Consider the following 55699-nt stretch of genomic DNA (forward strand, 5'->3'; position numbering starts at 1 on the left):
GGCCGGGAAAAAGAGCGCGCGAGCGAGTTGCTTCACGATGCTCGCGACGGACTGACCCGCAAGGCTGGCGACTACGCGACAGAAGCCACGCAGGTTATTTCGGACAAGGCGGAGGAGGCGCAGCGCGACATAGGATCGAGCTTGGCGGCGTTGGGCGGCGCGTTGCGCGCGGCCAGCGAGCATCTGGCCAACAATGATGAAAGGACCGCGTCGAAATTTGCCCTGGACGCCGCTGGCGGGCTGGAGCGGCTTTCCTCCTCGTTGAAACAAAAGCCGTTTGGCCAGGTGCTTGAGGATGTGCAGTCTTTCGGCCGGCAAAACCCCGGTGTCCTGCTTGCCGGGTCTGTACTGGCCGGATTGGCGCTGGGTCGGTTCATCAAGGCTTCCCCGCCCAGAAGCCCCGAAGCATCTCGAAGTGCCTCGGGTGGTGCAAATTCGCAGACCGGCGAAGCTGCTGGTTGGTCGGCCGATGGGGCGCAAGGATTCGGCGGCGGTGTTGACGATCTGGCCACGCAGTATGGGGAGCAAGACAGATGAACACTCAAGATAATCCCAGCCTCGCGACCCTGGTGACCGACTTGGCGCAAAACGTCACCACGCTGGTGCAAACCGAAGCCAGGCTTCTGCGGGCGGAGCTCTCTGAAAAGTTTACCAAGACGGGAGCTGGCGCCGCCGAGGTGCTGGGCGGGGCCATCTGCCTGCTCGCGGCTCTGCTCGTGCTGCTTCAGGCACTGGTCATCGCATTGACGCGGGCAGGGCTGGGGGCCGGGTGGTCCTCCCTGTTGGTCGGCGTGGTGGTGGCAATTCTTGGCGTCATTCTGCTGCGCACCGGCATGGCAAGCATGGCGCCTTCCGAACTTACTCCCGACCGAACCCAGGAACAGCTCAGGCGCGACGCGACTGTGATCAAGGAACAAGTGAGATGACCGAGAAATCCGCAGCCGAACTCGAACGCGAGGCCGAGGCCGCGCGCGCCAGGGTGGTGGAGACCGCCGAATCCATTCGAGGCAAAATGACACCGGGACAATTGCTGGACGAATTCACCGGCATCTTCTCTGGAGGAGAGAGTTCGGCAATGCTCAACAACCTGAGAACGCAGGTCAGGGACAATCCCTTGCCCGTGACCATGGTGGGCGCCGGTCTGGCTTGGCTGATGCTGGGCAGCGGTCCGTCGAACGGCAGCCGTCGCCCGGCCGGCTATACGGCGCCAACCCCGCCCAGCGGGGATGACGAGGCGGAGGGCGGCGGCTTGGGCAGCACGCTCTCCGGAACCGCTGAATCGCTCACGTCGGCCGCAAGCAGCGCTGGCGCAGCCATATCGGGCGCAGCAAGCGGCGTCGCCGAAGGGCTGACGAGCAACGCCGCCAGCGCAGGATCGACGGCTGGCGACATGGCTGCGAAAGCCAGCCGCTCGGCACAGGAGCTGTTGAACGATCAGCCCCTCGCCGTTGCGGCGGTCGGTCTCGCCATCGGCGCCGCGATAGGCGCCATGCTGCCCCATACCGCAATGGAGGATGAGCAGCTGGGCGGCTATGGCGAGAAGCTTCGCAACACCTCGGAGACCATGCTCGAGCAAGGCCTCGATCAGGCCAAGCAGGTTGCCGCGGACGCCTATGAGACGATCAAGCAGCAAGCTGGACGGCAGGACACGCAAGCAGGCACGGTGGCCGACCAGATTGGTGAAATCGTCAAGTCCGCGGCCGACACGACGGAGCAGTCCCTACGGGAACGGATCTCTCCCCCGTCGGAACAAAAATCCTAGCCGAGGATGCTGGAGCCGCCGTAACGATGTGCGATTCTCGCAAGGCAAGGCGGGAGCTTCAACCGATTGGCAGTGGGGGCTCCGCCACTTCAGCAACCACGATTGCGGCGGGCGCTTCGAATGAAGCGCCGCCTTCGATACACCAGCGCGCCAAAGGGTTGTAGCGCCAATTTTCAGAGCTCTTTTCGCAGGAAGATGCGCGCCGCGCCAGGAATGCCAAATTCAACCCTGCCAAATTCCTCGTATCCGTGGCGAACATAGAAGCCAGGTGCTTGGAAGCTGCTGGTCTCGACCACGGCGCGGGCGCAGCTTGTTTCAACGGCTGACAGGAGCCGGCCATACGACTTTCCTCGTACATCCTCAGCCACGAAAAACATGTCCAGGAACAACAGTCCAAGCTCAGTCCTGCCCCACAAACCCCCAAGGACCTTTCCCGAGGCATCCCGCACTATGGCGCCGATCGGCATTCGATCCGCGACGCCGGACTTGGCCACATTGTAGCGATAGAGCGCAGCGCCCGCTTCTGCCTTGGCATCCCCGCCGGTTCAACCAACTCGATCAGGAGATCCGGCTTCCGTGCTGCGCAGCTCGCTGAACATGCCCAGCCTGAAACCTGCTTCGATCTTGTCATGGTTGGATCTGCGGAGGAGACTTTCGCTTCACTTGCCGGCCCCGCCGCCCACAACCATTCGAATGCCAAGGCCGACAATGAAGCAGCCCGCTATCCGTTGTTGCCAAAGTCTCACGCGGGGTCGACGCATGACCCATTCGCCGAGCACACCAGAAGCAACCGCATAGGTCCCCAGGACCAAGACGCCAGTCAGTTTCTGGGTCGCGCCGAGCATCAGCATCTGGAACCAGACAGAGCCACGGTTCGGATCGACGAACTGAGGCAGGAAAGCGATCATGAAAGTCATGGGCCAAGGATTGATGAGGTTGGCTATCATACCTTCCCGTATCGCGGCGAGCGGCCCGACGCGCTTGACGCAATCGAGATCCAGATCGCTTTTCGTGTCCGAGAGCAAACTTAGGCCCAACCAGACCAGATAGGCTGCTCCAGCCCAACGGAGCGTGTCAAATGCCAATGGCGATGCACGCAAGAGCGAGGAGACACCCAGGGCGATCAGCGGCAGTTGCACCATGCCTGCGCCCAATGTCATTCCCACGACCGTGAACAACGCCACGCCACGGCCTTGCCCGATGCCACGTGCCATGACCAGCATGCTGTCGGGCCCAGGCGGCATCTGCAACAGGATCACGGTGCCGAGAAAGGCGAACCACAGATTGGGATCGATCTTACACCTCCTTGGCCCAAGCCTATTTGGTGCGTTCAATGGTGGCCCCCTGTCCCGGCAAGCGGCGACATCCTTGCCGGCGCGATCGCCCCTGGCGCCGTCTGGCCGGCCTTGTCAGACCGTATGGCGAGCCCCTGCTCGATGAGAACTCCGTCGCAAGGCGATATTTCCGGCCCGGAGCATGCGGCATTTTTCTCGGCGTCACAATTTTCCAAAGGGAGATTTGTTCCCGGGGAACGAACGCTGCGTGTCATCCGGCAGCGGCTGTTCAAGCAAGGAAGTCCAGGATCGCCTTTGCCAACAGGTCCGGTGCTTCTTCGGCGACATGGTGGCCGCTGTCGATGCCTCGGCCCTGCAGGTGCCGGGCCCATGGGCGCCAGATCGCCAGCACATCACCATAGAGCCGTTCAAGATCGTCGCGCAGCGACCACAGGACAAGCGTTGGGCATTCGACCCGGAGCCCTCGGGCGCGATCCTCCGCATCGTGCCGGCGATCGATCGTGAGCCCGGCCCGGTAGTCTTCCAGCATGCCATGCACGACATGCGGACTGCTGATCGCCGCCTGATAGTCCTCGAAGTTTTCTCTGCCCATCGCCTCGGCCGATCCGCCATACCAGGCCTGCGGATCGACATTGATGGCGCGCTCGGGCTTGTCTGGCTGGGCAAAGAAGAACCAATGCCACCACTCTGTCGCAAAGCGGCTGTCGCAACGCTCCAGATGCTCAAGGACCGGAATGCCATCGATTTCGACAAGGTGCGAAATACTGGCAGGATGATCCATCGCCATCCTGAACGCGGTAAGGGCGCCACGGTCATGCCCGGCGACGGCGAAACGATCAAAACCAAGCCTGTGCATGAGAGCCACGCAAATGCCGGCCTTTGCCCGCTTTGAAGATCCCGCGCTTTCCCAGGCATCGGCCGGGACGGACGATTGCCCGAACCCCGGCAGGTCCGGGCAAATGACGGTGTGATGTCTTGCCAGGATCGGCGCGACGCGATGCCATGTGGTGTGGGTTCGCGGGTGCCCATGCAGGAGCAACACTGGCGGGCCAGCCCCACCATGGCGCACGCGCAATGTCGCATCCGCAAGCTTGACGATCTCCAGGCTAAAGCCGTCGAACATCATTTTTGCCGAGGATCGGTCAGCGACTGTCCAGCGGCGACGAAAGTGCCCTCCTTCCGAGCGACCGCAGCGGCCAGAAGCGTACGCGCCGCGTTTCGGACTTCTTCCTGCAGGTCCATGTCGTCGTCGAGCTCGTTGTGGCTGGTAGCGTATGGCTTCCAATAACCGGTGTAGCGGTCGAGTTCGGCCTTCGGCCCCGCCGGGACCATTTCGATCGATTTCAGCCAATCCGATAAAGAGCGCCGGACGTTTTCGGCTCCCTCGGTATCGCCGTGCACGATTACCGAGAAGAGCCGGCCGGCAAGGTGCCGGGGATAGTCCCATCCCTCGAGTTCCAGCGCCTTCGCCTCCCGCGCCTCCTTGCCGTGCGTGGAACTAGGATCGGGATTGCCGCCATCGGCGCATACCAGACGGTCCATCATCAGCTTCAGCGGCGAGGTGGCCTGATACCAGTGGACAGGCGTTATGATCATCACCGCATGGGCGGCAACCCACATTGGATAGATCTCGTTCATCCAGTCCTGCGTCTGGCCGAGCGAATGATTTGGATAGCAGGAGCAAGGCCAGTGACAAAGCGCGGCAGCGGTGGAGAAGCAGGCCTTGCAAGGGTAGATTTTGCGGCCGTATTCGGCGGCCAGCCGGGACAAATCCAGGATCTCGACTTCCGCGCCGCCGGCCTTGAAGATCTTCCGGGCGATTTCGACAAAACGATAGGATTTGGACATCTCGCCGGGGCAGGTGTGCTCGCTGCGCGGCGATCCGTTCACGATCAGGACGCGGCGTCGTTTGCCCAGCTCGTTCATGCGCTTTGCGCGCTCGATTGCTTGTCTCGCCTCGAGCCAATCGACCGCCAGATCGTAATCGGGATCGGCGAAGCCACGGCCCGCCTTTCGGGTCCGCGGGCTCTTTCTGGAATCCCTATAGGCCTGCCAGGCGACCTCCGTTATCCGCTCGATGTCGGCAGCCAGGGGCCCGAACGCCGGATCGTTGAACTGTTCGCCATAGCGACGCTTGAAAGCCTGTTCGTCGAGGCGGGGGCTGGGCATGCCCTTGCGCGGTTCTGGCGCGCCGCGCTTCAGCCAATCGAACATGGGGTTTCACCTCTGCATGGAAAGCGATCCAAGCTCAAACGCGGCAAACAGGCGCGGCGTTCCGAACGCGCCATAGCCATGATCTGCAAGGACTCTTGGGCGAGTGCAAAACAAGGCGCGCCGGAATCACCCGAACCGGCGTGTTTCGAATTGATTCGCCAAGTTCGGTACGAAGGCGTACACAAAGAGGTCGTCAGCAGCACGATCCGGGCGTTGACGCTTGGGAGCGACCATCGCACTCCTGCCCCAGCGTGAGGCTAGGATGTCATGACGAAAGACCCTGAGCGCCCCGGTCTGGCGCCCGAAGCCGTTCGTACACTTGCCCGGGAATCGGGCGCTACGGAACAGCAGATACGTGACATAGTGTTGCTGGTAGGGTTCGACCGCTCTTCGATCCTCAGGGAAGCTCGTCTTCTGGCGAAGGATGGATAGTCGACAAAACTTGCGATTTGTCCACAGCAGCTATTGTCGGTTTCATACCGACGCGGCCGCCTGCCTAGTGCTGGCCGGGTGGGACAGTTTATGTTTTGCCACCGTCCCCTCGTTCGAGGGGCGCGGCCGGCCGAGAGATCCCAGTGCTCTTGCCCAAGTGGAGAGCGTCTCGTGGATCCCAAGATTCTGCAGGCCAAGAGCGAGTTGTTGCGCCGAATGAGCGTGGCCGATTTCGAGCGGCTGCGGCCGCATCTCGAAAGTGTTTTTCTGGAGTTGCGCTCGCCGTTGGAGATCGAAGGCCAAAAGATCGAAGCTGTCTATTTCCTGGAGAGTGGCATCGCATCGGTCGTCGCCAAGACTGCGGGAACGGCTGAATCGGAGGTGGGAATAATCGGCTTCGAAGGTATGACCGGTTCGGCGCTGATCATGGGCGACGATCTGGCAAGCTTCGATTGTTACATCCAGTCGACGAGCGAAGCGATACGGATGAGCGCCGCGCCGTTCGTCGAAGCCTTGGCAGAGAGCCCTACCTTGCGGCCGTTCCTGTTGCGCTACGTGCAGTATCTCCACGTCCAGACCAGCTACACGGCGTCGATCAACGCGCGGCACAGCCTGGAGGTCAGGCTGGCGAGATGGCTTCTGATGTGCAGCGACCGGACCGTTGGCGACAGGCTTATGATAACCCACGAATTCCTTTCCGTCATGCTGGGCGTCAGGCGCCCCGGGGTTACCGTGGGGCTTCAGACAATCGAGAGCCATGGCTACATCCGTGCCCGCCGCGGCGAAATCACGATCCGGGATCGGAAAGGTCTCGTGGCGCTGGCACGGGAATCTTACGGCCCTCCCGAACTGCAATACCGTCGGCTGGTCGGGGACCTCGGTTCAAAGAACCCTTCGAGGCAGGACCGCCCGCCCAGCTGACCGCCATCATGCCGACATTGCTGGGCGAGGATCGCGGAAGTGGCCGACGCGACGATGCCGGTGACGGCACATTGCCTAAGCCCGCATCGGCCACTGCGGCATGATTGGGGATGCCGCCTGGTTAATCTAGTCATCTGCCAATGACTGACAATAAAGGGCCAAGGCTCGGTAAGAAACGTACGAAGCCGAACCTAATCTCACTGACGGGAGGCGATACGGGCCCTGCTCATCTCGCACACGGAATGGAACTGGCGTCCCACCGCTTGCCAGGTAATGTTACTCGCGCGGCGGACATTGCGAACTTGAATTCCCGGAGCACACCGCGCTTCGCGCCATTCACCGCCGACAGTGATCGGCATTGGTCAGGGCAATCACAAGTCCTTGAACGCAAACAGTTCCCGGAACATCTCAACTTCAGGTTTGTTTGAAACCCAGATGCCATCTGGAGCAGGGGCGGAGAAGATCCGTGGCCAATTCGCGATCGATACCGGTGGTCGTCGGCCGTCCGATCCATCGGACACCGATGGCGGTCGCCAATGCCTGTTTCATCGGCACGCTGCTGACCGACCTCACCTATTGGCGAACGGCGGAGATGATGTGGGCCGATTTTTCCGCATGGCTGCTGTTTGCCGGCCTCGTGATGGGCGCTCTTGCGGTGCTTGCGGCGCTTTTCGATCTCTTCACCCGTCGAATTCTCCGTACGCACGGAGCCTATCTGCTCGGCAGCCTGGTGGTGCTTGTGCTGTCGTTCTTCAACGCGCTGGTGCACAGCCGTGACGCCTGGACGTCGGTCGTGCCGACAGGGCTCATCCTCTCCGCGGCGGCCGTGATCGTCTTGGTTCTCGTGTGGTTGCTGGAATGGAGCACCGGCCGCAGCCGCGTCGAGGTGCTCGAATGAACGCCCTGCGGGTTTCGAACACTCACATCCGGCGTGCCCTTGGGTTCGGTCTCATGTGCGGATCGCTTTTGGCATTGCCCGCCTGCAGCAACGACGACCCAGACCCAAGCGGCCAGGTCGGGCCAAATCCGACACTGCCTGAACCAACGCAATATCTTGTTCCGCCCATGCATGTCGCTTCGGTCGTCGGCTGGAAGCAGGACGAGAAACCAACGGTCGCGAAGGGTTTGCAGATCCAGGCATTCGCCAAGGGATTGAAGCATCCACGCTCGCTCTACACCTTGCCGAACGGTGACGTTCTGGTGGTCGAGTCCGTGGCGCCGCCCGGCGCCGCGATCAAGCGTCCGAAGGACCTGATCATGGGCTGGATCGAGTCCATGGCGACGTCGGGCGGCGGCACCGAGGGAAGCAACCGCATCACGCTGTTGCGTGATACGAACGGCGACGGCGTGCCCGACGTGCAGGATGTCTTCCTCGATCATCTCAATTCGCCCTTCGGCGTAGCCCTGGTCGGCAACGATCTCTACGTCGCCAACACGGATGCGATCGTGCGTTATCCCTACACATCCGGCGAGACCAAGATCACCGCGCCAGGCACCGTGCTGACGCCACTGCCCGGCGGCCCGATCGATCATCACTGGACCAAGTCTCTCGTCGCCAGTCCGGACGGATCGCTGCTTTATGTCGGTGTCGGCTCCAACAGCAACGTCACCGAGAACGGCGTCCAGGCGGAAAAGGATCGCGCCGCGATCTGGGAGGTCGACAGGGCGACAGGCCGTTCGCGCATTTTCGCAAGCGGGCTGCGCAATCCCAACGGCTTGAGCTGGGAGCCGCAGAGCGGAGCGCTGTGGGCCGTCATCAACGAGCGCGACGAACTCGGCCCCAATCTGGTTCCCGACTACATGACTTCGGTCAAGGACGGCGCGTTTTATGGCTGGCCCTACAGCTACTATGGCCAGCATGTCGATCCGCGGGTGATGCCGCGGCGGCCGGACCTGGTCGCCAAGGCCATCCCTCCGGACTATGCACTGAGTTCCCATGTCGCGCCCCTGGGACTGGCATTTTACACCGGCACCAACCTGCCCGAATCCTATCGCAATGGCGCCTTTGTCGGCGAACATGGCAGTTGGAACCGCAAGCGCTTCAACGGCTATAAGGTCGTTTTCATACCGTTCAATGGAGGTCATCCTGACGGTAAGCCTCAGGACGTCGTCACCGGTTTCCTTGACAATGACAACAAGGCACATGGGCGGCCAGTGGGCGTTGCCGTCGACAAGGCGGGCGCGCTGTTGATTGCGGACGATGTCGGAAACACGGTCTGGCGCGTGACCGCAGCTCGGTAGTTATCGGATTGTATGCGCAGGAAGCCCGGTAGTGAAACTGATCCTCACGCTGTTATCGGCGGCGTAACCTATACTGAGGACTCAAAGCATGCGTTACCCGGCACTCGCGATAAGTCGAGAGGAACAAAGGTCGCGCCGCCTTGTTACCGATGATGGCGCGCTATTATTTTGATCTAGTCGACAACGGAACCTCCTACCCGGACACTGAAGGAACCGAGCTTCCGAGCTTGGGGGCAGCTGAGGATGAGGCGGCAAAGGCGTTGCTCGAAATAGCAAAGGACCAGATGCCTGAAGGCAATTTCCGAGAGGTTGCCCTGCATGTCCGTGCTGGTGCTAGCAAACCCCACGTATGGTAAAGGTAACGTTCGAACTGGTGCGCAACGGATCTGATCGCGATGGACCCGTGGGAACCTGACTACTTCCTCAATGAAAGTGCGCGCCTATATCAACGGAGGGCGGCGGCACAGATTGCCGATCTTCGCTCGAATATTGAAGACACGCGGCGCGTAATCGAGGAATCGCGCAAGCTGCTGGACCGGCTTTCCGCCAAATCAGGCGCTATCCACCCGTAGGGAATGACAAGGCCCGCTCGTAACGCGGGCCGCTTGAGTTGTGGTGGAGCAATCCGCCTCATAACTGAGTTTAAGGCTGCTCATCTCGGTTCATTGTTGATGCTCAGATAGGTAGGGTCGAACTCGGCAAGCCTGGCAAGCTGGTCCCAGTCCAGAATGGTGACCATATGGTTCGTCCAGGTGATTACCTTGATCTTCTTCAAGCCTCCGATCACCCGGTTCATGTGCACGACCGACAACCCAAGCACGTCGGCCATTTCAGTCTGTGACAACGGTAGATGGAAACTCATGCCGCTGGTGCGTTTCACCGCCTGCAGACGTACGAACAGTTCGCAGATGAGATGGGCCAGATGCGAGGTCCTGGAGCGGCGGCCCATTGCCACGATCCATTCGCGATGTATGGCCCCATCGACCAGCGTATCGAGCCACAACAGCCGGGTCAGGTGAGGGGCCTGTTCCGTAATGGCTTTCAGCTTGTTGTGGTCCGCGTACATCACCCGGCAAGGTGACAGCGCGACGATACCGTGATCCATGGTCTTGAGCAAAAAGGCGTGGAGATCGACGAAGTCACCGGGCACCTGCAAGGACGTGAACTGCCGGCCGCCGTCCTTGAGCACCTTGTAGCGTGCCGCCAGCCCATCCAGCAGCATGGTGCTATAGGTTGGCCGGGACCCCGCTTTGACCACATCTTGCCCCTTTTCGAACTCGCGTCCGAAAACAACCGTTTCGGCCAGCAAGACCTTCTCGACGTCCGACAGAGTGTCGTGCTGGCCGAGTTGCAGATAGAGGGACTCTAACATCATAGCCTCGAGGCGATCGGGGTTGAAACGCCGATCGCCAGATGTCCTGGACGCAAGGATAGCAGCCGGACCTTAGGCCTTCGGAAGATGGCGGACCCTATCATCGGCAGCCTGCGCGTATTCTGGCGCAAGCGCCGGAGCGGGAACCACCAGTGTCGCTAGGTATTAGCACGCTAGAGGTGTCCAAGGCTGCCCCGAAAATGAAACGGTGTCATTTCGATCTCTATAACAGTGATGGCTCCGTGCCGCACGACGACGGCCAGCCATTTGAATCGCGAGAACAGGCGAGGGCAGAAGCCATTCGCATTTCGCAGGAAGTTGCTCGCGATGAAATGCCGGATCGCGACCTGGTCAACATACCGGCAAGGTGCGCAATGAGGCGGGCGCCCAGGTGTTCGAGGCATCGCTTTTCCTGACCGCCGGGTGGAGCGCGTGACCTTGATGCGGTCAGCGTAGGAGTCGCTGTGGAATTTGCACCACATTTTCCGATCCGGGCAGCTCAAAGGCCATGGCCAATCGACGCAAGGAAGCCATTTCCACGATCAATTCTTCGATCGAACGATCCGGCAACCCCGTCTTCACTTTCTGCCTTACCCTTGCTGTGAGTTCATGAACGCGGACAGGCACGAAAAGCGCGCTGTCGTCCAGCAATCTGCTGATTTCGATCACCACATCGGCGTCGATGTCTTTCGGCAATTCCCGCATGGGCGTCACCTTGGTCTCGAAGCGATCCGAAGGCAGCCAAGGCATTGCGCACCGGAAGGCATGCCCGACGGGGATCGATCGTCGGATTCATAAAACCACCCACCCAGCGTGTCACTAAAAACGTTGGTACGAAAATTACCAAACGGGTTGGTTCCCGTAATCCATGTATTCTGGCATCGCGCGACTACAGGCATTGTTCAGGGGCGCCTGTCGCATGCCAGGACGCGATTGCCGCCAGCATCCCGGCATTCACTTGGAGAACTCGTCGTCAAGAATGCGCAATGCTTCTTCATACTTGGCCGTGGATGCTCCGATCTGCCGTGATTGCCAGATATTGTCGGCCAGATCCGCCCGTTTTACCGGCAGCGCCAATGGGTTCGAGGCGGCCCGGCGTACGAATGCGAAATAGTCCTCGCCTTCTCTGCGTGTCATGGCGTCGACCGCGGCGGCGATCGTCGGTCCAAAGCCCGCCTCTTCGAGCTTGGCCCGGCTCCAGCCTTCGCTTTTTTCCAGGACATCGTGCAGATAGGCGACGACTTTCTGATCTATCGTTTCGACGGCGTCGGCCACTCGACGGCAATGATCGATATAGGGGCCTCCTGTCTTGTCATGCTGCGATGCATGCGCCTGCTCCGCAATCTTGGCCGCCCGATAGAAAATACTCATCACATCGATCTCCGTCCTTTCGGCCAGCGAGCCGCATCGCCTTCATGCGCTACCAGCGTTCCTCGGTTTCGCGGTGCGGCAAGTCCACGCCGCAGCAGACCCAGCCGAGCCGCTGCCCTGATCCGTAGTTGTAGCGAGGCTCCAGCCGCGCTGGATCGTCGAATGTGCCGACATGCAGCGCGATTTCCCCGGGCGAGACGTCATAGGCAAGGCTGAGCGGCGATCCGCAGGCAGGACAGAACCCCCTTTGGGCGATTGGCGAAGATCGGCGATAGGCGGGAGTGGCGTCGATCCAGGTCAGGTCTGGCGAAGGCACCCACGCCAGGACCGCAAATGCACTGCCCGTCGCGCGCCGGCACATATCGCAATGGCAATAGTGCACTCTCGGTTCGCTTGTGACGTTGAAGCGAATCCGGCCGCAAAGACATCCGCCGTTCAGTTCCACCTTGGCTCCAGTCCGATGAGCCTGCGTTTCGGCAGGCTCTCCAATCTCGTGCGGGCAGCTTCGTTCATCTGGCGAAAACGTCGGCCGCCCTCGTCGGTTCCTATTCCCCGCAGGAGGGGTTCGCGCACGGGGCTCTCGTCTTTTCGAGCGCCGTGGCATTGAGGCCGCTTCTGTCGGCGACCCTGCGGAAAATGGCCAGCCAGGTCCAGAGCCAGGCCGCCGATCGGCTATCGAGCCGCTTCGGTTTCGACGAAGCAATGGGCAGAAAAAGACTTCTTTTTGCGATCCGGCCCGGATGCTCTGTTGCAAACCTTAGAACACGCAAGGCTCGCTGGGAGGCGACGCCCAAACAAGAGCGGCTGCCGAAACGCAACCGGCATAGGCCGCGAGAATGAGGCCGATGCCGGCAACAGCCATAGGGGAACCACGACAATGAAGACATTTCGAAACTGCCTGATGGGCGCGGTCGGCGCAGGCCTGCTGGGCCTGGGGCTTGCAGCTCCCGCCAATGCGGGCGCCATCCGTCTCGGCATGACGACCTGGGTAGGTTACGGGCCGCTGTTTCTTGCCCGCGACCTCGGTTACTTCAAGGAGGCCGGCGTCGACGTCGACCTGAAGGTCATAGAAGAATCAGCGCTTTACATGGCTGCGGTCGCCGGCGGCGATCTCGATGGCGCCGCCTCCACCGTAGACGAGCTGATGAAGTACCGCTCGGACGATCTCTGCTTCAAATACGTCCTTGCGCTCGACGACAGCCACGGCGGTGATGGCGTCGTCACGCAGCCCGACATCAAGTCGCTCAAGGATCTGAAGGGCCAGCAGGTGGCCTTGAACGAGGGCTCCGTTTCCGAATTCTGGTTCAACGTGCTCCTGAAAAAGGAAGGCATGACCGAGGACGACGTTACCATTACCAACATGACCGCCGATGACGCGGCGACCGCCTTCATCGCCGGCCAGGTTCCCGCCGCCGTGACGTGGGAGCCGCACCTCACCGAGGTCCGCAAGGGCGGCAAGGGAAAGGTGTTGATCGATTCCACGACCACCCCTGGCTTGATCGTCGACGTGATCGCCCTCAAATGCGATCTGATCGAAAAACATCCCGAGGACGTAAAGGCCCTCGTCAAGGGCTATTACAAAGCGGTTGAATACATCAAGACCAATCCGGAAAAGGCCTATGAGATCATGGCCAAGGGCATTGGCGGCTATCTCGAAAAGCCCGAGGATTTCGCCGCCGGTGCCAAGGGCGTGCGCTATTACGATCGCGATCGCAACCTGGAATTCTTCGGTACGCCGGAAAAGAGCGAGGCGTCCGAGCTGGTGAATTTCGCGCAGGACATCTGGGGCAAGGCCGGCAAGCTCAAGATGACGATCGACGCGAAAACCATCCTCGATACCGACTTCATCAGGGAACAATGAGCCTTCGAGAAACCGGGGTCGGTCCGCTTGGGCCGACCCCTGTTTACCGACAGGCCGGAGCCTTCTCGCTTCAGAAAATCAACGGAGGCCATGCCATGGCACAGAGGCGGACGGCGTGGACACGCCTGACGACCCCATTCGCCAACATTCCCGCCAGCACGGCAACGACACTCGCGCTGGCGATGTGGGTGGTCGTGATCGGCGGCTGGGCGCTGCTGTCCTATGGCCGCGTCGTGCCGAACATGTTCCTGCCGACGCCCGGAACCGTGCTGCAGACGACCTATCGCATGTCCCAGGACGGCAGCCTTTTTTACCACACTTTCACCAGCGCCAAGGTGGTGATCCTGGGCTTCATCGTCTCCTCGCTGATCTCGGTGCCGCTGGGGCTGTGGATGGGGACCTATCGGGTGGTGCAGGCGCCGCTGGAGCCCTTGGTCAACTTCATCCGCTACCTCCCTGTGACCTCCTTCGTGCCCCTGTTCATCCTTTGGATCGGCATCGGTATCGAACAGCGCATAGCGGTCATCTTCTTCGGCACCTTCTTCCAGCAGCTCGTGATGATTTCGGACTGTGCGCGCAGCGTCTCCAGGGACCTGGTCAACGCCTCCTACACTTTGGGCACCAAGCGCAGCGAAGCGGTGTGGCACGTCATTTTCCCTGCCGCGCTTCCAGCCATCCTCGACACGCTTCGCGTCACCATGGGCTGGGCCTGGACCTATCTGGTCGTGGCCGAACTCGTCGCCGCGTCGAGCGGCCTCGGCTATATCAGCCTGAAGGCGATGCGAGGCTTCCAGGTCGATGTGATCTTCATGGCAATCGCCGCGATCGGGCTTCTGGGCCTTATCACCGACACGGCGTTCCGCATCATCCGGGCCAGGGTCGCGCCATGGGCATCCTGATTTTGAACGCAAGCTCGCAAACCGCAGTCGGATCAAGGGTAGCAATGAGCGAGACCATAAAGGCGAACGATCTGGCCGGCACGGCCGCGACGACCGGCGATCCGCGCTCGACCGGCACGACGATGGCCGTTGAGGACGTGACATTGCGTTACGGCGACGCCAACGGCGTGCTGGCGCTGGACGATGTGTCGCTGAAGGTGGCCAAGAACGAATTCTGCGTCATCGTCGGCCCCTCGGGATGCGGCAAATCGAGCCTGCTCTACCTTGCGGCCGGCCTCAACGACGCGACTTCAGGCAGCATCAAGGTCGATGGCAGGGAAGTGATCGAACCGGGTCCAGACAGAGGCATGGTGTTCCAGAGCTACACCTTGTTTCCTTGGCTCACCGTGCGCGCCAACATCGAGTATGGACCCAAGCGCAAAGGCCTGCCGGCGGGGCGGCGCAAGCAGATCGTCGACCAGTATCTCGACGAAGTCGGCCTCGCGCCGTTTGCCGACCACTACCCCGCCCAGCTTTCCGGCGGCATGAAGCAGCGCGTGGCGATCGCGCGCGCCCTTGCCAACGATCCGGCCGTTCTGTTGATGGATGAGCCGTTCGGCGCCCTCGACAGCCAGACGCGCGGCACCATGCAGAAACTGCTTTTGCGCGTCTGGGAGCGGCAGCAAAAGACGGTGCTGTTCGTTACTCACGATATAGACGAGGCGCTGGTCCTGGGCGATCGCGTCTTGGTGATGACGGCCCGGCCCGGCAAGATCAAGGCCGAGATCAAGGTCGACATCCCAAGGCCGCGTTCGATGGATGTGATCCTCGAACCCGAGTTCATCGCCCTCAAGCGCCGCATCCTCGGCCTCTTGCACGACGAGATCGATGAGGATCATTGAGAGCAATCTCGAGGAAACACAAAGGGTCGTCGGCAGGTCGGCGTTGCCAACGCTGAACTGCCTACGATGTTGAAAGGCGGAGCGGATCGTTACCTTTCGCCGCGATACGCCGAGCCCAGGATCATCTCCGAGCACTTCTGTCCGATCATCATGCTTGGCGCGTTCGTGTTGCCGCCGATCAGCTTCGGCATGACAGACGCATCGGCGACCCGGAGCCCGTCCATACCTCGCACTTTCAGCGTCGCCGGATCAGCGACCGCCATAGCGTCCGTCCCCATCTTGCAGGTCCCGACGGGGTGGTAGACGGTCAGAGCTTCGGCGCGCAGATAGGCCAGGATCTCGTCGTCGCTGCTGACATCCTTGCCCGGAAGCATTTCCTTGCCACGCACCGCATCGAACTCGGATGCGGCCAGGATCCTGCGCGCGATCTTGATGCCTTCGACAAGCACCATGGCGTCGTCCTCGTCCGCGAAGAAGCGGTGGTCGATGAGAACGTCACGGCGAGAACTGTCCCGTGACAATTTGATCTCGCCAAGGCTTTTAGGCCTGAGAACGCAGGTGTGAACGGCGTAGCCGTGGCCATATTCGATGAGCCTGCCGCGATGGCTGCGATAGCCCGGCACGAAGTGGAACTGAATGTCGGGCAGGCCGTTCGCATGCCGAGTCTTCGCAAAGCCGCCGGCCTCGACATAGTTGGTCGTGAGGATTCCCTTTCGGCGAGCGAAATACTGGAAAGGCGCTGCCGCGATGCGGGGCAGGTTGGCAAACGACAGGCCGAGCGTCCTGGTGCTCCTGGAGCGCACGGTGATCATGCCGTCGACATGGTCCTGCAGGTTCTTGCCGACACCTGGCAGATCGAGAATCGGCGTGATGCCGATCTGCCGCAGCTCGTCCGCGGGACCGATGCCGGATGCCATCAGGATCTTGGGCGAGTTGATGGCCCCGGCACAGAGCACGATCTCGCGGCCAGCCGCGAGTATTTTTTGCTCGCCGTCGTGGCGCACCCGCAGGCCGGTGGCACGCCTTTCGGCGACGACAAGGTCGACTACCTCGCATGCACTGAGCAGCGTCAGGTTCCCGCGCTGGAGCACCGGACGCATGAAGGCGGTAAAGCTGCTGAAGCGCTGGCCCCGGTTCTGGGTGACGTTGTAGATGCCGAGGCCGAACTGGCTCTCGGCATTGAAGTCTTCGTTGGCGGGCAGGCCGACATTTTCCCCGGCCTTGACGAACATGCTGGAAAGCACGTTCGGATCGCGCGGATTGTCGACCATGAGCTCGCCGTCCGTGCCGTGATAGCGTGGGTCCTGGGCGATCAGGTTGCGCTCCAGCTTCCTGAACACCGGCAGCACGTCGCTGTAAGCCCAGCCGGTGCAGCCGAGCCCGGCCCACTCGTCATAGTCCTGCGCGGCACCGCGAATATAGACCATCGAGTTGATCGAACTCGATCCGCCCAGCGCCTTGCCCCGGTTGACCGGAATGCGGCGGTTGTTGAGACGGGGCTGCGGCACGCCGACGAAACAATAGTCGTAGTTCGGGTTGCCATAGAGCGACAGAATGCCCGCCGGAATCCTTACCCGCGGGCTGTTGTCGCTGCCGCCTGCCTCTACCAGGCACACCCTGACCGCCGGATCGGTGCTCAGCCGATTGGCCACCACGCATCCGGCCGAACCCGCGCCGACGACAATGTAGTCATAGCTCTCAGTCTTCATGCCAGCCCCTCGAGAATGCCGGCGTTGCCGAACGGGCCGCTGCGAGGCTGCATCCTGTTCCGCAACATTTCCGTGCCGACACATGCCCAGCTTCGCCGCCAGCTCATGCGCTGCGGATCCGGCCGCTGAAACTGTAGGTGCGTCCATCGGCACGAGAAATTCGGAAATGGTTACGCGTGACTTCGGAGATTCGTTATGGGCGCCCACCGGCACGTGCTGCTACTTGTGAGCGCCAATGGGGAGGCGACCGGATGGCGCACGGCCTGTCCGGAACACGGCGAAATGGATCTCCGGGGCTGCGTTTGCCGGCCGCCGGAAATCGGTTTCATCGCGTGCGGCGGGAGCTGTCGGATGGTCAGAAAAGGACTGGGCATGTCGGTTGAGACGATAGACACGCTTGTCGTTGGTGGCGGCCAGGCTGGGGTGGCCATGAGCGAGCACCTGAGCAAATGCGGGGTGCCGCATCTCGTTCTCGAACGCGGCCGCATCGCCGAGCGCTGGCGCTCGCAGCGGTGGGACTCCCTGGTTGCCAATGGCCCGGCCTGGCACGATCGCTTCCCGGGCATGGAATTTCCTATGACAGGTCCCGATGGCTTTCCCTCCAAGGAAGAGGTCGCCGACTATTTTGTCGCCTACGCAAAGCAGATCAATGCGCCGGTCCACTGCGGCGTCGAGGTCAGGCTTGTGCAAAGAAACATCGGGCGGCCCGGATTCCGTGTCGAGACGTCCGATGGCGTGATCGAGGCCAACAGCGTTGTCGCGGCGACCGGGCCTTTCCAGGTCCCGGTCATCCCGTCGGTCGTTCCTGCCGATGCCGCCATCCTGCAAATCCACTCCAGCGCCTACCGCAACCCGGCGCAGTTGCCGAAAGGGGCGGTGCTGGTGGTCGGCGCGGGATCCTCGGGCGTCCAGATTGCGGACGAACTCCAGCGTGCTGGCAAACGCGTCTATCTCTCGGTCGGCGCGCACGACCGCCCGCCGCGCGCCTATCGCGGCCGCGACTTCTGCTGGTGGCTGGGCGTTCTCGGCAAATGGGACCTCGAAACTCCGGGACCCGGCACGGAGCATGTCACGATCGCGGTGAGCGGTGCGCGGGGCGGAGAAACGATCGATTTTCGCCGTCTGGCGGCGCAGGGGCTTACGCTCGTTGGCATGACGAGGGTGTACCAGGACGGTGCCATGACCTTCGCGCCCGATCTTGCCAAAAACATTGCCCGCGGTGATGCCAATCTGATGGCATTGCTGGACGAGGCCGACGCCTATGTCGCGCGCAACGGTCTCGACCTTCCCGAAGAACCCGCTGCCCGCCGGATCGGTCCTGACCCGGACTGCGTGACCAATCCGATCCTCGAGCTCGATCTGACCGAAGCCGGGATAAGTTCGATCATCTGGGCGACGGGCTTTGCCGTCGATTACAGCTGGCTGAAGGTCGATGCCTTTGACGAGCAGGGCCGGCCGAGGCACCAGCGCGGCGTCTCGACCGAGCCAGGGATCTATTTCCTGGGCCTCCCCTGGCAGTCGCGAAGGGGTTCCAGCTTCATCTGGGGCGTATGGCACGATGCCAAGCACGTGGCCGACCGTATTTCGACGCAGCGCAAATATCTCGCTTATCACGCCGCCGCTAAGCGCGAGACCGTGGACGCCTGACCGCCGCCGCAAGCCCGACCTGATGGAGATCAAGATGAAGCATACCCGAATTCGTACCTTCAATACGAAGGACACTTATCCCGAGCAGAAGCTCGACAATGATCTGTGCCAGGCAGTCGTCACACGGGGTGGCCGGACGATCTATCTGCGCGGGCAGTGCCCGCAGGATCTCGACACCGCCAAGAATATCGCCAGCCACGATCCGGTCGAGCAGACCCACAAGGTGATGCAGAATATCAAGCAGCTCATCGAGGAATGCGGCGGCACCATGGAGCATCTGGTGAAAGTGGTGGTCTACATCACCGATGTCCGCCATCGCGAAGCCGTCTACCGAACGATGGGCGAATACATCAAGGGCGTCTATCCAGTTTCGACCGGCCTTGTCGTGTCGGCCCTGGCAAGGCCGGAATGGCTGGTCGAGATCGACGGCACGGCCGTAATTCCGGACTGAGCGCCATGACCTTCTCCATCGTCGCACGGTGCCAGCGCACCGGCATGTTCGGAGTGGCGGTATCCTCGTCATCCCCTGCGGTCGCGGCCCGCTGCGCCTATGCACAGGCCGGCGTCGGCGCCGTTGCCAGCCAGAATGTCACGGACCCGACGCTCGGGCCACGGGCGCTGGAGCTGATGGCGCGAGGCGCCTCCGCCGCCGAAGCCGTCGCGATCCTGAAGCGCACGGCTGCTTTCAGCGAATACCGGCAGGTCCTGGCGGTCGACAAGGCCGGCGGCAGCGCGATCCATTCGGGACCGAAAGCGCTTGGCATCTGGAGCGAGGCACGCGGCGAGGACGTCGCCTGCGGCGGCAACCTGCTTGCCAGCGATAGGGTTCCGCAAGCCATGGTGGACGCCTTTCTCGCCTCCGAAGGCGATCTTGGCGACCGGCTGATCGCCACCATGCGAGCCGCGCTCGAGGCCGGCGGCGAGGCTGGGCCTGTCCGCTCCGCCGGCATGAAACTGGTACGCGATGTGTCATGGCCCGTCGCCGACCTGCGTTGCGACTGGACCGAAGGGTGTCCGATCGAGCAGCTGGCAATGCTGTGGGACATCTATAAGCCCCAGCTCGATGCTTATGTCACGCGCGCCCTCAACCCGTCCGGTGCGCCAAGCTACGGCGTTCCCGGTGATGAGTAATTCGACAATCTGGAGCCGGCATGAGCGAACTCAGTCATAAGGATTGGATCAGCAAAGCCTCGGCTATCCGTTTTCGCGACAGGGCGTTCATCGACGGCAAGGCAATGCCCGCGCGTTCCGGCAGAACATTTACCAGCATCAATCCGGCCACCGGAGCAACGCTCGCTGAGGTGGCTTCCTGCGGCGAAGAGGACATCGACCTTGCCGTCGCCGCGGCGCGCCGCAGTTTTGAGGCCGGCGTCTGGTCGAGAGCGACCCCTCAGCATCGCAAACGGGTGCTGCTGCGGCTGGCGGAATTGCTGCGCGAGAACCTGCAGGAGCTCGCGCTGCTGGAATCTCTTGATATGGGCAAGCTGGTCAAGGACGCAGCGACCGTCGACGTGCCGGGGTCGGCGGCGATCTTCCAATGGTATGGCGAAGCGATAGACAAGGTCTATGACGAGGTGGCGCCGACGGCCCGAGGCGACCTTGCTTTGGTACGGCGCGAGCCGCTCGGGGTCGTGGGCGCCGTCGTGCCGTGGAACTTTCCGCTCGACATGGCGACCTGGAAATGCGCGCCCGCGCTGGCTGCGGGCAATTCGGTGGTGCTCAAACCCGCCGAGCAGTCGCCTTTCTCGGCGCTCAGGCTGGCCGAGCTTGCCATGGAGGCAGGGCTGCCCGCCGGCGTGCTCAATGTGGTGCCCGGCCTCGGCGAGACGGCCGGCCAGGCGCTTGGCCGTCATATGGACGTGGATTGCCTTGCCTTCACCGGATCGACCGCTGTCGGCAAGATGTTCCTGCAATATTCCGGCCAGTCGAACATGAAGCAGGTCTGGCTGGAGACCGGTGGCAAGAGCCCCAATCTGGTGTTCGCCGATTGCGGTGATCTGGACGCGGCAGCCGACATGGCCGCCTTCAGCATCTTCTTCAACCAGGGACAGGTATGCTCGGCCAACTCCCGGCTTCTGGTGGAGCGCGGCATCAAGGATACGCTCGTCGAGAAACTGGCGCAGCGCGCGACGGCGACCCAGCCCGGCGATCCGCTCGACCCTGCATCCAGGATGGGTGCGATGGTGGACGCGCGCCACGCGGCGACCGTCATGCGTTTCGTCGATGGCGGCAAGAAGTCGGCACGGCTGGTGACTGGCGGCGACCGGGTTACCGTCGACGGGCGCGGCAGTTTTGTGCAGCCCACGATCTTCGACGACGTCTCGCCCGACGACCCGCTTGCGCGCGACGAGATATTCGGTCCGGTCCTGTCGGTGATCGCCTTCGACACCGAAGACGAGGCGCTTCGCATCGCCAACGACAGCGTCTACGGCCTGGCCGCATCTCTGTGGACCGACAGCCTGTCGCGGGCGCATCGTCTCGCGGAAGGGCTGCGCGTCGGCACGGTTTCCGTGAACACCGTCGACGCGCTGAGCCCGATGACTCCCTTCGGCGGTTTCAAGCAGTCCGGCTTCGGGCGCGACCTGTCGCTGCACGCGCTCGACAAGTACACCGCGCTGAAGACTACCTGGATAAAATATTGAGAAGCGGCCGCGACTTGATCGCCGGCTGCAAACCGGCAACATAGCCACCATGCCGCTTCGCTTCACGCTGAGACAACTCGAATATTTCGTCGCCGTTGGCGAAGCGGGTTCGATCGCCAAGGCGGCCGAGCAGGTGAATGTCTCGCCGCCATCGATCTCGGCGTCGATCGCTCAGCTCGAAGCCGAGTTCGGCGTGCAGCTTTTCGTGCGCAAGCATTCGCACGCGCTGGCGCTGACGGCGGGCGGGCGCCTGTTCCTCAAGGAAGCAGCGCGTCTGCTTAACGACGCGGATGCGCTGCACGACATTGCCGGGGATATCGCCGAAAAGGTGCGCGGACCGCTGGCGATCGGCTGCCTGCTCACTTTCGCCCAGATCGTGCTGCCGGCACTGCGCAAGAAATTCGAGGACGCCTATCCCGATGTGCGGGTCAGGCAATTCGAGCGCAACCAGGGGCAATTGTTCGAGATGCTCCAACGTGGCGAAATAGACGCCGCGCTGACCTACGATCTGGAGCTGTCGCAAGACATGACTTTCGAGCCGCTGATGCAGTTGCCGGCCTATGTCATGCTGCCGGCCGCGCATCGCCTGGCGGCGAAGGCAGGTATCACGCCCGAGGAACTGGTCGATGAGCCGATGGTGCTGCTTGACCTGCCCTACAGCAGAGAATATTTCCTGTCGGCTTTCCAGCCCAGGGGCCTGCGGCCCAAGATCGTCGAGCGTACCGGCGACATCGCCGTGATGCGCTCGATGGTCGCCAACGGCTTCGGCTACGGCATCGCCAATATGCGGCCGCTCAACACCATGTCGCCGGACGGCAAATTGCTGGTCTTTGTGCCTTTGTTGGGCGACCTCAGGCCGCTGACCATAGGGATTGCCCTGCCGAACGCCGAGCATCGCACGCTGACGGTGCAGGCCTTCATCGACCACTGTCGCCGCTTCGTCGTCGAGCAGGGCGTCTTCGGTACCGAGCGCATCGTGAAGTGAGGCCTGCCATGCGGCTCACGGCCAGCCGTCCGTGAGCCGTTCCAGCAATCTGTCCAGCATCGCGTCGCAACGACGCAGCTGTTCGACGCTGACAAATTCGTCGGGCTTGTGTCCCTGCGCCATGGAGCCCGGCCCGCAGACGACTGCAGGCGTGCCAAGATCGCGGCTGAACAATCCGCCCTCCGTGCCGAACGCGACTTTCATCGTGTCGTTGGCACCGGTCAGCGACTTGACGAAAGCCACCGCCTCCGATGCGGCCGGCGTGTCGAGGCCCGGATAGGTGTTGGTGATCTCGATGTCGATCGCTGCCTCTGCCGCGATCGAAGCGGCGTCCTCGGCAATGCGCACCGCGGCGGCGCGCAGCCTGTCGAGAATGCTGGCGGCGTCGTCGGCGGCAATGTTGCGGATCTCGAAATCGACGTGGCAGAGGTTGGGCACGATGTTGAGCGCGACACCGGCGTTGATCTTGCCGACATGAACCGTCGTGTAGGGAATGTCGTAGTCGCCGTCGCGGGCGCCGTCGCGGGCCAGCCGTTCCTGTTCGTCACGCAAGGCGCGCACGAAATCGCACCCGAGGTGGATCGCATTGAGCGCCAGCGGGGCGAGCGCCGAATGGCCTTCGCGTCCCCTGCAGACGGCGCGAGCGGCAAGCTTGCCCTTGTGCCCGGTCGCCACCTGCATGTTGGTCGGCTCCCCGACGATGCACAGCAGCGGGCGTTGCGGCGCCGCACGCAGCATTTCGATCAGGTCGCGCACGCCAAGGCAGCCGACTTCCTCGTCACAGGAGAGCGCCAGATGCAACGGCGTCCGAAGCGCGATCCTGGAGGCCTTGATGCAGGTGGCGAGCGCAGAGGCCACAAAACCCTTCATGTCCGCCGCGCCGCGCCCATAAAGCTTGCCGTCACGCTCGGTCATTTCGAAGGGAGGCAGCGTCCAGTTCTGGCCGTCCACGGGAACGACGTCGGTGTGGCCGGACAGCATGACACCGGGTCTGCCTGCCGGGCCAATGGTGGCAAAGAGGTTGGCCTTGTGCCTGTCCGCGCCGTGGACGATCTGGCAGGCAACGCCGCTCGCTTCGAGCAAGTCGGCCGCATAGCCGATCAAGTCGAGGTTCGAGTCGCGGCTCACCGTGGGGAATGCGATCAGCCGTTCGAGAATCCTGATGCTGTCCATTTTCTGTCTCTCGGTCGGGTTCTGGCTGTCTAGCATCATGCCGCCGATGCTCTGAAGTCGCATTTCGCTCAGCCCCGGTTCAACGCAGACTAATTCGCGCCGGCGCGCGCGATTAGGCGCGTCCTAATCGGCACAGAAGAAATCCGTAGTTTTCCCGCGCCGGCTCGAACTTATGAGTAGTCTCGGCAGCACCGGCGGTGCCGAGCCGGCAGGGAGGAAGCTACATGCGCGACCCACGCTACGACATCCTGTTCGAGCCGATGAAGATAGGTCCGGTGACGGCCAAGAACCGCTTCTATCAGGTTCCGCACTGCAATGGCGGTGGCTATCGCGATCCATCGGCGGCGGCAGAGATGCGCCGCATCAAGTCGGAAGGCGGCTGGGGCGTGATCTTCACCGAGCAGACGGAGATGCACCATACCTCCGAGATCACGCCCTTCATCGAACTGCGGCTATGGGATGACGCCGACATTCCGGCTTTGGCCAAGATGGCCGAGGCCATGCACGAGCACGGGGCGCTGGCTGGCATCCAGCTCGCCTATTCCGGCATCAACGGCCCCAATCTCTACACCAAGGAGGTGCCGCGCGGGCCGTCGGCCCTGCCGATCCGCACCTTCACCAATGATCCGGTGCAGGCGCGCGCCATGGACAGAGAGGATATCCGCGACCTGCGCCGCTGGCACCGCAATGCCTTCAAACGCGCCAAGCAGGCGGGTTTCGACCTTGTCTGCCTCTATGGCGCGCATGGCTTCGGCATCATCCAGCATTTCCTATCGACGGCCACCAACCAGCGCGGTGACGAATATGGCGGCTCGCTGGAAAACCGTTCGCGGCTGATGCGCGAGCTGATCGAGGAAGGGCGCGACGCGATTGGCGACACGTGCGGCCTGACGCTCAGGCTGTCGCTGGACGAGATGATCGGTGAACTCGGCTTCGCCAATTCGGAAGTCCGCGACATGATCGAGATGCATGCCGAACTGCCCGATCTTTGGGATCTCGCGCACGGCGCTTGGGAGGATTGCTCGGGTCCGTCACGCTTCAAGGACGAGGCGGCGCAGGAAAGCCTGGTGTCGGGCATCAAGAAGCTGACCTCGAAGCCGGTCGTCGGCGTCGGCCGCTTCACCTCGCCCGACGTGATGGTCAGGATGATCAGGTCGGGCACGCTCGACTTCATCGGCTGCGCGCGCCCTTCGATCGCCGATCCCTTCCTGCCGAGGAAGGTCGAGGAGGGGCGTATCGAGGACATCCGCGAATGCATTGGCTGCAACATCTGCATCACCGGCGACATGACCATGTCGATCTCGCGCTGCACGCAGAACCCGACCTTCATGGAGGAATGGCGCAAAGGCTGGCATCCGGAGCGCATGCAGGCGAAAGGCGACAGCGACAGCGTGCTGATCGTCGGCGCCGGGCCTGCCGGACTGGAGGCCGCGCGTGCGCTCGGCCTGCGCGGCTATAAAGTGGCCATCGCGGAAGCGGGCACCGAGCTTGGCGGACGCGTGGCGCGCGAAAGCAAACTTCCAGGCCTGTCGGCCTGGGGCAGGGTGCGCGACTATCGGCAGTATCAGCTCAGCCAGATGCCCAATGTCGACATCTATTTCGAAAGCCGGCTGTCGGCCGGTGACATCCTCTCGTTCGGCTTCCAGAACGTCGCCATTGCCACCGGATCGACCTGGCGCCGCGACGGCGTCGCGCGTGCCCATGTCGTGCCGATGCCGATCGACGCCGCGATGCCGGTCTACTCACCCGACGATCTGATGGCCGGCAAGGTTCCGGCCGGCAAGGTCGTGCTGTTCGACGACGACCACTATTACATGGGCGGCGTTCTCGCCGAGCTGATGGCGCTTCGGGGAACGAAGGTGACCCTGGTGACGCCATCGGCTTATGTCTCGGACTGGACCCGCAACACGCTGGAGCAAGGGGCCATTCACCGCCGCCTGGCTGAACTCGGCGTCGATATCGTCCTCAACAGGACCGTCACGAGTGTCGCTTCAGGTGGCGTCGTGACGGCCTGCGTCTACACCGGCGCTAAACAGGATCTGGCGGCCGATGCCGTCGTCCTGGTCACGTCACGCAATCAGGAGGACGCCGTTTGGCGCGAGCTCAAGGCGCGGGAAAACGAGTGGGCCGACAACGGCATCCGTTCGGTCAAGGTCATTGGCGACGCCGAAGCACCGGGGCCGATCGCCTGGGCAACCTATGCCGGCCACCGCTTCGCCCGGGAGCTGGACGAACCTGACATCGGCGACGCATTGCCGTTTCGGCGGGAAGTCGCCGCACTGGCTGCGGAATAGAACGCCGGAGCGCGGCAGACCAGATCGCCCGCCCTTCCTGGTCGAAGAAGTGCAGATGCCCGGGTTCGGCCCGCAGGCCGACCTCGGCGCCGGTTTCGGGCGCCGGTCCTTGATTGTGGCCGGTCCTTGATTGTGGATGACGAGGCAGGTCTGACCACTGTCCAGCTCGACATGGAGGAGCGTGACGGCGCCGGTGTATTCGGCGAGCCTTACCTTGCCGCGCAGCGATCCTGTTCCTCTGCTCCGACGCCGCGAGCTTCGTCTACGGCGCCGCGCTCGACGTGGATGGCGGCTCGATGTTCCGCTGACCGGGAGGGCAGCGGCTCCGGCGACGCTCGCTGACCCTTCCCGCCATTTATAGAGTTCAGTCGGTCGGACGGTCCGCGACCGAACGCCGCCCGTCGATCCACAAGGCAAGCAAGGTGCAGGCCGCGCCCGAGAGCAGGTAGGCGCCCGCCGCGATGAGGCCGAAATTGCCGGCCAAAAGCAGGGCTGCGAGCGGCGCGAAGCCGGCGCCGAACATCCATGCAAGATCTGAGGTTATTGCCGAGCCGGTATAGCGATAGTGCCGCGAAAAGCTCGATGCGACGACGCCCGACGATTGCCCGAAACTCAGCCCCAGCAGGATGAAGCCCAACACCATGAACAGGGCCTCCCCGACGGTGCCGCCATCCAGGAGCTGCGGGGCAAAGCCGCTGAACGTCGCGATGGCGATCGCCGAACCGCCGAGCAGCGCACGGCGTCCGACACGATCGGCCAGTGGCCCCGACGCGACGATGGCCGCGATGCCGAACAGCGCGCTCACCGCCTCGATCGTCAGGAAGCGCGCCGGCCCCTCACTGGTGAACAGGAACACCCAGGAGAGCGGAAACACCGTCACCATGTGGAACAGGGCGAAACTCGCCAGCGGCGCGAAGGCGCCGATGACGACATTGCGGCCTTCGGCCCTGACCGTATCCCTGATGCGCGTCGGCTGCAGGTCGCCGCTCTCGTACAATCTTGAAAATTCGGGCGTCACCACAATGCGCAGCCTGGCAAACAAGGCCACGACATTGATGGCGAAGGCGACGAAGAAAGGATAGCGCCAGCCCCAGGCAAGGAAGTCGTCGGCCGACAGGTTGGCGACGAAGAAAGCGAAGAGGGAACTCGCCACGATGAGGCCGATCGGCGCGCCGAGTTGCGGGATCATGGCGTAGAAGCCACGCCGGTTCCGAGGCGCGTTCAGCGCCAGCAGCGAGGGAAGTCCGTCCCAGGTTCCGCCGAGCGCCACGCCTTGCCCGATGCGGGCCAGCGCCAGAAGCCAGATCGCAAGCGCGCCGATATCGCTATAGGCCGGAAGGAACGCGATGGCGACGGTCGAGGTGCCGAGCAGGAACAGCGCGATCGTCAATTTCGCCCCCCGGCCATAGGCGCGATCGACGGCCATGAACAGAACGGAGCCGAACGGACGGGCGATGAAGGCCAGTGCGAAGATGGCGAAGGAGTAGAGCGTTCCGACGAGCGGATCGTGCGTCGGAAACACCAGCTTTGGGAACACGATGACGGACGCGATCGCATAGACGAAGAAGTCGAAGAATTCCGACGTCCTGCCCACGATCACGCCGACCGCGATATCGCCCGCGCTGACCTGGCCGTGGTCCGAGCCGATCAGCCCGCTGTTTGTTTCGGCAGTCGAAGTCTGAGCCATCTTGTCCGTCGCCACCGCGTGGAATGAAATATCTGGGACCCAATCACAGGGATTCCATTGTGCGCGGCACACTGTGCCAGACCCACCCCGGCTGGGCATTGGACAAATTGTCCAATGTCAGCGCGCCGCCGCCGGCAGTAGCCCTTTGTTGATACCGCACCGCAACATCCCTCCGCGTGCGGCGGTCCATCGAGGGCAGCATCTGATGAGACGATTTGGGGCCTTGCTTCTGTTTCCCCTGACCGGGCTGTTGAGCGGCTGCGATATGGTCGTGCTCGCGCCGGCAGGCGATGTCGCGGCCCAGCAGCGCGACCTGCTGGTGGTCTCGACCTTGCTGATGCTGATCATCATCGTTCCGGTCATGGCGCTGACTGTCTTTTTCGCCTGGCGCTACCGGCACTCCAATGCCTCGGCGACCTATGCGCCGGATTGGGATCATTCGACGAAACTCGAACTGGTGATCTGGGCAGCACCGCTTCTCATCATTATATGCCTTGGCGCGCTGACCTGGCTCGGCACGCATTTGCTCGACCCGTACCGCCGGATCGACAGGATCGAACCCGGCCAGCCCGTCACCCAGTTGCACAAGCCGCTGAGGGTCGAGGTCGTGGCGCTCGACTGGAAATGGCTGTTCATCTATCCCGATTACGGCATCGCTGCCGTCAACGAGCTGGCGGCGCCGGTCAACCAGCCGATCGACTTCCGCATCACCTCCTCGGCGGTGATGAATTCCTTCTACATTCCAGCCCTCGCCGGGCAGATCTATGCCATGCCGGGCATGGAGACGAAGCTGCACGCCGTCATCAACCGGCCGGGCACCTATAGCGGTTTCTCCGCCAATTATAGCGGCGCCGGCTTTTCGGGCATGCGCTTTGCCTTCCACGGCCTATCCGATGATGCCTTCAGCCAGTGGGTGGCACAGGCCAGGACCGCATCCGCGGCTCTCAACCGCGACAGTTATCTCGAACTCGAAAAGCCGAGCGAGAACGAACCCGTCCGCCACTACGCCTCCGTCGATCCCGACCTCTATGGTGCCATCCTCAATCTGTGCGTCGAGCGCGGCAAGATGTGCATGGACGAGATGATGTCGATCGACGCCAAGGGCGGTCTCGGCCTTGCGGGCGTGCGCAACACCTTGCCGCTGCAATATGACAAGCTCGCGCGGCGCGGCGCGGTGTTCGGAAACGATCCCTCCTATGTCGCCAGCATCTGCACGGCGGAGGAGGCCGCTGCCGTCTCGCGCGCGTCGCGCGATGCCCGGCCGACCTATTGGCCGGCGAAGAACCTGTCCCCGCTGCGCGGGGCGGGACTGCTCCGGCCCCGGACAGACAGCCGCAGCGCGGCGGCCGATACGCCGGCCCTCGGCCTGCTGCGGCGCGAATTGTGAGAGACTTGCGATGCCCTATACGCTGACCAAATTCATTTTCGGCCGCCTCACCTGGGACTCGCTGCCGCTGCATGAGCCGATCGTTGTCGCCACCTTCGCCGCGGTGGCGCTCGGCGGCATCGCGCTTCTCGGCGTCATCACCTATTTCAAGCTGTGGGGCTACCTGTGGCGTGAATGGTTCACCAGCGTCGACCACAAGAAGATCGGCATCATGTACATGGTGCTGGGGCTGGTCATGCTGCTGCGCGGCTTCTCGGACGCCATCATGATGCGCCTCCAGCAGGCCATCGCCTTCAATGGCTCCGAGGGCTACCTGAACTCACATCACTACGACCAGATCTTCACCGCCCATGGCGTCATCATGATCTTCTTCGTGGCGATGCCCTTCGTCACCGGGTTGATGAATTTCGTCGTGCCGCTGCAGATCGGCGCCCGCGACGTCTCATTCCCCTTCCTCAACAATTTCTCCTTCTGGATGACGGTCGGCGGCGCCATCCTCGTCATGGCGTCGCTGTTCGTCGGCGAATTCGCCCGCACCGGCTGGCTCGCCTATCCGCCGCTTTCCGGCATCGGCTACAGTCCCGACGTCGGCGTCGATTATTATATCTGGGCGCTGCAGGTGGCGGGTGTCGGCACGACGCTGTCGGGCATCAACCTGATCTGCACCATCATCAAGATGCGCGCGCCCGGCATGACGATGATGCGCATGCCCGTCTTCACCTGGACGTCGCTCTGCACCAACGTGCTGATCGTCGCCTCCTTCCCGGTGCTGACGGCGGTGCTCTCGCTGCTGGCGCTCGACCGCTATGTCGGCACCAACTTCTTCACCAATGACTTCGGCGGCAATCCGATGATGTATGTCAACCTCATCTGGATATGGGGTCACCCGGAAGTCTACATCCTCATCCTGCCGCTGTTCGGCGTCTTTTCCGAAGTCACCTCGACCTTCTCCGGCAAGCGCCTGTTCGGCTACACGTCGATGGTCTACGCCACGGTGGTCATCACCATCCTGTCCTATCTCGTCTGGCTGCACCACTTCTTCACCATGGGCTCCGGGGCCAGCGTCAATTCCTTCTTCGGCATTACGACGATGATCATCTCGATCCCGACGGGAGCGAAGATCTTCAACTGGCTGTTCACAATGTACCGGGGCCGCATCCGCTTCGAACTGCCGATGATGTGGACGGTGGCCTTCATGCTCACCTTCACCGTCGGCGGCATGACCGGCGTGCTGCTTGCCGTGCCGCCGGCGGATTTCGTGCTGCACAACAGCCTGTTCCTGATCGCGCACTTCCATAACGTCATCATCGGCGGCGTGCTGTTCGGGCTGTTCGCCGGCATTGCCTACTGGTGGCCCAAGGCCTTCGGATTCAAGCTCGACCCGTTCTGGGGCAAGGTCTCGTTCTGGTGCTGGGTGGTCGGCTTCTGGTTCGCCTTCATGCCGCTCTACGTGCTCGGCCTGATGGGCGTGACACGCCGCATGCGCGTGTTCGATGATCCCTCCCTGCAGATATGGTTCGTCATCGCCGCCTTCGGCGCGGTGCTGATCGCCTGCGGCATCGCCGCCTTCCTGATCCAGATCTTCGTCTCCATCCGCAGGCGCGAGGCGCTTGCCGATCCGACCGGCGATCCATGGGACGGCCGCACGCTCGAATGGTCGACCTCCTCGCCGCCACCTGCCTACAATTTCGCCTTCACACCTGTCATTCGCGACAACGATGCCTGGTTTGACATGAAGCAGGCCGGCTACGTCAGGCCGCTCGCCGGCTTCAAGCCGATCCACATGCCCAGCAATACCGGCACCGGTGTCATCCTGGCCGCCTTCAGCGTCGCGCTCGGCTTCGCCCTGATCTGGTACATCTGGTGGCTGGCGGCGCTGAGCTTCGTTTGCCTCATCGCCACCGCGATCGGCCACACCTTCAACTATCACCGCGACTTCCACATTCCGGCAGCCGAAGTCACTCGGACGGAAGAGGCGAGGACGACGCTCCTCGGGGCTGGGGTTTGAGCATGGCATCGACAGCAATCACAGCCGGCACCGAACCGGTGTTTCACCTGGAAGAGGAGCATGCGCACGCCGAAGGCGGCTCCACCATGCTCGGCTTCTGGCTCTATCTCATGAGCGACTGCCTGATCTTCGCGATGCTGTTCGCCGCCTATGGCGTGCTTGGCGGCAACTACGCGGCCGGGCCGGCACCCAAGGACCTGTTCGACCTCGATCTGGTGGCGGTCAACACCGCCATGCTGCTCTTCTCGTCGATCACCTATGGCTTCGCCATGCTGACCATGGACAGGGGTCGCGTGGGGGCGACGCAAGCCTGGCTCGCCGTCACCGGCCTGTTCGGCCTGGCGTTCCTGTCGATCGAGCTCTATGAATTCTCGCACATGATCCATGAAGGCGCGACACCGCAGCGCAGCGCCTTCCTGTCGTCTTTCTTCACCCTGGTCGGTACGCACGGCCTGCATGTCACCTTCGGCATCGTCTGGCTGGTGACGCTGATGACCCAGGTCGCACGATTTGGCCTCGTCGAGGCGAACCGCCGCCGGCTGATGTGCCTCTCGATGTTCTGGCATTTCCTTGACGTCGTCTGGATCGGCGTCTTCACCTTCGTCTATCTGATGGGAATGTTGCGATGAGCGCTCATGATCATGCCGAGGGTCACGGCCATGCCCATGGAGGAGCAGCACACGGATCGTTCCGGAGCTATCTGACCGGCTTCATCCTGTCGGTGATCCTGACCGCCATCCCGTTCTGGCTGGTCATGAGCGGCGCCATCGACGACAAGCAGGCGATGGCCATCGTCATCATGGCCTTCGCGGTCGCGCAGATCGTCGTCCACATGGTCTTCTTCCTGCATATGAACACCACCTCGGAAGGCGGATGGTCGATGCTGGCGCTGATCTTCACGCTGATCCTGGTCGTGATCGTACTGACCGGCTCGCTCTGGGTGATGTATCATCTCAACGCCAACATGATGCCGGGGCTGCACGACATGCGCGAGATGCCATGAGCCCGGTTGCGGGCTCTGGGAGAACCAACACCGAGGCGACGGGCATCGGTCCGCGGCCCGCGTCGCAAGAGGGCGCCGGCCGGTCGTCCGCATCGCGCCTTGTCCTTGTGCTGCTCGGGCTCCTCGGCGTGCTGGTGTTTGTCGGGCTCGGCATATGGCAGCTGGAGAGGCGGGCCTGGAAGCTCGACCTGATCGCGCGTGTCGACCAACGCATTCATGCCCCGGCTTTCGAAGCGCCTGGCCCGGAGAGCTGGAACGGCATCACCGCGGCCCGCTACGAATACAGCCATGTGCGATTGGCCGGACGCTTCCTGGGCGGCGCCAACACGCTGGTCCAGGCGGTGACGGAGCTTGGCGGCGGCTATTGGGTGCTGACGCCGATGCGGACCGACAGTGGCTTCGTCGTGCTGGTCAATCGCGGCTTCATTCCCCCGGAGCGCAAGGCCGAGTTCGGACAAGAGAGCGGCGGCTCAACCGCGCCGGCCATCATCGATGGACTGTTGCGCATGAGCGAGCCAGGCGGTGGCTTCCTGCGCAAGAATGACACCACGGGCAATCGCTGGTATTCGCGGGATGTCGCTGCCATCGCAACCGCGCGCGGCCTGACGGATGTCGCACCCTATTTTGTCGATGCTGAGGCATCCGGCATCGACGGCTGGCCACACGGCGGGCTGACCGTCCTGACTTTCCGCAACAGCCACCTCATCTATGCTTTGACCTGGTTCACGCTCGCTGCGATGCTTGCCCTCGCCCTGGCCAAGCCGATGACCGGCCGCCCCCAGCGGCAAGGACCAGCAAGATGAGCGTTCCCACGCAAGCGCTCCGCCGCGACAAATCGCTGGTGACGGCGTCCCTTGCCGCCAACAATGGCGCGGTACCAAATCCCGAAGCAACGAACAGGAAGAACCTGTTCCTGCTCATACAACTGCGTTGGCTGGCGGTGGCGGGTCAGGTGCTCACCATTCTGGCGACGCAATACTGGTTCGAGATCCCGCTGCCGCTGGCGAAGATGGCCGGCGTGGTGCTTTTCCTGGTTGGCCTCAACATCTTCAGCTTGCTGGTCCTGCGCGGTATCAGGCCGATCACCAACATCCAGCTCTTCGTCGCGCTCATCTTCGACATGGCGGCACTGACGACGCAGCTTTACCTGAGCGGCGGCGCGTCCAATCCGTTCGTATCGCTCTACCTTCTGCAGATCACGCTCGGCGCGGCACTGCTGACCCCAAGGTTTACCTGGATCCTGGTGGCGGCCGCGTCGGCCTGCTTCGTCTTCCTCATCTTCCTTTTCCAGCCGATCGCCATCCCGCATCATGGCGGCAGCGATCTCCTGTCCCTGCATATCAGGGGCATGTTCATCTGCTTCGTGCTGGCCGCCGGCCTGATCGTGATCTTCATGACGCGCATCGACCGCAACCTGCGCGAACGTGATGCCTATCTCGCCGACCTGCGCCAGCGCTCGGCCGAGGAGGACCACATCGTGCGCATGGGCCTGCTGGCCTCCGGCGCCGCGCACGAACTGGGTACGCCGCTTGCCACGATATCCGTCATCCTGTCCGACTGGCGCCAGATGCGCACCCTTGCACGCAACCGCGAACTGGCGGCCGACATGGCCGAAATGCGGGCGCAGATCGAGCGCTGCAAGCGCATCGTGTCCGGCATTCTGATGTCTTCCGGCCAGGCCAGGGGCGAGGGAACGATACGCACCACCATTCGCGGTTTCCTCGACGATCTAGTCGAGGAATGGCGCATCAGTCGCCAGCCATTCAAGCTGGAATACACGAACGATTTCGACCCGGACGAGCAGATCGTGTCCGACACGGCGTTGAAGCAGGTCATCTTCAACGTGTTCGACAACGCCCAGGAAGCGTCGCAGGCTTGGGTCGGCGTCACCGCCGAGCGGCAGGGCGACAAACTGGTGATTGCCGTAAGCGATCGTGGGCCGGGTTTCGACGAGACTATTCTGGCGGCGCTTGGCCAGCCCTATATGTCGAGCAAGGGACGGCCAGGGGGCGGTCTTGGTCTTTTCCTTGTCGTGAACGTGGTCCGGAAACTGGGAGGTGATTTTTCCGCGCGCAACATGGAGCAGGGCGCCTGTGTTACGCTTTCGCTGCCGCTCGCGGCGCTGACCGATGGAGATGATCATGAGGCCTGATCGATCCCTCTTTATCGTCGAGGACGACGCGACCTTTGCCAAGACGCTGAAGCGCTCCTTCGAAAAGCGCGAGTACGACGTCATGGTCTGCCACGACAGGGAAGCCTTGCTCGACGCCCTCGAAAAAGCCGTTCCGGCTTATGCCGTGGTCGATCTCAAGCTTGGAGCCGGAGGTTCCGGGCTGGAGTGCGTCAAGCTGCTCAGCGCCCGCGATGCGTCGATCAGGATCGTCGTGCTGACAGGGTTTGCCAGCATCGCCACAGCGGTCGAGGCGATCAAGCTCGGCGCCAGCCATTACCTGGCCAAACCCGCCAATACCGATGACATCGAAGCCGCCTTCGGCCGTGCCGAGGGCGACGTTTCCGTACCGCTTTCCAGCCGGCCCACCTCGATCAAGAACCTGGAGTGGGAGCGCATCCACGAAACCCTGGTCGAAACCGGCTTCAACATCTCCGAGACGGCGCGCCGGCTTGGCCTGCACCGGCGCACTCTGGCCCGCAAGCTCGAGAAGCGTGTGGTGAGATAGCGGGAAGGTCCGGCGAGCCGCGGTGCCGCTCTCGGCACAGCCTTAAAAGAGGACCGCCCCACAGCTCCGACAGTTTTATGCGAGCGCCTCCGTTCACCGCGGCGGAGACGCTGGCCACCCGCGTCGGTTCCTGCCGGCGGCTCAGGAACGAGTTCCCGCATGCGGCGTTGCGTATCCGGATGGCAGTGCCGGAAGTCATGAGAACGCACCGCCGGTCGGAGATGCGTTGATGTCGATGCCAGGCTTGGCTTATGGCCCATTGGGCGACCGGTGCATGCATGTCTGTGTGGATATGCAGAAGCTGTTTGCCGAACCGTCACCTTGGGCGACGCCCTGGATAACCCGTGTCCTGCCTCAAATTGAGAGGCTGGTCGAAAGGCGTGCGGAACAGACGGTCTTCACGCGCTTCCTGCCTGCGCAAAGGCCGGGGCAAGGCGCTGGTACATGGAAACGCTATTATGAGCGCTGGGCCTCGATGGCGATCGACAATATCGGGCCGGAGATGATCGAACTGTTGCCGGCGCTCGCCGCTTACTGTCCGCCGGCGGCAGTCATCGACAAGCACATCTATTCCCCCTGGTTCGAAGGGCGCCTCAGGGCCTTTCTGATGGAACGCGAGATCGACACGCTGGTCGTCACGGGAGGCGAAACCGATGTATGCGTCCTAGCCACCGTGCTCGGCGCCATCGATTTCGGCTATCGCGTGGTGCTCGTCACCGACGCATTGTGCAGCTCTTCCGACGCAACGCATGACGCGCTGCTTACCGTCTATCACCAGCGCTTCGCGCAGCAGGTCGAGACAGTCGAGATGGAAACGGTTCTCTCGAACTGGACTTGACGCCAGTGTAGCGTCAGCCTTCCCTGCGGGGTCTGTAGTGCTTATCTGTCCCAATCGCGGACATTGGAGCAGGCAAACGTGGCGCAACGATCGGGCAGTGCTGATCTTCCCCTTCACGGTGGACGCGTGCCGAAATGGCTGGGCGACCGCATGACCCGTCTCGGTGCCGTCATGTGCGAGGCGATCATCCATCACTATGGCCGCAACGAATTGCTGCGGCGTCTGGCGCATCCGTTCTGGTTCCAGTCCTTCGGCGCGGTCATGGGCATGGATTGGCATTCGTCCGGCGTCACCACCAGCGTCGTCGGCGCCTTGAAACGCGGCCTCACGCCGCTGTCGGGCGAACTCGGTATCCACGTCTGCGGCGGCCGTGGAGCGCATTCGCGCAAACCCCCCCACGAGCTTGCCGCCATTGGTGAGCGCATCGGCTTCGACGGAGCCCGCCTTGCGACCGCCAGCCGGCTTGTCGCCAAGGTGGACAGCGCCGCCGTTCAGGACGGGTTCGACCTCTATCTGCATGGCTTCATCGTCACCGACGACGGCGACTGGGTGGTGGTGCAGCAAGGCATGAACGGCGACAGCAAGGTGGCGCGCCGCTACCATTGGCTGTCCGAAGGTTTGAATAGCTTTGTCGACCAGCCGCATGCTGCCATCGAAGGCGCCAACCAGGGCGAGATCGTCAACCTGACCGACCGCCGCGCCGAAGCCTCGCGCCAGGGACAGCTTGATCTCCTCCAGGATCTTGGGCCGGACCGCATCCTTCGGGAGTTCGCCGCGCTGGAGCCCGGTACGGCACCGGCTCCGGTACAGCCCCTGCTGCCGCATTTGATCATGCCGGCTCATCACGACGTCCGCGAAAGCGACGTCGTGATGCATCGCCTTCATGGCAACATGGCCGCCGCCGCCGAGCGAGGTCCAGCCGATTTTGCCGAGCTTCTCCTGGTTCCGGGCGTAGGCGCCCGCACGGTGAGGGCACTCGCTCTCGTTGCCGAAGTGGTGCATGGCGCGCCTTGCCGATTTTCGGACCCGGGTCGTTTTTCGCTGGCGCATGGCGGCAAGGACAGGCATCCTTTCCCTGTACCGCTCAAGGTCTATGACGAGACGATCGGCGTGCTGAAGTCCGCCGTGCAAAAGGCCAGGCTCGGTCGCGAAGAGGAAATCGGCGCCCTGAGGCGGCTCGACCATCAGTCGCGGCAGGTCGAGCGATACGTCACGGGTCCCAGCCTCAAGGAAATTGTCGCCGGCGAATTCGACCAGTCGCATCTGCTTGGCGGCCGCAGTGTCTTTGGTTGGGAACCGGCGCCGGATGAGTTGAGCGCCGACGAGAACAGGAAGGCGTGACGGGCCGGGCATCACGCCACGCGCCGGTACCTGTAGTGGTCCTTGATGAATTTATTGAAGAAGCGGCCTTTCGAAGGAGCGCGCATGAACGCCGCATAGGTAGCCGGGGCGACGTCCTCATAGTCATAGCGGTTGCCGTGCGGCACGAACCAGACCGAGAGGATCCTGGTCGCGGGATCGTATTGCGTGTTTCGAATGACGGTCGATGGCATGCTGGCACCTGACGGCTCAGCCAAATAACCCGCCAGGGGTGGTGCGGTTCCGTGCCGCCATCCGACATTGCTACCTGTCGCTTGGGTTGCCGAACTTCGCATCGCGTTTCCTCGAATATCGATCGATGCGCGGCAGCTTGTCGGCAAAGTCGACCCAAGGCAGCCTGAGGTCCCAATAGGCATGGGCCTGTGGCCGCAGCCCTTCGGGTTTGTCGAAGAATCCGATCGTCAGATAAAGCTCGTCCGGCAGCCCTTCGTCGCTATAGCCTATCGAACTCCCGCAGTCGGGACAGAAAGTGCGGATAACACCCGGCGTCTTGGAAAAGGCCTTTGGCGCCCCCCTCAAAAGATTGAATTGGCTCGGCCGATACCCGACCCAGACGGTGAGTGGACTGCCGATGGCCCGTCGGCAATCGTCATCGTGATCGTAGCATATCCAGAAAGGCTCACCGTCCATGGTGGCGGCGATCGCCCCGCAAAAGCAGGCCCCGGTTTCAACGCGCGGCATCCGGCACTCCAAGGCTAGAACGCGTCCGGCGGCCCCCGACGGAACCGCCGTTGCTAAACTTTCACGCTCCTCCCGCGGTTCCGTTGCGCCGGTTTTGGGACGTATCCAGGGCGGGCAAGCGCGGTTCCCATATTGCCTTGTGGTCCGGCCTTCACCATCTAGGCAAAATGTCGCCGCTCAAACCGAAAACAGCCGGCCGTGTGGCCCAGCACGATCTCTTCGGTGCCGCTCAGGATGATCTGCCGGAGGGTTTCGCCTACCAGACCGGACTGATCACGCCACAGGACGAAATCGAACTCGTCCATCATCTAGAGGCACTGCCCTTCAAGGCCTTCGACTTCCATGGCCATCTGGCAAACCGGCGTGTCGTCGGTTTTGGCCTTCGCTACGATTATGACCGGCGCGAGGTGGTCGAGGCACCGCCGATACCTGATTTTCTGCTGCCCTTGCGCGAAAAGGTCGCGGCTTTTGCGCGCCGGCCGGCCGAAACCTTCGCGCAGGTCTTGATCAACGAGTACCGGCCCGGCGCCGGTATCGGCTGGCACCGCGACAAGCCGCATTTCCAGGATGTCGCGGGCGTTTCGCTGCTGGCGCCCTGCGATTTTCGCCTTCGGCGCAAGAATGGGTCTAAATGGGAGCGTCGGACCATCACTGTCGAGCCGAGATCGGCCTATCTCATGACGGGGCCGTCGCGGTCGCAATGGGAGCACAGCATCCCGCCGCTTGCCGAGCACCGCTACTCGATTACCTTGAGGACATTGCGGCCTCGCAATCCCTGAGCATGCGCAGAGGTTTGCACGGGAAGTTCCGCATCATCTCGCCATAGTGCTCAACCCGACCCGCGTGCAGCGGGGCGGGTTGAACGATCCTGTGCTCTAACTCTTTGTTTTTATGCAATTCCGAACGGAAAACCGCTACGCATTTTCCCTGGAATTGCCCTAGGTCAGCACCAGCACGATTTTGTATGTATCCGGATCGACGATGACGATCCGGCCGTCGGCGAGAACGAAATACTCGTACGCCTCGTAGGCCGGAACGATCTTGACGATGCGAGCCGGCAAGCGATGCAGTCTGACCTTGTGCCGCGGAACTTCGATGCCGACGGAGACGTCGAAGTCGACGTTCGTGACCGGCTCGACCTTGGTTTCCCTGATCACATGAGTGATCTGGGTCTTCTGTTCAACCGTCACATTGTTGATGGAAGCGGTCGAGGTCTTGTCCTGCGTGGAGGCCTTGCCTTGGGCCTGCTGATCGGTCTGGACCTTTGTCTTGTCCTGAGCCTGCTGATCCGTGGTGGTGCCGGCCTTGCCCTGTGCCTGCTGGTCGGTCTGGACCTTGGTTTTGTCCTGGGCCTGCTGGTCGGTCTTGGTGCCAGCCTTGCCCTGCGCCTGCTGGTCCGTCTGGATCTTCGTCTTGCCCTGGGCCTGCTGGTCCGTGGTGGTGGCGGCCTTGCCCTGGGCCTGCTCGTCCGTCTTCTCCTTGGCCTTGCCCTGGGCCTGCTCCTCTGTCTTGGCCTTGGTCTTGTCCTGAACCTGCTGATCAGTCTGGGACTTGGTGCCCTGTGCCTGCTCCTTCATCTTCGAGCCCTTCTGGCAGTTGGTCGTGCCGGAAGCGCAATTTGTGTCCGCTCCTGATTGGCTATCGGCGGGCTGCTGCGTCTGAGCCATCGCCGTCCCGCAGCCTAGCCCGATCGCCAGCATGCTGGTAATGAGAACATGTTTCATAGGAAATCTCCTTCGGAGAGTTCGTCCCTTCAAGGGGTAAAACTTCGGCCAAAAAAGATTGTTCCGAACTGGCTGCGTTAATGCACCACTCCCGATTAGGTCTCGAGATCGATCTTCACGGTCTTACTTCACGCCGATGCCGGCGGTGAGGCCGCCATCTATCTTGTAGTCGGCGCCTGTGCAGAAGCCGGCCTTCGACGAGCACAGGAAAGCGATGAGTTCCGCCACTTCCTCCGGTTCCCCGATGCGGCCGAGCGGATGGGCCGCGCCGAAGCGCCTGTAGGCCTCTTCCACGTCGGCATCGCTGCCGCCGTCGCCACGCGCGGCCTTTTCGAGGATCGGTGTGCGGATCGAGCCCGGGCTGACCGAATTGACCCTTATGCCGGACGCGGCATAGTCGAGTGCCAGCGAACGCGTCAGCGTATGAATGGCGCCCTTGGTCGTGGCATAGGCGGCAACGTTCTGCTGACAGGCGAAGCCCTGCACCGAAGCGACGTTGACGATGGCGCCGCCGCCACGCTTGATCATTTCCGGGATGCCGAAATGGGCGGTCAGATAGATCGAGCCGACATTGACCGTCATAGCGCGGTTCCACGTTTCCCAGTCGGTTGTCGTCGCCGTTCCGTAGGGATGCACCGCCGCCGAATTGACGATGACGTCTATGCCGCCGAATTTCGCCACGCCGGCCACGACCGCGTCGCGAACCTGCTCGGAAACGGAGACGTCAACCGTTTGCACCAGCGCATCGGCTCCGGACTTGGCGAGGCTTTCCTGCATGGCGGCGTTGGCCGCGCTGTCGATCCCGCAGGCGACGATCGCGGCGCCCCCAGCCGCCAGGCGTTTGGCGGCTGCCAGGCCGATACCGGTCGTTCCTGTCACCAATGCCACCTTGCCGTCAAAATCCTTCATTGCGGAAGCTCCTTCATTGCTATCGAAACCGGCTCTTAGTTTGACACTCATCGTGGTCAAACAATAGGTTGCCGGTCTCTCGCAGAAAGGAAGTGGCAATGGAACAGTGTTGGCGTTGGTACGGTCCCGATGATCCGGTGACGCTTGAACATGTCAAACAGGCTGGCGCCACCGGCGTGGTTTCAGCGCTTCACCATATCTATGATGGCAGGGCCTGGCCTGAGGCCGATGTGCTCGAACGCAAGCGCATCATCGAGGCGGCTGGGTTGACCTGGTCGGTCGTCGAGAGCATTCCGGTTCACAATTCCTTCAAGATCGGCGCGCCGGAGCGCGAGCGCTATGCCGGCTATTATCGCGACAGCATCCGCGCGCTCGCGAAGGCCGGAATCCAGACGATCTGCTATAATTTCATGCCTGTGGTCGACTGGACTCGCACCGACCTGGCCTACCGGCTGCCGACGACCGGTTATGCCTTGCGCTTCGACGCCATCGACTTCGCTGCCTATGATCTCTTTGTCTTGCAGCGCAAGAACGGCGCGGCAAGCTATACGCCGTCACGTATTGCCCAGGCCGAGGAGCGCCTGAAGGCGCTGACACCGGAGCAGATCGGCCAGATCGAGCGCAATCTGATCGCCGGCCTGCCGGCTACGGAGCGTAGCTATAACAGGGACAGTTTCCGCGAGGCGCTGGCGGAATACGACGCGATTGGGCCTAAGGAACTGCGCGACAATCTTGCCTGGTTCCTGCGCGAGATCATCCCGGCGGCCGAAGAGGCGGGTGTGCGTATGTGCATCCACCCCGACGATCCGCCCTTCTCGCTTTATGGCCTGCCGCGCGTCGTTTCGACGGCCGAGGATGCGCGTTTCATCCTCGAGACGGTCGGCAGCCCGGCCAATGGTTTGACCTTCTGCACCGGCTCCTACGGTACGCGCGCCGACAACGACATTGTCGCCATGGTCAAGGAATTCGCCGACCGCATCCATTTCGTCCATCTGCGCAACATCACCATCGAGGAGGACGGTTCGTTCTACGAGGCCGAGCATCTCGAGGGCGGCACGGACATGGCGCATGTCATCCTCGCTTTGATGCAGGAAGAGAAGCGCCGTCGCGGAGAAGGCCGAGCCGACTGGCAAATTCCGATGCGGCCCGATCATGGCCATCTGCTTGCCGACGACATCGGCAAGAAGAAGATCAACCCCGGCTATTCGCTCATCGGCCGGCTGAAAGGCCTGGCGGAGCTGCGCGGCATCATGCGTGCGGTGGAGCGGTTCGGGCTGGCCTGAAGCCATCGGGCGGCAAGCTAACGTTTGCGATCTTCCGCCGGAATGTCGCGACAGGTCTGAGCGAGCGCTTCGCTTCGTCCGGCATCCGCGTGCCCTAGCCACCCGATTGTCGATGAAGCCGGGGCTGCCCTGCGACGAGAAGTGGCCTCGACGGGTGGTCAACAATTTCATCGAGCTGGCACGCAAATTTTCGAGGCCGGTCGTGTAGTGCTCGTCGGCGCACTTCATGCTTGGCCAGTGTCCGATGAAAGCGGGCGACTTTCGCGCCACTGGGACCAGCCATCGGCGCGGGGCACGCTTATGAGAAAAGGACAGTCCTTTGACGATCTTCCCTTTCACCGAAGCCAGTCCGATCCAGTTCCAGGCGCCGCTGCCGAAGACGTCGGATGTGGTCATTGTCGGCGGTGGCATCATCGGCGTGACCGCGGCCTTGTTCCTGGCCCGTCGCAACATACCGGTGACCTTGCTGGAGAAGGGACGCATCGCCGCGGAGCAGTCCTCGCGCAACTGGGGCTGGATCCGCCAGCAGGGCCGCGACGCGGACGAATTGCCCATCGTCATCGAAGCGCAGCGTCTCTGGCGCCAACTGGCCGAGGAGTGCGGCGAGGACATAGGCTTGACGCAGACGGGCGTGACCTATCTTGCGCGGACCGACAAGGAGATGGCCGGTTTCGCCAAGTTCCTGAAGATCGCCGAGGCCCATGGCGTCGACACGCGCCTCCTCGACCAGGGCGAGACCGCCAAGCTGATCCCGGCCATGTCGCGCCCCTTCAAGGGCGCCATGACCACGCCGTCGGACATGCGTGCCGAGCCTTGGGTCGCCGTGCCGGCGCTTGCCCGCCTGGCCGCTCGCCAGGGTGTCACAATCATCGAGAACTGTGCGGCACGCATGCTCGACATCTCAGCAGGGCGCATCAGCGGTGTCTGGACCGAACGAGGCCGCATCGCCACCTCGAACGTGCTTGTCGCCAGCGGCGCCTGGACGTCGCTGTTCCTGCGCGCGCATGGCGTCTCGATCCCGCAGCTCAGTGTCCGCACGACCGTCGCGGCGACCGCGCCTATGCCAGAAATCCATGCCGGCGCTGCCGCGGACGAACGCATCGCCTTCCGGCGTAGAAAGGACGGCGGGTACACGCTCGCGGCGGGAGGCAGCCACCTGCTCTATGTCGGGCCGGATGCATTGCGTCACGCACCGAAATACCTGCCTGCCCTGAAGGCAAATCCTTTCGGCACGCGCTACCTGCCGGCGGCGCCGCGTGCATATCCGGACAGCTGGTCCACCCCGCGCAAATGGGATGCCGACAAGGAAAGCCCGTTCGAACGCATGCGCGTTCTCAATCCTGCCCCGGAACCCAGGGCCCTTCGCGCCATCGATCATGGGTTCAAGGCGCTTTTTCCGCAATTCGAGGCGGTGCCGCTCAGGGCAAGCTGGGCCGGCATGATAGATGCGATGCCGGATGTCGTGCCTGTGGTCGATCGCGCCGCAACGGTCGATGGCCTCGTCATCGCCACCGGGATGAGCGGCCATGGCTTCGGCATAGGGCCTGGCATGGGCCGCGTCCTATCCGACTTGATCCAGGGCAACGAGACTGGACACAACCTTCACAGGTTCCGTCAATCCCGGTTCAGCGACGGCAGCCCTATCCAGATGGGACCATCGCTTTAGGCGAGATTGCCCTGACGCCGGTTGGGGCGGCAGGTCAGGTCGGGCGACCTGATTGTGAGCTTTCGGGAGGTTGTCCATTCGGGCCGGACCGTTCCCGTCATGCGAGCGCCGCGCTGATGGCGAGAAGCGCGGCTTGTCGACCTGCGCGATGGTCGCGGCGTCACGTCCGCACCGGCTGAGATGCCTCCGTCTCGTGCACGGGCAGCGCCGCCGCCAGCCGGTCCGCCCATTCCTCGATGCCCGACCGTGTCGACAACAAGTCCTGCCTGATCTCGACAAGCACGGCGGGGATGCCGCGATCATCGCCATGGATGGGTACGGCGTAGTCGGCATCGCGGCTGATCACATAGGGTACGTTGGCCGCGACATTGAGTGCCGCGTCGATGCGCAGGCCCGAAAGGATCGCCGCGGCGAGATCGGCTGCATGACCATGCAGCACACCCGCATGCCAAGGCCTGGCGACACCCAGGAACACCGGTGTGAAGGAATGGATCGTCACGATCCGCGTCGGCCGGCCCTCGGCCACACGGCGATCGAGGTGCGCGGCCACCCGCTCATGGAACGGCGAAAACATGATTTCCGCGCGCCGGTCTCGTTCCGCTCCGTCGACGCCGGCATTGCCGGGAATGTCAGTGTCTTCCGACAGCACCGGAATGCTGCCCAGGCTGCCCAGTGGCCGGTTGAGATCGATCAGCAGTCGGGAATAGCCGCTGAGAAAGGCCGCTGCATCAAGCCGTGCCGATAACAGGCGCGTCACCTCCGCGGCGCCGATGTCCCATGCGATGTGGCGCTGCAGATGACTGGCATCGAGCCCGAGCCGGCGGTACTCCGCCGGCATATGGTTGGACGCATGCTCGCACAGCAGCACGATCTCGCAACGGCCATGCTCGTTGAGCACCTCGACGGCTTCGGGCCAATCTCCTTGAGGGCGCGAGCTTTTTTCGGCCTGCGCAGTCATCAATAAAGCGTCCGGTAGAGATCGCAGATGGCAGCCGGATCAAGGCCTGCCAGGCGCTCGGCTTCATGCTGCTTCAACCCGACGAAGGTCTCGATGAAGATCGGGGCGAACCATCCCGTAACGGTCTTGTCGGCCAGGAGCGCATCCAGTGCCGCCGGCAAGGTCTCGGGAAGCCGCACCAGACCGAGTTCCGCCCGTTCCGTCTCGCTCATCAGCGTCGGGTCGCCAGTGACCAGCGGCGGTGATGGCAAGTCCGCCTTCAGCCCCTCCAGCCCGGCGCGGATGATCGCCGCCAGCGACAGATAGGGATTGCCGGTGGCGTCGGCCGCCCGGTACTCGACATTATACTGCCGTGCCGGATCGCGTCCGCCGATCGTCACCGTCGGACAGATGCGGAGCGACGCCTCGCGGTCGCGGTCGGCGAGCCAGGTGTAGGACGAACTCCAGCTGTGCGGCTTAAGGCGATAGAAGGACGACACGCTCGACGCCGTCATGGCGGTCATCGCAGGCAGATGGCGCAGCACGCCGGCGCAGAAGGCGCCAGCCTTGGCGGACAGGCCTCCGGGACGCGCCGGATCGTAAGTTGCCGGCTTGTCGGCTTCGTCGACGAAGCTGAAATGGATGTGCACGCCGTTGCCGACGGCATCCGGGGCGACCTTGGGCGCGAAGCTCGCGCGCCAACCGGCATTGCGTGCCACTTCGCGCGTGATTTCGCGGATGGCGACGGCGCAATCTGCTGCCGTGAGCGCATCGGCCGGCTCGTGCGTCACTTCGAATTGCTCACTGCCGAATTCGGCGATGACCACTTCGGGGCCGACACCTGCCTCTTCGAGTGCCGCCATCAGATTGGGGGCGAACGGGTCGGTGCGGCGCAGGGCGGCAAAGGACATCGAATGTGCCGGCGCGAAGCTGCCGCCGGCAACGTGGAATTCGTGCTCGAAGGCGGCGATGACGGAAAGGCCGGTGGCCGCCTTCAATTCCGCCAGCGCATCCCGGAGCATGGTCCGCGTGCAGCCAAGCCACGGGCTGCCATCGAGCTCGACGATGTCGCCGGCCACCATGTCGAAGGGCGTCGCCGATCCCGTCCGCTCGGTGCGGAAGCGCGCCTTGAGATCCGGGATCAGCCGAAGGTCACCGGACGAACCCCAGGGATTGGGATCGACGATCGAATTGAACGGCGTCATTGACAGATTGGCCTGCAGCCAGCCGATCCCTGTCGCGGCGGTCTTTTGCAATCTGCTTTCGACCACGAAGCGGCCCCGCGTAATGGCGGAGAGATCCGTGGTGACGACGGCGACGAGAGGCTCGACGGCAGATGTCATGCCTTTTTTCCCAGAGCGTTGAAGCGGTCGACGACGGTGTCGGTGTCCGTGACCCAGCAATAGCCGCCAAAGGCCTTCAGCGCGATGTCGTGGCGCTCCTGGGTAATGGTGGCGCAGGCATCCGATACGCAGGTGACGAGATAGCCGCGGTCGGCGCCGTCGCGCACCGTCATGTCGACGCACTGGTCGGTCAGCACGCCGACCACGACGAGATAGCGGATGCCAAGGTTTTTCAGCAGGTAGTCGACATTGGTCGAGTTGAAGATGCCCGACGAGGTTTTCGGCAGCGTGATCTCGTCGCCGACTGGCGCCAGCGATGGCACTGGCAGGCCTTCGGGGAGGCTGGGCGCAACATGGATCGGCGTCAGCTTGTGGTCAAGCGAGCGGTCGCGGCCGTCTTCGGTCAGGCTCTGGATGATGGTGTGCAGCACTTCGACGCCATTGGCCCTCGCCGCCGCCAGCAGGCGCTCCTGGTTGGGGATCGTCTGCGAGCATGTCTGCCGGTAGAAATAATGATCGGGTCCGCGTTCTGGATGCGAAGGATCGGCACCCGGCTCCAGCCAGATGCGTTGCATGTCGACCAGCAGCAGCGCTGTCTCGCCGGTACGAAAAGCTTCGTCTCGCTTGGGTAGGGCTTGGGTCATGCCTTCTCGTCCTGCTTTGCTGCTTTGGGTCCAGGTATCTTGCGCGGTCCTGATGTCTTGCGCATGCCGCTCCCTTCCGCATCGCTGTCGAGCGTCACCGCATTGGCGTGCCGCACTTTCTCGATCCTCTCGATGCGAGCCCGAGCGTCGCCGCCCAGCGTCGAAACGATCTGGGCCGTCAGCGCCTCCATCTGTGCGATCGCCGGCGCCAGCGTGTCATAGGGCGAGGCGACTTCGAGCGGGCTGACGATCGTGACTTCGGCAAGATCCGATATCGGTGACAGCCATTGGTCGGTGAACAGAAGAATGCGTACATCGAGCGCGGCGGCTTGGCGCGCATAGGCCATCACGTCGAACTGGTAGCGGCGATAGTCGAAGACGACGAGCACGTCGCGACGACCGAGGTCGGCCAGCGTGTCGAACGACTGCGGAGAGAGCACGCCGAGATCGCGGACCCCGGTGCGGAACTGCACGAGATATCCAGCCAGCATCCCGGCGATGTGGCGGCTGAACCGGCCGCCGACCAGCAAGATTTCGCCCTTGGCCTCCATCAAAAGGCGGGCGGCACGCTCGTAGGTCTGGACCGGTGTCGCCGCGGTGGCTTTCTGCAGGGCCGTGGTAACGGAATCGAGATAGGCAAGCACCGCGCTGTCGCTGGAACCGCTTTGCCGCTTGGTCTCCATCATCAACAGCGGCGAATGCAGCCTGGCCTCGACCTCGGCGAGCAGCTTTGCCTGAAAGTCCGGGAACCCTTCATAGCCGAGCTTGACGACCAGCCGGACAACAGTGGGATCGCTGACGCCGGCGCGTCGCGCAAGCGACGATGCGGTACCGAGGCCCGAGGTCGGATAGTCCGTCAGCAGCAGCCTGACGATCTTCTCTTCCGACGGCGTCAGCGCCAGATCCCCGCGCATCAGAACATCGCGTATCGCCATAGGCCTCCCCTGAAATATATGCTGTGTCGAGTCTATTTCAGATATTTTAATTATGGTCAATAATGAAGAGGTATTGACATGTTTTCCGAGACTGCCGACGATGATGAAGGCGTACAACCCGCATCGCCAGGGCTGACTGGTGTACCGGCAAGGAACAAATGATACCCAATCTCAACATCGTGCCGTTCGTCAGCGTCGACAATATGATGAAGCTCGTGCTCAGGATCGGGGTCGAGCGGTTCCTGGTTGAGCTCGCCGGCTATATCGAGGACGACTTCCGCCGCTGGGAGCTGTTCGACAAGACCCCGCGCGTCGCTTCGCACAGCGCCGAGGGCGTTATCGAGCTGATGCCGACCAGCGACGGCGAGGTCTATGGTTTCAAATATGTCAATGGTCATCCCAAGAACATGCGCGAGGGCCGCCAGACCGTGACTGCCTTCGGCATGCTGGCCGACGTCCACAACGGCTATCCCGTGTTGCTGTCCGAGATGACCATTCTGACCGCACTGCGCACGGCGGCCATGTCGGCCCTTGCCGCGAAGCACTTGGCGCCGGCCGAGTCCCGCTGCATGGCGCTGATAGGCAACGGTGCCCAGGCTGAGTTCCAGGCGCTGGCCTTCAAGGCACTGCTCGGCGTCGACAGGCTGCGGCTTTACGATATCGACCGTTCGGCAACACAGAAATGCATTCACAATCTCGCCGGCCTCGGCTTCGACATGACGGCCTGCACGAGCGCGCAGGAAGCGGTTGAGGGTGCGGACATCATCACCACCGTCACCGCCGACAAGCAGTACGCCACCATCCTGACCGACAACATGATCGGCTCGGGCGTACATATCAACGCCGTTGGCGGCGACTGCCCCGGCAAGACCGAACTGCACCGCGACATCCTGCTGCGCTCCGACATTTTCGTCGAATACCCGCCGCAGACCCGCATCGAAGGCGAGATCCAGCAGCTCGCGCCGGATCATCGGGTGACTGAGCTGTGGCAGGTGGTCACCGGCGCCGTTGAGGGCCGGCGCGACGCCGGCCAGATCACGCTGTTCGATTCGGTGGGTTTCGCTATCGAGGACTTTTCGGCGTTGCGCTATGTCAGGGATCAACTGAGGTCGACCGGCCTGTACCAGGAGCTCGATATGCTCGCCGACCCCGACGAGCCACGCGACCTGTTCGGCATGCTGCTCAGGGCAGCCCAATAGCGTGGAGGTCGCGCGCCTGCTGGCGGTCCGTATCCGCCGGAATGATCGCGGTCATTGTCAGCTTGCCGGCGCGCGCGCAAAAATTGTTCATCGCGGCGGGCTTGAAGGGCCGATCGTTTCTTTCTTGGCAATCTGGAGTCGATGACACTTGCAGGCATTGCTGGCGGGTGTGACCGCCGAAAAGTGCACGCCTGTCCAACAGTCCCGGTTTGCGGACGGTAACATCCGCACAAAGCCGGGAAAGGAGCCTGATATGCCCAGAATAGTACCCGTGCTCGACTTGAGCCGCTTTGAACAAGGCGCGTCGGAACGCCGGACATTTCTGGCGGATCTGCGTTCCGCGTCGCGCGACATCGGCTTTTTCTACCTGGCCGGACATGGCATTTCGTGGGCGGAAATCAGTGAAGTGCTCACCGCGTCGCGCCGCTTCTTTGCCTTGGCCGAGGCCGACAAGCTCGCGATCGAAATGGTGAAATCCCCGCAGTTCCGTGGCTATACCCGCGCCGGCGGCGAGCTGACCAAGGGCAAGGCCGATTGGCGCGAACAGCTCGACATCGGCGTCGAGCGTCAGCCCATAGCGCAAGGGCCAGAAATTCCCGCCTGGACGCGGCTGCAGGGGCCGAACCAGTGGCCCGCTGCGTTGCCGGAACTCAAACCCGCCCTGCTGGCATGGCAGGCCAAGGCAACAGCAGTGGCCATCAGGCTGTTGAAAGCCTTCGCGCTGTCGCTCGATCAAGCCGAGGACGCTTTCGACCCGATCTACCGCGAGCAGCCAAACCACCGCATGAAAATCGTGCGCTATCCCGGCCGAGAGGCGACCGGCGATGACCAGGGTGTCGGCGCGCACAAGGATGGCGGTTTCCTGACGCTGTTGCTTCAGGATGACAATAAGGGGCTGCAGGTCGACTATGACGGAAGCTGGGTGGATGTGGACCCCATTCCCGGTACGCTCGTCGTCAACATCGGCGAATTGCTCGAACTGGCCTCAAACGGCTATTTGCGGGCGACCGTGCATCGTGTCGTGACGCCGGCGGCCGGGATTGAACGCATTTCGGTGCCGTTCTTCTTCAGCGCCAGGCTCGATGCGACGATACCGCTGCTTAGCCTTTCCGAGGACTTGGCGGCGCAGGCGCGCGGGCCGGCCAGCGATCCGGACAATCCGCTGTTTCGCGATGTCGGAACCAATGTGCTGAAAAGCCGGCTGCGCTCGCATCCCGACGTCGCTCGGTGCCACTATGTGGATCTGCTCGAGCCGGAAAGCCGGGCCGGCTGAGTCTTGGACGAGAAAGAACGGGATTTTTGCCATCCCGACCGATTCTTAGAAAATCATTCGTCGTATTCGTCGGGGAATCGGCTCAAAAAGGAAAAACCGTTCGGTGTTTTCCTCCCATTTCACCGAGCGGTGTTCCCCTCTGAAGGTTATGACCTTCTTTTTTGGCCGGGCCGTTTGGCGCCCGGCCATTTTTCTTTTCGCCCTGCGTGTTGCCGGTGCGGCGCCGATCCGGCAGAGTTCAACACGCGTCGGCCATTGCGATCACTGGAAGAGGAGAGGGTCTCATGACATCCGACGTCGCCGTGATTGCCGGAGCGGGCTCCGGATTGAGCGCCTCGCTCGCGCGTCTTCTCGCCAGGGAAGGGTTCCATGTCGTCCTGGCCGCCCGAAACATCGAGAAGCTCGATGCATTGCAAGCGCAAACCGGCGCGCAAGCCGTGGCGACGGATGTCTCGGATCCGGCATCGGTCGAGCATCTGTTCGATATCGCGGACAAGGCTGGCCCGCTTTCCCTCGTGATTTTCAACGCCGGTGGCCGCGCTCGCGGTCCAATAGCCGAACTCGATCCCGAGGCTGTCCGACAGGCTTTGCTGGTCGGGGCCTATGGCGGGTTCCTGGTAGCTCAGCAAGCGGCCCGCCGGCTGATCGCTCAAGGGGCGGGGTCGATCCTCTTCACCGGAGCGACAGCAAGTGTGAAGGGGTTCGCCGGCTCCGCCGGCTTTGCGATGCCCAAATTCGGATTGCGCGGGCTGGCGCAATCCATGGCCCGTGAACTGGCGCCCAAGAATATCCACGTTGCGCATTTCATCATCGACGGCGCCATTGCTTCGGCCGCTTCCGGACAGGAGCCTGGGCCGCAGGATCGCCGGCTGTCTCCGGATGCGATCGCAGAGGCCTATCTCGCCATCCACCGCCAGCACCGCAGCGCCTGGACCTGGGAAATGGAACTCAGGCCGTGGGTCGAAAATTTCTGACTGGATCAGCGATCCATGCGACTTTTGCATGGCTCGTCTGCACGGGCCTTGAGGAGAGTCGACATCGGATGAGGATGTCACTATATAGCGGCGGCTTCGCGGGCTCACGCCTTGAAGCGCAACGTCATAAGGCGGCTGTAGCGACAGCCATTGAGATTAAGAAACGGACTGGAAGCCGTAAAAGGTAGAAGCAATTGCTCGGAGCGGGAAGACCCCGCCAACGGTACAGTCCTTCAGAATCAGAAAATGTTCTTCACCCCTCGATTTCCTTCGGCTCTGTGGACCCTGGACGGCTTCGGCTTGCCGGCTGGCCGCGACTCGGCTCGAATGGGAACATGCATCCTTCGCGGGATGCCGACGCTTATGATTACCAACCGGCTTTGCCGCCAGGGAACAGCAGTATGAGTGAACACGCGATCGAGTTCTTGCGGGGATGGATCGGCGAAAAGGTCCATTGCCAGTCCCACGCCAGGATCGAGAAGCAGGCCGAGACGTTGGCCCGCGAATGCGCCGCCAAGGCGGCCGAGGTCGGCATACCGCTGGAGGACATCCAGGAGGAAGTCGGCGACATCCAGGAATTGATCGCTTCCCGGCTCGAGGAAGCGGCCGAGGCCGACGAAAACCAGCAGGCCTCAAGCAAAGCCGCGGAATAACTGCGGGTCAAACCTGTTCGAAACGCGCGGGCTTCGGCCCGCGTTTTCGTCTCAGCCATTCCTCTCAGCCAAACTTTTCTTCCAGCCAGGCCTTTGGCAGCGCCGGCACGAAATTGCCGTCGCGCCCGGTCATGTCGTCATTGGCGATAAGAGCGTTGACGATGGATTCCTCCACCGTCTGGATCACCGCATCGAAGAACGGGTCGATGTCTGTATCGGGGATGAAATCGGCGCTGGCGATGCGGCCGGACAGCCCCAGCGCCGCGGCGGGATTGGCCGTCGAGAAGGAGAGGAAGATATCGCCCGAACTGTGATAGCCGAAGCCGCCCGTCAAGGCGACGCCGAGCGGCACACGGCGCGCCAATCGCTTCATCTGATGCGGCAGGAAAGGCGCGTCGGTCGCGATGACGGCGATGATTGAGCCCTTTTCCGCGCGCGACGTGGCTTCGCGGATCGCCGGTTCGGTGAGTTCGGGCTCGGCGCGCAGGCCGCGAATGGTGAAATTATGCCGCTTGCCGAAATTCGACTGCACGAAGGCGCCGACCGTGTAGGTGCGCCCTTGCCATGCGACGATGCGCGAGGCCGTGCCGGACCCTGCCTTGAAGCCGAAGGTGATCATGCCGGTGCCGCCGCCGACGCTGCCTTCCTCGACCGGTCCGCCGGCCGCGCCGTCAAGGGCGTCGGCGACGTGCTCCGACGTTAGATGGTGGCCGTTGATGTCGTTGAGAAATCCGTCATAAGTCTCCGCCGCCACCGGCAGCCCCCAGGCGCTGTCGATCGCGGCCGGCAGCACCCGGTTCATCCAGCGCAGCGTGCCGTCACGCGAAACACCGCAGGAATGCGTGTTGGTGATGGTGATCGGGAAGTTGAAGGCTCCGGTTTCCTCGATGATGTGCGAGCCGGTCATCTCGCCATTGCCGTTCTGGCTGAAAATGCCGGCGAAGACCGGGGTGGCCAATTCGGCGCGCGGCCTCGGCAGGATTGCGGTCACGCCGGTGCGCACCGGCCCCTTGCCGACGATAAGCGGACCATCGCCCGATATCAGCGTCGCATAGCCTAGAGCGACGCCGGGCACGTCGGTGATCGCGTTGAACGGCCCGGGCGTTCCGTCGAAGCCGATAGCGAAGCTTCGCGCGCGCGGCTTGCCGGACGGCGTTGCCAGATGGTGCGGATTGTCGATCATGCTCTTAGAACAAGGATCCCTGATTGCCGGGTTCCTTTGCCTTTGCCGCCGGTCTGGCCACGGGCTTTGGCCGCGCCGCGCCACTGGTTGCCACCGCATCCGCCGTGCCATCGGCGAACTCCAGCGACAGCGCCATCCCCGACACCACGTCGGCGGCCTGCTTGATGACCGCGCCGTCGGCATCCTTCACCAGCGCGAAGCCGCGCGCCAGGACGGCCTTGTGCGAAAGCGTCGCCATCAGCCGGTCGGCCTGGACGATGCGGCCGCGCAACCGCTCCAGCCTGAGCAGCATCGCCTGGCCGCCGCGTCTCGTCAAAGCCGTCAGAAGATCCCTCTGCACACGTTGGCGCCGGGCTGTCGGCTCGATCGTGATGCGGCCCTGCAGCAAAGCCAATTGCTGCCTGTGCCGCTGCAGCGATGCCTTGGCGCATTTTGGCAACTGATCCGCGGCACGATTGAGCTCCGCGCGCCGGCTTCTGGCCAGAGTGCGCAGCGCCCCTTGCGCCCGCAAAAGGCTACGGTCGTTGGTGCGCCGCGCTTCGGCGATCCGCTGCGACAGCATTGCCGGCGTCAATTTTACAGCGAAGAATCGCGCCCGCTTGCGCTCGGTGGAAACCATCAGGCCACGACCGAGCCTCGATGTCGCCTCGTCCAGGCGCCGGCGCGGCAGCGCCAGCAATTGATCGGGTGAGGGCAGCGCACGCGCCGCCGCACGGGCTGCCTGCCGCTTGCGTTCGAAATTGCGCAAGACGGCGGCCTTGAGCCGCGCGCCGAGGCTGGCCAGCGTCGCTTCGAGGTCAGCCTTCACCGGCACGGCGATTTCGGCCGCGCCCGTCGGTGTCGGCGCCCGCACATCCGCGACAAGGTCGATCAGCGTCCAGTCGGTTTCGTGGCCGACAGCCGAAATCACCGGAATGCCCGAGGCGGCGACCGCGCGGGCGAGTGCCTCGTCGTTGAAGCCCCACAGATCTTCCAGGCTGCCGCCGCCGCGCGCCACGATCAGCAGATCGGGGCGCTGAATGGGGCTGTCCCATGCCAGCGCGTTGAAACCGGTGACGGCACTGGTCACTTCCGCACTCGCCGTGTCACCTTGAACCCGCACGGGCCAGACCAGCACATGCAGTGGAAAGCGGTCCTTGATGCGATGGATGATGTCGCGGATGACCGAGCCGGTCGGCGAGGTGACCACGCCGATGACGCGTGGCATGAACGGCAGCCGGCGTTTGCGCACCGCATCGAAAAGCCCCTCCGCCTGCAGCCGGCGTTTGCGCTCCTCCAGCAGCGCCATCAGCGCCCCGGCGCCGGCCGGCTCGAGATTGTCGATGACGATCTGGTAGTTGGACTTGCCGGGATAGGTGGTGAGCTTGCCGGTGGCGATCACCTCCATCCCTTCCTCGGGACGGAATTTCAGCCGGCTCATCGTGCCTTTCCAGACCACGGCGTCGAGCCGCGCACGGTCGTCCTTCAGCGCGAAATAAGCATGGCCGGAGGAATGCGGCCCACGATAGCCTGAGATTTCGCCGCGCACCCGCACATTGCCGAAGACGTCCTCGACCGTGCGCTTCAGCGCGCCTGATATTTCGCTCACCGTGTATTCGGTGGCGTTGGTACGTGATTCGGATGCTGCTTCGCTCATCGGTCGATTGGGGGCCGGTTGGACGCCGCCGTCAAGGCGGCCGTGTCAGGCCCGATAGTCATGACCCGGTTTTTTACCAGCCCGGCAGGATCTGGCTCGGCTTGCTTCGCTTCATCTTGGCGAAGGCGAGGGCCGCGAAATCGAACGTTCCCGTCTCCTCGCCGAGCGGCACCGAGATGTTGTCCAGGCTTTCCGAGATGTGGCGGGCAAGCGCATCGACGATCTCCGGCCGCGAGGTCTGGCCGCGCATGATGCCGATGCGGCAGTCGGGCAGGGCGCCGAAGCCGTCCGCCTCGCCCAGCACCCGCATGCCGGGCCTGAGCGCGCATTCCGGCAGCACCGAGATCGCCAGCCCCGACAGCACGGCGGCGGTGATCACGGTCGCTGAGAAACTGGTGAACAGGATGCGGTAGTCGCGGTTCTGCTGGTCCAACACGTCGACCGCGGCGCGCCTCCAGATGCAGTTCGGCCGGCCGAAGGCCATCGGCAGCGTCTCCTGTTCATGTGTCGCATGGTTGGCCGAGGAGACCCAGAGCAGCGGTTCACGCCGCACCACCTCCGACTGGCCGCGCACATCATTGTGCGTCACCAGCGCCAGGTCGAGATTGCCGCGCTTGATGTGCTCGACCAGCCCCGGCGTCGGTTCGCAGATGACGGTCAGTTCGACGCGCGGATTGGAGCGCGTGAACCGTGCCATGATCTCGGGCAGGAAACGGTCCGCATAATCGTCAGGCGTGCCGATGCGGATCGTGCCTTCGAGCCTCTGGTCATCGAAGGCTGCGAGCGTTTCGCGGTTGAGATAGAGCAATCGCCTTGCGTAGGAGAGTAGTTTGTCGCCTTCCTCCGTCAGCCTGTTCGAGCGCCCCTCCTTCTCGAACAGCGGCTTGCCGATCCGCTCCTCCAGCCGGCGCATCTGCATCGACACCGCCGACTGGGTGCGGTGCACTTCTTCCGCAGCGCGGGTGAAGCTGCCGGTATCGGCAATCGAGATGAAGGTCTGCAATTGATCGAGATCGAGCGGCGCTTTCATCGGTCCAATCCATCACTGCTGTTGATATTAAAGATTAGAAACATTCGTTGGATTAATCAATCGGTCGATGGCAAATTGGCATTGTCCAAATGAGAGCCATGCATGTCGCCCAAAAGTGGACACCGGTTTTGAGACGACGACATGCATTTCTAAAATTGTATTTGAGACCGGAACGGCCGCTGTCGCCAGCGCCGATCGTCGGGTTTCGTCCGTTCGAGTCTGAAGGAGACCGACATGACCACGATCGATTTCGCCACCGAGACCTCGCGCATCACCTCGCGTCCGGCTGTTGCGACGCGCGTGGCCAACATTGTCTCCAACACCTACCGCGCCTGGAAAAACCGCCGCGCCTTCTACCGCCTTGGCGAGATGTCGGATGCAGAACTCGCCGATATCGGCCTGACGCGCGCCGACCTTTGTGTCGCCATCGACGTGCCGTTTGGCCGCGATCCCACGGTAATCCTGCGTGAGATCGCCAGCGATCGCGTGGAAACGATCGAGGAAATCGCTCGCAAGGTGGCCTGATTGGTTCAGCTTCGGTTGCGTTGAACCCTTTCACGGTTCAGCGCGACCAAGGTTCTGCAGGCTCCCCACTCCCTGCCGGTTCCCCGCCGGCCTGCCTGCACGCTGCCCGGTCCTCCCAAGGACCGGGCTTTTCCTTTAAGGTTTACCGAAGGCCGGGCGACTACCGCCGGTCCATGTCCCGCTTGAACTGGTCGAAGATCGTTTCCACGCCCTTCTGGTATTCGTCGCGCTGCTGGGCTCCGGTCTGGAACATCTTGCCGAAAATGTCGTCGAACGGGTTCCGTGGCCGTCCGCTCGGATTGGCTTGGGGCTGTGGTGCCTGGCGCTGCTGCGGTTGCGGCGCTTCAGGTTGCGGCGCCGGCTGCCCGCCGGGCATCCCGAGGCCGCCGCCTCCACCTTGCCGCAGCATCTCCTCGAAGATTTT

At 62.8% G+C, this 55699-nt stretch carries 55 protein-coding genes and 1 pseudogene (2 of these 56 running past the window's edge); 33 read left to right on the forward strand and 23 right to left on the reverse strand.

What is annotated here, in order from left to right; translation table 11 throughout:
* The 3 genes in view from FJ954_RS06655 to FJ954_RS06665 are tightly spaced (each overlapping or abutting the next) and all read left to right on the forward strand, a layout consistent with a single transcriptional unit that may run on beyond the window.
* On the forward strand, window positions 1-537 hold the 3' portion of the coding sequence (locus FJ954_RS06655; protein ID WP_015316433.1) for a hypothetical protein. The gene continues 75 nt to the left of window position 1, outside the view; the window shows 537 of its 612 coding nt (coding positions 76-612); the start codon falls outside the window, past its left edge; it ends in the stop codon at window positions 535-537.
* Window positions 534-926, forward strand: a complete 393-nt coding sequence (locus FJ954_RS06660; protein WP_015316434.1) for a phage holin family protein — start codon at window positions 534-536, stop codon at window positions 924-926. Before FJ954_RS06655 ends, FJ954_RS06660 begins: the two co-directional genes overlap by 4 nt.
* A complete protein-coding gene (locus FJ954_RS06665; protein WP_140660827.1) occupies window positions 923-1762 on the forward strand; it encodes a DUF3618 domain-containing protein in 840 nt (279 codons plus the stop codon). Before FJ954_RS06660 ends, FJ954_RS06665 begins: the two co-directional genes overlap by 4 nt.
* Before the next feature lie 173 nt (window positions 1763-1935).
* Here FJ954_RS06665 and FJ954_RS06670 read toward each other — a convergent pair whose 3' ends face one another.
* The 4 genes from FJ954_RS06670 to FJ954_RS06685 all read right to left on the reverse strand — a co-directional run bounded on the left by FJ954_RS06670 (window position 1936) and on the right by FJ954_RS06685 (window position 5271).
* Window positions 1936-2229: a GNAT family N-acetyltransferase gene (locus FJ954_RS06670; protein ID WP_210243305.1), complete on the reverse strand. Its 294-nt coding sequence runs from the start codon at window positions 2227-2229 to the stop codon at window positions 1936-1938.
* A 192-nt stretch (window positions 2230-2421) separates the two neighbouring features.
* Window positions 2422-3096 carry a LysE family translocator gene (locus FJ954_RS06675; protein ID WP_140660829.1) on the reverse strand — a complete coding sequence of 225 codons (675 nt, stop codon included), beginning with the start codon at window positions 3094-3096 and terminating at the stop codon, window positions 2422-2424.
* Window positions 3097-3325: 229 nt separating this feature from the next.
* Complete coding sequence (locus tag FJ954_RS06680) at window positions 3326-4180, reverse strand: alpha/beta hydrolase (protein ID WP_041163351.1); 855 nt, start codon at window positions 4178-4180, stop codon at window positions 3326-3328.
* On the reverse strand, window positions 4180-5271 hold the full coding sequence (locus tag FJ954_RS06685; protein ID WP_140660830.1) for a flavodoxin family protein: 1092 nt from the start codon (window positions 5269-5271) through the stop codon (window positions 4180-4182). The genes FJ954_RS06680 and FJ954_RS06685 overlap by 1 nt, the downstream gene beginning before the upstream one ends.
* Before the next feature lie 603 nt (window positions 5272-5874).
* Between FJ954_RS06685 and FJ954_RS06690 the strand changes: the two genes are divergently transcribed.
* From FJ954_RS06690 to FJ954_RS06700, 3 genes are all read left to right on the forward strand, one after another.
* Window positions 5875-6624 carry a Crp/Fnr family transcriptional regulator gene (locus FJ954_RS06690; RefSeq protein ID WP_140660831.1) on the forward strand — a complete coding sequence of 250 codons (750 nt, stop codon included), beginning with the start codon at window positions 5875-5877 and terminating at the stop codon, window positions 6622-6624.
* A 466-nt stretch (window positions 6625-7090) separates the two neighbouring features.
* A complete protein-coding gene (locus FJ954_RS06695; RefSeq protein ID WP_140660832.1) occupies window positions 7091-7522 on the forward strand; it encodes a DUF2231 domain-containing protein in 432 nt (143 codons plus the stop codon).
* On the forward strand, window positions 7519-8865 hold the full coding sequence (locus tag FJ954_RS06700) for a sorbosone dehydrogenase family protein (protein WP_140660833.1): 1347 nt from the start codon (window positions 7519-7521) through the stop codon (window positions 8863-8865). Before FJ954_RS06695 ends, FJ954_RS06700 begins: the two co-directional genes overlap by 4 nt.
* A gap of 652 nt (window positions 8866-9517) precedes the next feature.
* Here FJ954_RS06700 and FJ954_RS06710 read toward each other — a convergent pair.
* The 4 genes from FJ954_RS06710 to FJ954_RS06730 form a co-directional block, all read right to left on the reverse strand.
* Complete coding sequence (locus tag FJ954_RS06710; RefSeq protein ID WP_140660834.1) at window positions 9518-10237, reverse strand: Crp/Fnr family transcriptional regulator; 720 nt, start codon at window positions 10235-10237, stop codon at window positions 9518-9520.
* A 447-nt stretch (window positions 10238-10684) separates the two neighbouring features.
* Window positions 10685-10942 (reverse strand): hypothetical protein, encoded by a 258-nt coding sequence (locus FJ954_RS06720; RefSeq protein ID WP_140615391.1) that lies wholly within the window; start codon window positions 10940-10942, stop codon window positions 10685-10687.
* A 249-nt stretch (window positions 10943-11191) separates the two neighbouring features.
* Complete coding sequence (locus FJ954_RS06725) at window positions 11192-11608, reverse strand: HD domain-containing protein (protein ID WP_140660835.1); 417 nt, start codon at window positions 11606-11608, stop codon at window positions 11192-11194.
* 49 nt (window positions 11609-11657) lie between these two features.
* On the reverse strand, window positions 11658-12053 hold the full coding sequence (locus tag FJ954_RS06730; protein WP_015316449.1) for a GFA family protein: 396 nt from the start codon (window positions 12051-12053) through the stop codon (window positions 11658-11660).
* Between the two features lie 432 nt (window positions 12054-12485).
* On the opposite strand from FJ954_RS06730, the gene FJ954_RS06735 reads away from it, so the two are divergent.
* The 3 genes from FJ954_RS06735 to FJ954_RS06745 all read left to right on the forward strand — a co-directional run bounded on the left by FJ954_RS06735 (window position 12486) and on the right by FJ954_RS06745 (window position 15249).
* A complete protein-coding gene (locus FJ954_RS06735) occupies window positions 12486-13469 on the forward strand; it encodes an ABC transporter substrate-binding protein (protein WP_015316450.1) in 984 nt (327 codons plus the stop codon).
* A 95-nt stretch (window positions 13470-13564) separates the two neighbouring features.
* On the forward strand, window positions 13565-14368 hold the full coding sequence (locus FJ954_RS06740) for an ABC transporter permease (RefSeq protein WP_140660837.1): 804 nt from the start codon (window positions 13565-13567) through the stop codon (window positions 14366-14368).
* Window positions 14369-14490: 122 nt separating this feature from the next.
* Window positions 14491-15249, forward strand: coding sequence for an ABC transporter ATP-binding protein (locus FJ954_RS06745; RefSeq protein WP_167331150.1), 759 nt, complete (start codon window positions 14491-14493; stop codon window positions 15247-15249).
* 89 nt (window positions 15250-15338) lie between these two features.
* On the opposite strand, the gene FJ954_RS06750 is transcribed toward FJ954_RS06745, so the two are convergent.
* On the reverse strand, window positions 15339-16958 hold the full coding sequence (locus FJ954_RS06750; protein ID WP_140660838.1) for a GMC family oxidoreductase N-terminal domain-containing protein: 1620 nt from the start codon (window positions 16956-16958) through the stop codon (window positions 15339-15341).
* Between the two features lie 372 nt (window positions 16959-17330).
* On the opposite strand from FJ954_RS06750, the gene FJ954_RS06755 reads away from it, so the two are divergent.
* From FJ954_RS06755 to FJ954_RS06775, 5 genes are read left to right on the forward strand one after another with little or no spacing between them, the layout of a single operon-like run.
* Window positions 17331-18605, forward strand: coding sequence for an NAD(P)/FAD-dependent oxidoreductase (locus FJ954_RS06755; RefSeq protein ID WP_140660905.1), 1275 nt, complete (start codon window positions 17331-17333; stop codon window positions 18603-18605).
* Between the two features lie 34 nt (window positions 18606-18639).
* Window positions 18640-19056, forward strand: coding sequence for a RidA family protein (locus FJ954_RS06760; RefSeq protein ID WP_015316456.1), 417 nt, complete (start codon window positions 18640-18642; stop codon window positions 19054-19056).
* Window positions 19057-19061: 5 nt separating this feature from the next.
* Entirely contained in the window at window positions 19062-19736 is a 675-nt protein-coding gene (locus FJ954_RS06765; RefSeq protein WP_140660839.1) for a DUF1028 domain-containing protein, read from the forward strand.
* 20 nt (window positions 19737-19756) lie between these two features.
* Window positions 19757-21247: an aldehyde dehydrogenase gene (locus FJ954_RS06770; RefSeq protein WP_015316458.1), complete on the forward strand. Its 1491-nt coding sequence runs from the start codon at window positions 19757-19759 to the stop codon at window positions 21245-21247.
* A gap of 49 nt (window positions 21248-21296) precedes the next feature.
* On the forward strand, window positions 21297-22232 hold the full coding sequence (locus FJ954_RS06775) for a LysR family transcriptional regulator (RefSeq protein ID WP_015316459.1): 936 nt from the start codon (window positions 21297-21299) through the stop codon (window positions 22230-22232).
* A 15-nt stretch (window positions 22233-22247) separates the two neighbouring features.
* Here the strand turns inward: FJ954_RS06775 and argE are convergent, their stop codons facing one another.
* On the reverse strand, window positions 22248-23405 hold the full coding sequence (gene argE, locus FJ954_RS06780; protein WP_140660906.1) for an acetylornithine deacetylase: 1158 nt from the start codon (window positions 23403-23405) through the stop codon (window positions 22248-22250).
* Between the two features lie 224 nt (window positions 23406-23629).
* Between argE and FJ954_RS06785 the strand changes: the two genes are divergently transcribed.
* Window positions 23630-25699, forward strand: a complete 2070-nt coding sequence (locus FJ954_RS06785; RefSeq protein ID WP_140660840.1) for an FAD-dependent oxidoreductase — start codon at window positions 23630-23632, stop codon at window positions 25697-25699.
* Between the two features lie 221 nt (window positions 25700-25920).
* Window positions 25921-26007: pseudogene (locus FJ954_RS32335) on the forward strand (SDR family NAD(P)-dependent oxidoreductase); the annotation flags it as partial.
* Window positions 26008-26063: 56 nt separating this feature from the next.
* Here FJ954_RS32335 and FJ954_RS06795 read toward each other — a convergent pair.
* Window positions 26064-27386, reverse strand: coding sequence for an MFS transporter (locus FJ954_RS06795; RefSeq protein ID WP_140660841.1), 1323 nt, complete (start codon window positions 27384-27386; stop codon window positions 26064-26066).
* 205 nt (window positions 27387-27591) lie between these two features.
* Here FJ954_RS06795 and cyoA point away from each other — a divergent pair, with 205 nt between their 5' ends.
* The 9 genes from cyoA (at window position 27592) to FJ954_RS06840 (ending at window position 36641) form a co-directional block, all read left to right on the forward strand.
* Complete coding sequence (cyoA, locus tag FJ954_RS06800; protein WP_140660842.1) at window positions 27592-28773, forward strand: ubiquinol oxidase subunit II; 1182 nt, start codon at window positions 27592-27594, stop codon at window positions 28771-28773.
* 10 nt (window positions 28774-28783) lie between these two features.
* Entirely contained in the window at window positions 28784-30781 is a 1998-nt protein-coding gene (gene cyoB, locus FJ954_RS06805) for a cytochrome o ubiquinol oxidase subunit I (protein WP_140660843.1), read from the forward strand.
* Window positions 30778-31410 carry a cytochrome o ubiquinol oxidase subunit III gene (gene cyoC / locus FJ954_RS06810; protein WP_210243306.1) on the forward strand — a complete coding sequence of 211 codons (633 nt, stop codon included), beginning with the start codon at window positions 30778-30780 and terminating at the stop codon, window positions 31408-31410. Before cyoB ends, cyoC begins: the two co-directional genes overlap by 4 nt.
* A complete protein-coding gene (gene cyoD, locus FJ954_RS06815; RefSeq protein ID WP_140614600.1) occupies window positions 31407-31784 on the forward strand; it encodes a cytochrome o ubiquinol oxidase subunit IV in 378 nt (125 codons plus the stop codon). The genes cyoC and cyoD overlap by 4 nt, the downstream gene beginning before the upstream one ends.
* Entirely contained in the window at window positions 31781-32587 is an 807-nt protein-coding gene (locus FJ954_RS06820) for an SURF1 family protein (protein ID WP_140660845.1), read from the forward strand. Before cyoD ends, FJ954_RS06820 begins: the two co-directional genes overlap by 4 nt.
* A complete protein-coding gene (locus FJ954_RS06825; protein WP_140660846.1) occupies window positions 32584-33936 on the forward strand; it encodes an ATP-binding protein in 1353 nt (450 codons plus the stop codon). Before FJ954_RS06820 ends, FJ954_RS06825 begins: the two co-directional genes overlap by 4 nt.
* Window positions 33926-34462, forward strand: coding sequence for a response regulator transcription factor (locus FJ954_RS06830; protein WP_181166251.1), 537 nt, complete (start codon window positions 33926-33928; stop codon window positions 34460-34462). Before FJ954_RS06825 ends, FJ954_RS06830 begins: the two co-directional genes overlap by 11 nt.
* Window positions 34463-34691: 229 nt before the next feature.
* The gene (locus FJ954_RS06835; protein WP_015316470.1) at window positions 34692-35300 is read left to right on the forward strand and encodes an isochorismatase family cysteine hydrolase; all 609 of its coding nucleotides are present in this window, start codon (window positions 34692-34694) and stop codon (window positions 35298-35300) included.
* Window positions 35301-35378: 78 nt separating this feature from the next.
* A complete protein-coding gene (locus tag FJ954_RS06840; protein ID WP_140660848.1) occupies window positions 35379-36641 on the forward strand; it encodes a DUF763 domain-containing protein in 1263 nt (420 codons plus the stop codon).
* A gap of 11 nt (window positions 36642-36652) precedes the next feature.
* Here FJ954_RS06840 and FJ954_RS06845 read toward each other — a convergent pair whose 3' ends face one another.
* Window positions 36653-36853, reverse strand: a complete 201-nt coding sequence (locus FJ954_RS06845; RefSeq protein WP_140660849.1) for a KTSC domain-containing protein — start codon at window positions 36851-36853, stop codon at window positions 36653-36655.
* 70 nt (window positions 36854-36923) lie between these two features.
* Window positions 36924-37361 carry a GFA family protein gene (locus tag FJ954_RS06850; protein ID WP_015316473.1) on the reverse strand — a complete coding sequence of 146 codons (438 nt, stop codon included), beginning with the start codon at window positions 37359-37361 and terminating at the stop codon, window positions 36924-36926.
* Between the two features lie 167 nt (window positions 37362-37528).
* Here FJ954_RS06850 and FJ954_RS06855 point away from each other — a divergent pair, with 167 nt between their 5' ends.
* On the forward strand, window positions 37529-38140 hold the full coding sequence (locus tag FJ954_RS06855) for an alpha-ketoglutarate-dependent dioxygenase AlkB (RefSeq protein WP_140660850.1): 612 nt from the start codon (window positions 37529-37531) through the stop codon (window positions 38138-38140).
* A 159-nt stretch (window positions 38141-38299) separates the two neighbouring features.
* Here the strand turns inward: FJ954_RS06855 and FJ954_RS06860 are convergent, their stop codons facing one another.
* Both FJ954_RS06860 and FJ954_RS06865 read right to left on the reverse strand, forming a co-directional pair.
* A complete protein-coding gene (locus tag FJ954_RS06860; protein WP_140660851.1) occupies window positions 38300-39085 on the reverse strand; it encodes a DUF1236 domain-containing protein in 786 nt (261 codons plus the stop codon).
* Between the two features lie 123 nt (window positions 39086-39208).
* Window positions 39209-39994, reverse strand: coding sequence for an SDR family oxidoreductase (locus tag FJ954_RS06865; RefSeq protein WP_140614593.1), 786 nt, complete (start codon window positions 39992-39994; stop codon window positions 39209-39211).
* A 98-nt stretch (window positions 39995-40092) separates the two neighbouring features.
* Between FJ954_RS06865 and uxuA the strand changes: the two genes are divergently transcribed.
* Window positions 40093-41277, forward strand: coding sequence for a mannonate dehydratase (uxuA, locus tag FJ954_RS06870; RefSeq protein WP_140660852.1), 1185 nt, complete (start codon window positions 40093-40095; stop codon window positions 41275-41277).
* Window positions 41278-41596: 319 nt separating this feature from the next.
* Complete coding sequence (locus FJ954_RS06875; RefSeq protein ID WP_140660853.1) at window positions 41597-42943, forward strand: FAD-binding oxidoreductase; 1347 nt, start codon at window positions 41597-41599, stop codon at window positions 42941-42943.
* A 160-nt stretch (window positions 42944-43103) separates the two neighbouring features.
* On the opposite strand, the gene FJ954_RS06880 is transcribed toward FJ954_RS06875, so the two are convergent.
* The 4 genes from FJ954_RS06880 to FJ954_RS06895 are packed head-to-tail and all read right to left on the reverse strand — an operon-like array spanning window position 43104 to window position 46802.
* Window positions 43104-43901: an N-formylglutamate amidohydrolase gene (locus FJ954_RS06880; RefSeq protein ID WP_140660854.1), complete on the reverse strand. Its 798-nt coding sequence runs from the start codon at window positions 43899-43901 to the stop codon at window positions 43104-43106.
* The gene (locus FJ954_RS06885; protein WP_140660855.1) at window positions 43901-45223 is read right to left on the reverse strand and encodes a glutamine synthetase; all 1323 of its coding nucleotides are present in this window, start codon (window positions 45221-45223) and stop codon (window positions 43901-43903) included. The genes FJ954_RS06880 and FJ954_RS06885 overlap by 1 nt, the downstream gene beginning before the upstream one ends.
* On the reverse strand, window positions 45220-45867 hold the full coding sequence (locus FJ954_RS06890) for an isochorismatase family cysteine hydrolase (protein ID WP_140660856.1): 648 nt from the start codon (window positions 45865-45867) through the stop codon (window positions 45220-45222). The genes FJ954_RS06885 and FJ954_RS06890 overlap by 4 nt, the downstream gene beginning before the upstream one ends.
* Window positions 45864-46802 (reverse strand): MurR/RpiR family transcriptional regulator, encoded by a 939-nt coding sequence (locus FJ954_RS06895; RefSeq protein WP_140660857.1) that lies wholly within the window; start codon window positions 46800-46802, stop codon window positions 45864-45866. Before FJ954_RS06895 ends, FJ954_RS06890 begins: the two co-directional genes overlap by 4 nt.
* A gap of 158 nt (window positions 46803-46960) precedes the next feature.
* Here FJ954_RS06895 and FJ954_RS06900 point away from each other — a divergent pair, with 158 nt between their 5' ends.
* From FJ954_RS06900 to FJ954_RS06915, 4 genes are all read left to right on the forward strand, one after another.
* Window positions 46961-48001, forward strand: a complete 1041-nt coding sequence (locus FJ954_RS06900) for an ornithine cyclodeaminase (RefSeq protein WP_140660858.1) — start codon at window positions 46961-46963, stop codon at window positions 47999-48001.
* A gap of 253 nt (window positions 48002-48254) precedes the next feature.
* Entirely contained in the window at window positions 48255-49274 is a 1020-nt protein-coding gene (locus FJ954_RS06905) for an isopenicillin N synthase family oxygenase (RefSeq protein ID WP_140660859.1), read from the forward strand.
* Between the two features lie 284 nt (window positions 49275-49558).
* Entirely contained in the window at window positions 49559-50248 is a 690-nt protein-coding gene (locus FJ954_RS06910) for an SDR family NAD(P)-dependent oxidoreductase (RefSeq protein ID WP_140660860.1), read from the forward strand.
* A gap of 401 nt (window positions 50249-50649) precedes the next feature.
* Complete coding sequence (locus tag FJ954_RS06915; protein WP_015316487.1) at window positions 50650-50901, forward strand: DUF768 domain-containing protein; 252 nt, start codon at window positions 50650-50652, stop codon at window positions 50899-50901.
* 64 nt (window positions 50902-50965) lie between these two features.
* Here FJ954_RS06915 and FJ954_RS06920 read toward each other — a convergent pair whose 3' ends face one another.
* From FJ954_RS06920 to FJ954_RS06930, 3 genes are all read right to left on the reverse strand, one after another.
* Complete coding sequence (locus FJ954_RS06920; RefSeq protein ID WP_140660861.1) at window positions 50966-52084, reverse strand: P1 family peptidase; 1119 nt, start codon at window positions 52082-52084, stop codon at window positions 50966-50968.
* Window positions 52085-52088: 4 nt separating this feature from the next.
* A complete protein-coding gene (xseA, locus tag FJ954_RS06925) occupies window positions 52089-53720 on the reverse strand; it encodes an exodeoxyribonuclease VII large subunit (protein ID WP_015316489.1) in 1632 nt (543 codons plus the stop codon).
* 73 nt (window positions 53721-53793) lie between these two features.
* Window positions 53794-54750 carry a LysR substrate-binding domain-containing protein gene (locus FJ954_RS06930; protein WP_015316490.1) on the reverse strand — a complete coding sequence of 319 codons (957 nt, stop codon included), beginning with the start codon at window positions 54748-54750 and terminating at the stop codon, window positions 53794-53796.
* 234 nt (window positions 54751-54984) lie between these two features.
* Between FJ954_RS06930 and FJ954_RS06935 the strand changes: the two genes are divergently transcribed.
* Window positions 54985-55275: a DUF1127 domain-containing protein gene (locus FJ954_RS06935; protein ID WP_140660862.1), complete on the forward strand. Its 291-nt coding sequence runs from the start codon at window positions 54985-54987 to the stop codon at window positions 55273-55275.
* Between the two features lie 160 nt (window positions 55276-55435).
* On the opposite strand, the gene FJ954_RS06940 is transcribed toward FJ954_RS06935, so the two are convergent.
* A protein-coding gene (locus tag FJ954_RS06940; protein ID WP_140660863.1) for a DUF937 domain-containing protein crosses the window boundary here: on the reverse strand, window positions 55436-55699 show its 3' portion. The gene runs 768 nt beyond the window's last position; 264 of the gene's 1032 nt are visible here — the last part of the coding sequence; its start codon lies beyond the right edge, outside the window — the gene reads right to left on this strand; its stop codon occupies window positions 55436-55438.

It is taken from the genome of Mesorhizobium sp. B2-3-15 (assembly GCF_006442875.1).
Classification (GTDB): Bacteria; Pseudomonadota; Alphaproteobacteria; order Rhizobiales; family Rhizobiaceae; genus Mesorhizobium; species Mesorhizobium australicum.

Excerpts from the sequence above, each read along its gene's own strand:
- FJ954_RS06660 (WP_015316434.1), top strand. The coding sequence starts at position 534 with ATGAACACTCAAGATAATCCCAGCCTCGCGACCCTGGTGACCGACTTG.
- FJ954_RS06665 (WP_140660827.1), top strand. The coding sequence starts at position 923 with ATGACCGAGAAATCCGCAGCCGAACTCGAACGCGAGGCCGAGGCCGCG.
- FJ954_RS06670 (WP_210243305.1), bottom strand. The coding sequence starts at position 2,229 with ATGCCGATCGGCGCCATAGTGCGGGATGCCTCGGGAAAGGTCCTTGGG.
- FJ954_RS06680 (WP_041163351.1), bottom strand. The coding sequence starts at position 4,180 with ATGTTCGACGGCTTTAGCCTGGAGATCGTCAAGCTTGCGGATGCGACA.
- FJ954_RS06685 (WP_140660830.1), bottom strand. The coding sequence starts at position 5,271 with ATGTTCGATTGGCTGAAGCGCGGCGCGCCAGAACCGCGCAAGGGCATG.
- FJ954_RS06700 (WP_140660833.1), top strand. The coding sequence starts at position 7,519 with ATGAACGCCCTGCGGGTTTCGAACACTCACATCCGGCGTGCCCTTGGG.
- FJ954_RS06710 (WP_140660834.1), bottom strand. The coding sequence starts at position 10,237 with ATGTTAGAGTCCCTCTATCTGCAACTCGGCCAGCACGACACTCTGTCG.
- FJ954_RS06720 (WP_140615391.1), bottom strand. The coding sequence starts at position 10,942 with ATGCGGGAATTGCCGAAAGACATCGACGCCGATGTGGTGATCGAAATC.
- FJ954_RS06725 (WP_140660835.1), bottom strand. The coding sequence starts at position 11,608 with ATGAGTATTTTCTATCGGGCGGCCAAGATTGCGGAGCAGGCGCATGCA.
- FJ954_RS06735 (WP_015316450.1), top strand. The coding sequence starts at position 12,486 with ATGAAGACATTTCGAAACTGCCTGATGGGCGCGGTCGGCGCAGGCCTG.
- FJ954_RS06740 (WP_140660837.1), top strand. The coding sequence starts at position 13,565 with ATGGCACAGAGGCGGACGGCGTGGACACGCCTGACGACCCCATTCGCC.
- FJ954_RS06745 (WP_167331150.1), top strand. The coding sequence starts at position 14,491 with ATGGCCGTTGAGGACGTGACATTGCGTTACGGCGACGCCAACGGCGTG.
- FJ954_RS06750 (WP_140660838.1), bottom strand. The coding sequence starts at position 16,958 with ATGAAGACTGAGAGCTATGACTACATTGTCGTCGGCGCGGGTTCGGCC.
- FJ954_RS06755 (WP_140660905.1), top strand. The coding sequence starts at position 17,331 with ATGTCGGTTGAGACGATAGACACGCTTGTCGTTGGTGGCGGCCAGGCT.
- FJ954_RS06760 (WP_015316456.1), top strand. The coding sequence starts at position 18,640 with ATGAAGCATACCCGAATTCGTACCTTCAATACGAAGGACACTTATCCC.
- FJ954_RS06765 (WP_140660839.1), top strand. The coding sequence starts at position 19,062 with ATGACCTTCTCCATCGTCGCACGGTGCCAGCGCACCGGCATGTTCGGA.
- FJ954_RS06770 (WP_015316458.1), top strand. The coding sequence starts at position 19,757 with ATGAGCGAACTCAGTCATAAGGATTGGATCAGCAAAGCCTCGGCTATC.
- FJ954_RS06775 (WP_015316459.1), top strand. The coding sequence starts at position 21,297 with ATGCCGCTTCGCTTCACGCTGAGACAACTCGAATATTTCGTCGCCGTT.
- argE (WP_140660906.1), bottom strand. The coding sequence starts at position 23,405 with ATGGACAGCATCAGGATTCTCGAACGGCTGATCGCATTCCCCACGGTG.
- FJ954_RS06785 (WP_140660840.1), top strand. The coding sequence starts at position 23,630 with ATGCGCGACCCACGCTACGACATCCTGTTCGAGCCGATGAAGATAGGT.
- FJ954_RS06795 (WP_140660841.1), bottom strand. The coding sequence starts at position 27,386 with ATGGCTCAGACTTCGACTGCCGAAACAAACAGCGGGCTGATCGGCTCG.
- cyoA (WP_140660842.1), top strand. The coding sequence starts at position 27,592 with ATGAGACGATTTGGGGCCTTGCTTCTGTTTCCCCTGACCGGGCTGTTG.
- cyoB (WP_140660843.1), top strand. The coding sequence starts at position 28,784 with ATGCCCTATACGCTGACCAAATTCATTTTCGGCCGCCTCACCTGGGAC.
- cyoD (WP_140614600.1), top strand. The coding sequence starts at position 31,407 with ATGAGCGCTCATGATCATGCCGAGGGTCACGGCCATGCCCATGGAGGA.
- FJ954_RS06820 (WP_140660845.1), top strand. The coding sequence starts at position 31,781 with ATGAGCCCGGTTGCGGGCTCTGGGAGAACCAACACCGAGGCGACGGGC.
- FJ954_RS06825 (WP_140660846.1), top strand. The coding sequence starts at position 32,584 with ATGAGCGTTCCCACGCAAGCGCTCCGCCGCGACAAATCGCTGGTGACG.
- FJ954_RS06830 (WP_181166251.1), top strand. The coding sequence starts at position 33,926 with ATGAGGCCTGATCGATCCCTCTTTATCGTCGAGGACGACGCGACCTTT.
- FJ954_RS06835 (WP_015316470.1), top strand. The coding sequence starts at position 34,692 with ATGTCGATGCCAGGCTTGGCTTATGGCCCATTGGGCGACCGGTGCATG.
- FJ954_RS06845 (WP_140660849.1), bottom strand. The coding sequence starts at position 36,853 with ATGCCATCGACCGTCATTCGAAACACGCAATACGATCCCGCGACCAGG.
- FJ954_RS06850 (WP_015316473.1), bottom strand. The coding sequence starts at position 37,361 with ATGCCGCGCGTTGAAACCGGGGCCTGCTTTTGCGGGGCGATCGCCGCC.
- FJ954_RS06855 (WP_140660850.1), top strand. The coding sequence starts at position 37,529 with ATGTCGCCGCTCAAACCGAAAACAGCCGGCCGTGTGGCCCAGCACGAT.
- FJ954_RS06860 (WP_140660851.1), bottom strand. The coding sequence starts at position 39,085 with ATGAAACATGTTCTCATTACCAGCATGCTGGCGATCGGGCTAGGCTGC.
- FJ954_RS06865 (WP_140614593.1), bottom strand. The coding sequence starts at position 39,994 with ATGAAGGATTTTGACGGCAAGGTGGCATTGGTGACAGGAACGACCGGT.
- uxuA (WP_140660852.1), top strand. The coding sequence starts at position 40,093 with ATGGAACAGTGTTGGCGTTGGTACGGTCCCGATGATCCGGTGACGCTT.
- FJ954_RS06880 (WP_140660854.1), bottom strand. The coding sequence starts at position 43,901 with ATGACTGCGCAGGCCGAAAAAAGCTCGCGCCCTCAAGGAGATTGGCCC.
- FJ954_RS06885 (WP_140660855.1), bottom strand. The coding sequence starts at position 45,223 with ATGACATCTGCCGTCGAGCCTCTCGTCGCCGTCGTCACCACGGATCTC.
- FJ954_RS06890 (WP_140660856.1), bottom strand. The coding sequence starts at position 45,867 with ATGACCCAAGCCCTACCCAAGCGAGACGAAGCTTTTCGTACCGGCGAG.
- FJ954_RS06895 (WP_140660857.1), bottom strand. The coding sequence starts at position 46,802 with ATGGCGATACGCGATGTTCTGATGCGCGGGGATCTGGCGCTGACGCCG.
- FJ954_RS06900 (WP_140660858.1), top strand. The coding sequence starts at position 46,961 with ATGATACCCAATCTCAACATCGTGCCGTTCGTCAGCGTCGACAATATG.
- FJ954_RS06905 (WP_140660859.1), top strand. The coding sequence starts at position 48,255 with ATGCCCAGAATAGTACCCGTGCTCGACTTGAGCCGCTTTGAACAAGGC.
- FJ954_RS06910 (WP_140660860.1), top strand. The coding sequence starts at position 49,559 with ATGACATCCGACGTCGCCGTGATTGCCGGAGCGGGCTCCGGATTGAGC.
- FJ954_RS06915 (WP_015316487.1), top strand. The coding sequence starts at position 50,650 with ATGAGTGAACACGCGATCGAGTTCTTGCGGGGATGGATCGGCGAAAAG.
- FJ954_RS06920 (WP_140660861.1), bottom strand. The coding sequence starts at position 52,084 with ATGATCGACAATCCGCACCATCTGGCAACGCCGTCCGGCAAGCCGCGC.
- xseA (WP_015316489.1), bottom strand. The coding sequence starts at position 53,720 with ATGAGCGAAGCAGCATCCGAATCACGTACCAACGCCACCGAATACACG.
- FJ954_RS06930 (WP_015316490.1), bottom strand. The coding sequence starts at position 54,750 with ATGAAAGCGCCGCTCGATCTCGATCAATTGCAGACCTTCATCTCGATT.
- FJ954_RS06935 (WP_140660862.1), top strand. The coding sequence starts at position 54,985 with ATGACCACGATCGATTTCGCCACCGAGACCTCGCGCATCACCTCGCGT.